Origin of the sequence: Methylosinus sp. LW3 (assembly GCF_000527115.1) — a bacterium.
Classification (GTDB): domain Bacteria; phylum Pseudomonadota; class Alphaproteobacteria; order Rhizobiales; family Beijerinckiaceae; genus Methylosinus.
In genome coordinates, this window is sequence record NZ_AZUO01000002.1 from 275,172 (window position 1) to 323,789 (window position 48,618).

General features: G+C 64.7%; 40 protein-coding genes and 4 pseudogenes (1 of these 44 cut by a window edge). 18 read left to right on the top strand and 26 right to left on the bottom strand.

Annotation, left to right across the window (positions count from 1 at the left end):
* The 5 genes from METLW3_RS0121160 to METLW3_RS0121185 form a co-directional block, all read left to right on the top strand.
* Window positions 1-982, top strand: partial view of an HlyD family efflux transporter periplasmic adaptor subunit gene (locus METLW3_RS0121160; protein WP_024881784.1) — the 3' portion only. 2 nt of this gene lie to the left of the window's left edge; the window shows 982 of its 984 coding nt (coding positions 3-984); its start codon straddles the left edge of the window (only 1 of its three bases is visible, at window position 1); its stop codon occupies window positions 980-982.
* Window positions 979-3,738 (top strand): ribosome-associated ATPase/putative transporter RbbA, encoded by a 2,760-nt coding sequence (gene rbbA, locus METLW3_RS0121165; protein ID WP_024881785.1) that lies wholly within the window; start codon window positions 979-981, stop codon window positions 3,736-3,738. The genes METLW3_RS0121160 and rbbA overlap by 4 nt, the downstream gene beginning before the upstream one ends.
* Before the next feature lie 6 nt (window positions 3,739-3,744).
* Window positions 3,745-4,872, top strand: a complete 1,128-nt coding sequence (locus tag METLW3_RS0121170; protein ID WP_024881786.1) for an ABC transporter permease — start codon at window positions 3,745-3,747, stop codon at window positions 4,870-4,872.
* On the top strand, window positions 4,869-6,263 hold the full coding sequence (locus METLW3_RS0121175; RefSeq protein ID WP_024881787.1) for a TolC family protein: 1,395 nt from the start codon (window positions 4,869-4,871) through the stop codon (window positions 6,261-6,263). Before METLW3_RS0121170 ends, METLW3_RS0121175 begins: the two co-directional genes overlap by 4 nt.
* 221 nt (window positions 6,264-6,484) lie before the next feature.
* Window positions 6,485-7,135 carry a SagB/ThcOx family dehydrogenase gene (locus METLW3_RS0121185; RefSeq protein WP_024881789.1) on the top strand — a complete coding sequence of 217 codons (651 nt, stop codon included), beginning with the start codon at window positions 6,485-6,487 and terminating at the stop codon, window positions 7,133-7,135.
* 223 nt (window positions 7,136-7,358) lie between these two features.
* On the opposite strand, the pseudogene METLW3_RS27745 reads toward METLW3_RS0121185, so the two are convergent.
* The 10 genes and pseudogenes from METLW3_RS27745 to METLW3_RS0121235 all read right to left on the bottom strand — a co-directional run.
* Window positions 7,359-7,621: pseudogene (locus METLW3_RS27745) on the bottom strand (DDE-type integrase/transposase/recombinase); the annotation flags it as partial.
* Between the two features lie 63 nt (window positions 7,622-7,684).
* Window positions 7,685-8,095 (bottom strand): annotated as a pseudogene (locus METLW3_RS26090) (transposase); the annotation flags it as partial.
* 13 nt (window positions 8,096-8,108) lie between these two features.
* Window positions 8,109-8,408 (bottom strand): Lrp/AsnC ligand binding domain-containing protein, encoded by a 300-nt coding sequence (locus METLW3_RS26095; RefSeq protein ID WP_024881790.1) that lies wholly within the window; start codon window positions 8,406-8,408, stop codon window positions 8,109-8,111.
* A gap of 72 nt (window positions 8,409-8,480) precedes the next feature.
* Window positions 8,481-8,960, bottom strand: coding sequence for a hypothetical protein (locus METLW3_RS26100; RefSeq protein WP_024881791.1), 480 nt, complete (start codon window positions 8,958-8,960; stop codon window positions 8,481-8,483).
* On the bottom strand, window positions 8,957-10,183 hold the full coding sequence (locus METLW3_RS0121210; RefSeq protein WP_024881792.1) for an FAD-dependent monooxygenase: 1,227 nt from the start codon (window positions 10,181-10,183) through the stop codon (window positions 8,957-8,959). The genes METLW3_RS26100 and METLW3_RS0121210 overlap by 4 nt, the downstream gene beginning before the upstream one ends.
* Window positions 10,184-10,224: 41 nt before the next feature.
* Complete coding sequence (locus tag METLW3_RS0121215) at window positions 10,225-11,586, bottom strand: aldehyde dehydrogenase family protein (RefSeq protein ID WP_024881793.1); 1,362 nt, start codon at window positions 11,584-11,586, stop codon at window positions 10,225-10,227.
* An 89-nt stretch (window positions 11,587-11,675) separates the two neighbouring features.
* Window positions 11,676-12,413 (bottom strand): SDR family oxidoreductase, encoded by a 738-nt coding sequence (locus METLW3_RS0121220; RefSeq protein ID WP_024881794.1) that lies wholly within the window; start codon window positions 12,411-12,413, stop codon window positions 11,676-11,678.
* Complete coding sequence (locus METLW3_RS0121225; RefSeq protein ID WP_166671885.1) at window positions 12,410-14,083, bottom strand: class I adenylate-forming enzyme family protein; 1,674 nt, start codon at window positions 14,081-14,083, stop codon at window positions 12,410-12,412. The genes METLW3_RS0121220 and METLW3_RS0121225 overlap by 4 nt, the downstream gene beginning before the upstream one ends.
* 73 nt (window positions 14,084-14,156) lie before the next feature.
* On the bottom strand, window positions 14,157-14,591 hold the full coding sequence (locus METLW3_RS0121230) for a GNAT family N-acetyltransferase (RefSeq protein WP_024881796.1): 435 nt from the start codon (window positions 14,589-14,591) through the stop codon (window positions 14,157-14,159).
* Complete coding sequence (locus METLW3_RS0121235; protein WP_024881797.1) at window positions 14,588-15,049, bottom strand: carboxymuconolactone decarboxylase family protein; 462 nt, start codon at window positions 15,047-15,049, stop codon at window positions 14,588-14,590. Before METLW3_RS0121235 ends, METLW3_RS0121230 begins: the two co-directional genes overlap by 4 nt.
* A gap of 70 nt (window positions 15,050-15,119) precedes the next feature.
* Between METLW3_RS0121235 and METLW3_RS0121240 the strand changes: the two genes are divergently transcribed.
* Window positions 15,120-16,628: a PLP-dependent aminotransferase family protein gene (locus tag METLW3_RS0121240; protein ID WP_198022819.1), complete on the top strand. Its 1,509-nt coding sequence runs from the start codon at window positions 15,120-15,122 to the stop codon at window positions 16,626-16,628.
* Window positions 16,629-16,666: 38 nt separating this feature from the next.
* Here METLW3_RS0121240 and METLW3_RS0121245 read toward each other — a convergent pair whose 3' ends face one another.
* Together METLW3_RS0121245 and METLW3_RS0121250 are read right to left on the bottom strand one after the other, a co-directional pair.
* Window positions 16,667-19,828, bottom strand: coding sequence for an efflux RND transporter permease subunit (locus tag METLW3_RS0121245; RefSeq protein ID WP_024881799.1), 3,162 nt, complete (start codon window positions 19,826-19,828; stop codon window positions 16,667-16,669).
* Window positions 19,829-19,838: 10 nt separating this feature from the next.
* Complete coding sequence (locus tag METLW3_RS0121250; RefSeq protein ID WP_198022821.1) at window positions 19,839-21,035, bottom strand: efflux RND transporter periplasmic adaptor subunit; 1,197 nt, start codon at window positions 21,033-21,035, stop codon at window positions 19,839-19,841.
* A 385-nt stretch (window positions 21,036-21,420) separates the two neighbouring features.
* Here METLW3_RS0121250 and METLW3_RS28915 point away from each other — a divergent pair, with 385 nt between their 5' ends.
* The 6 genes and pseudogenes from METLW3_RS28915 (at window position 21,421) to istB (ending at window position 29,023) form a co-directional block, all read left to right on the top strand.
* Window positions 21,421-22,635, top strand: a complete 1,215-nt coding sequence (locus METLW3_RS28915; protein ID WP_198022823.1) for an iron-containing redox enzyme family protein — start codon at window positions 21,421-21,423, stop codon at window positions 22,633-22,635.
* A 94-nt stretch (window positions 22,636-22,729) separates the two neighbouring features.
* Entirely contained in the window at window positions 22,730-24,382 is a 1,653-nt protein-coding gene (locus METLW3_RS0121265; protein ID WP_024881801.1) for an AMP-binding protein, read from the top strand.
* Between the two features lie 2 nt (window positions 24,383-24,384).
* Window positions 24,385-25,983, top strand: coding sequence for an anthranilate synthase component I family protein (locus tag METLW3_RS27755; RefSeq protein ID WP_024881802.1), 1,599 nt, complete (start codon window positions 24,385-24,387; stop codon window positions 25,981-25,983).
* On the top strand, window positions 25,964-26,602 hold the full coding sequence (locus METLW3_RS26115; RefSeq protein ID WP_051465561.1) for an aminodeoxychorismate/anthranilate synthase component II: 639 nt from the start codon (window positions 25,964-25,966) through the stop codon (window positions 26,600-26,602). The genes METLW3_RS27755 and METLW3_RS26115 overlap by 20 nt, the downstream gene beginning before the upstream one ends.
* A 106-nt stretch (window positions 26,603-26,708) precedes the next feature.
* Window positions 26,709-28,251 (top strand): annotated as a pseudogene (gene istA / locus METLW3_RS26120) (IS21 family transposase).
* Complete coding sequence (istB, locus tag METLW3_RS0121285; protein WP_024881803.1) at window positions 28,241-29,023, top strand: IS21-like element helper ATPase IstB; 783 nt, start codon at window positions 28,241-28,243, stop codon at window positions 29,021-29,023. Before istA ends, istB begins: the two are co-directional and overlap by 11 nt.
* A gap of 87 nt (window positions 29,024-29,110) precedes the next feature.
* Here istB and METLW3_RS0121290 read toward each other — a convergent pair whose 3' ends face one another.
* The 10 genes from METLW3_RS0121290 to METLW3_RS0121335 are packed head-to-tail and all read right to left on the bottom strand — an operon-like array spanning window position 29,111 to window position 36,441.
* Window positions 29,111-29,992: a F0F1 ATP synthase subunit gamma gene (locus tag METLW3_RS0121290; RefSeq protein ID WP_024881804.1), complete on the bottom strand. Its 882-nt coding sequence runs from the start codon at window positions 29,990-29,992 to the stop codon at window positions 29,111-29,113.
* On the bottom strand, window positions 29,989-31,512 hold the full coding sequence (locus METLW3_RS0121295) for a F0F1 ATP synthase subunit alpha (protein WP_024881805.1): 1,524 nt from the start codon (window positions 31,510-31,512) through the stop codon (window positions 29,989-29,991). The genes METLW3_RS0121290 and METLW3_RS0121295 overlap by 4 nt, the downstream gene beginning before the upstream one ends.
* Window positions 31,502-32,248 carry an ATP synthase F0 subunit B gene (locus METLW3_RS0121300; RefSeq protein WP_024881806.1) on the bottom strand — a complete coding sequence of 249 codons (747 nt, stop codon included), beginning with the start codon at window positions 32,246-32,248 and terminating at the stop codon, window positions 31,502-31,504. Before METLW3_RS0121300 ends, METLW3_RS0121295 begins: the two co-directional genes overlap by 11 nt.
* 13 nt (window positions 32,249-32,261) lie before the next feature.
* Complete coding sequence (locus METLW3_RS0121305; protein WP_003611173.1) at window positions 32,262-32,507, bottom strand: F0F1 ATP synthase subunit C; 246 nt, start codon at window positions 32,505-32,507, stop codon at window positions 32,262-32,264.
* Between the two features lie 16 nt (window positions 32,508-32,523).
* Window positions 32,524-33,204: a F0F1 ATP synthase subunit A gene (locus tag METLW3_RS0121310; protein WP_024881807.1), complete on the bottom strand. Its 681-nt coding sequence runs from the start codon at window positions 33,202-33,204 to the stop codon at window positions 32,524-32,526.
* Window positions 33,201-33,482 carry an ATP synthase subunit I gene (locus tag METLW3_RS0121315; RefSeq protein WP_036310067.1) on the bottom strand — a complete coding sequence of 94 codons (282 nt, stop codon included), beginning with the start codon at window positions 33,480-33,482 and terminating at the stop codon, window positions 33,201-33,203. Before METLW3_RS0121315 ends, METLW3_RS0121310 begins: the two co-directional genes overlap by 4 nt.
* Complete coding sequence (locus METLW3_RS0121320) at window positions 33,479-33,769, bottom strand: AtpZ/AtpI family protein (protein ID WP_024881809.1); 291 nt, start codon at window positions 33,767-33,769, stop codon at window positions 33,479-33,481. Before METLW3_RS0121320 ends, METLW3_RS0121315 begins: the two co-directional genes overlap by 4 nt.
* Entirely contained in the window at window positions 33,766-34,212 is a 447-nt protein-coding gene (locus METLW3_RS0121325; RefSeq protein WP_024881810.1) for a F0F1 ATP synthase subunit epsilon, read from the bottom strand. The genes METLW3_RS0121320 and METLW3_RS0121325 overlap by 4 nt, the downstream gene beginning before the upstream one ends.
* Complete coding sequence (atpD, locus tag METLW3_RS0121330) at window positions 34,209-35,669, bottom strand: F0F1 ATP synthase subunit beta (protein WP_024881811.1); 1,461 nt, start codon at window positions 35,667-35,669, stop codon at window positions 34,209-34,211. The genes METLW3_RS0121325 and atpD overlap by 4 nt, the downstream gene beginning before the upstream one ends.
* A 49-nt stretch (window positions 35,670-35,718) precedes the next feature.
* Complete coding sequence (locus tag METLW3_RS0121335; RefSeq protein ID WP_024881812.1) at window positions 35,719-36,441, bottom strand: SIMPL domain-containing protein; 723 nt, start codon at window positions 36,439-36,441, stop codon at window positions 35,719-35,721.
* Between the two features lie 181 nt (window positions 36,442-36,622).
* On the opposite strand from METLW3_RS0121335, the pseudogene METLW3_RS29165 reads away from it, so the two are divergent.
* From METLW3_RS29165 to ppsA, 4 genes and pseudogenes are all read left to right on the top strand, one after another.
* Window positions 36,623-36,838 (top strand): annotated as a pseudogene (locus METLW3_RS29165) (hypothetical protein); the annotation flags it as partial.
* On the top strand, window positions 36,835-37,485 hold the full coding sequence (locus tag METLW3_RS0121340) for a SagB/ThcOx family dehydrogenase (RefSeq protein WP_024881813.1): 651 nt from the start codon (window positions 36,835-36,837) through the stop codon (window positions 37,483-37,485). The pseudogene METLW3_RS29165 and the gene METLW3_RS0121340, both read left to right, overlap by 4 nt.
* A gap of 7 nt (window positions 37,486-37,492) precedes the next feature.
* Window positions 37,493-38,167 carry an HAD family hydrolase gene (locus METLW3_RS0121345; RefSeq protein WP_024881814.1) on the top strand — a complete coding sequence of 225 codons (675 nt, stop codon included), beginning with the start codon at window positions 37,493-37,495 and terminating at the stop codon, window positions 38,165-38,167.
* Window positions 38,168-38,279: 112 nt separating this feature from the next.
* Window positions 38,280-40,661, top strand: coding sequence for a phosphoenolpyruvate synthase (ppsA, locus tag METLW3_RS0121350; RefSeq protein WP_024881815.1), 2,382 nt, complete (start codon window positions 38,280-38,282; stop codon window positions 40,659-40,661).
* A 332-nt stretch (window positions 40,662-40,993) separates the two neighbouring features.
* Here the strand turns inward: ppsA and METLW3_RS27760 are convergent, their stop codons facing one another.
* The 4 genes from METLW3_RS27760 to METLW3_RS0121380 form a co-directional block, all read right to left on the bottom strand.
* A complete protein-coding gene (locus tag METLW3_RS27760; protein WP_198022825.1) occupies window positions 40,994-41,338 on the bottom strand; it encodes a DUF1992 domain-containing protein in 345 nt (114 codons plus the stop codon).
* Window positions 41,335-41,877 (bottom strand): TetR/AcrR family transcriptional regulator, encoded by a 543-nt coding sequence (locus METLW3_RS0121360; RefSeq protein WP_024881816.1) that lies wholly within the window; start codon window positions 41,875-41,877, stop codon window positions 41,335-41,337. Before METLW3_RS0121360 ends, METLW3_RS27760 begins: the two co-directional genes overlap by 4 nt.
* Window positions 41,878-43,707: 1,830 nt before the next feature.
* On the bottom strand, window positions 43,708-45,090 hold the full coding sequence (locus METLW3_RS0121375; protein ID WP_024881817.1) for a HAMP domain-containing sensor histidine kinase: 1,383 nt from the start codon (window positions 45,088-45,090) through the stop codon (window positions 43,708-43,710).
* Window positions 45,087-45,764, bottom strand: coding sequence for a response regulator transcription factor (locus METLW3_RS0121380; protein ID WP_024881818.1), 678 nt, complete (start codon window positions 45,762-45,764; stop codon window positions 45,087-45,089). The genes METLW3_RS0121375 and METLW3_RS0121380 overlap by 4 nt, the downstream gene beginning before the upstream one ends.
* Before the next feature lie 169 nt (window positions 45,765-45,933).
* Between METLW3_RS0121380 and METLW3_RS28920 the strand changes: the two genes are divergently transcribed.
* Window positions 45,934-46,326 carry a hypothetical protein gene (locus tag METLW3_RS28920; protein WP_166671906.1) on the top strand — a complete coding sequence of 131 codons (393 nt, stop codon included), beginning with the start codon at window positions 45,934-45,936 and terminating at the stop codon, window positions 46,324-46,326.
* Window positions 46,327-46,376: 50 nt separating this feature from the next.
* Window positions 46,377-48,618 (top strand): TonB-dependent siderophore receptor (locus METLW3_RS0121395; RefSeq protein ID WP_198022826.1); only part of this gene is annotated, 2,242 nt, incomplete at its 3' end.

Sequence of the window (48,618 nt, forward strand, 5' to 3'; positions counted from 1 at the left end):
GAACCGCAAGATCGCCCGAATTGTTTTGGCTCTGCTAATCATCGGCGCGGCCTCGGCGGGCTATTGGTGGTGGCGCAGCCGTACGCCCGCTCTGCCAGCCTATGTCTCGCGAGCGAACGGGCGGTTGGAGATGACGCGCATCGACATTGCCGTCAAATATGCGGGGCGCATCATCGATCTGCCGATCCGTGAGGGCGATGTCGTGCGTCCGGGGTCAGTGTTGGCTCGGCAGGATACGGCAGAGATCAAAGCGCAGATCGCCGGCGCCGAAGCGCAGCGTCAGCGCGCCATCAGCGCCATAGGACGCGCCGAGGCGGAGCTCGACGTCCGCCGCAACAATCTGCGGCTCGCCGGCCTCGAGATGACCGAGACCGCGACAATGCGCGGCAAGGCGCTCGTCTCGCAGGTCGAACTCGACCGGCGCCGTATCGCGAAGGATGCGGAAGCCGCCGGCGCCGCCGCCGCCGAGGCCGGCGTGAAGGAGGCGCGCAACGCGCTCTCGGAGGCGGAGGCGCAAATCGCCCGATTGAAGGTCATTCTCGACGAGACGACGATACGCGCCCCGGTGAACGGGCGCATCGAATATCGAATCGTGGAGAAGGATGCGGTTCTTCCTTCCGGCGGGCGAATCGCCTCGCTGCTCGAGACGGACGACGTCTATATGACCGTCTTCTTCCCCATGGCGGTGGCGGGCCGGCTGACGATCGGCGACGAGGCGCGCGTCGCCCTGGACGCGTTCGACGGGCCGCCTTTGCCGGCGATCATCTCCTTCGTCGCGGCCGAAGCGCAATTCACGCCGAAATATGTGGAGACCGCCAGCGAGCGCGAGAAGCTCGTCTATCGCGTGAAGCTCAGAATTCCGGTCGAGGCCGCCCGCCGTCTCGACGGCAGGCTGAAAGCCGGCATGACCGGCAATGGCTATGTGCGCGTCGACCCGACAGGCCGCTGGCCGTCCTCGCTCGCTCTCGGACACGCCAAATGACGGGCGCGGAGAAGACGAAGACGCAGCCCGCGATCCAGATCTCGGGTCTCTACCATGACTATGGGAGCGTCCGCGGGCTCGAGAATGTCTCACTGTCCTTGCCGGCGCGCGCGACGATCGGGATGATCGGCCCGGACGGCGTCGGCAAGTCTACGCTGCTCGGCGTCATCGCCGGGGTAAAGAAGATTCAGGAAGGAGCGGTCCTCGTCTTGGGGGCCGATCTGCGCGAACGACGGGAGAGAGAGGCCTTTCTCCCGCATGTCGCCTTCATGCCGCAGGGGCTCGGCCGCAATCTCTATCCGACGCTGTCCGTCTACGAGAACATCGACTTCTTCGGCCGCCTCTTCGGCCTCGGCGCAGGGCGGCGCGACGCGCGCATTCGCCGGCTGCTTCGGGCGACGGGCCTCGATCCATTTCCCGATCGGCCCGCGGGAAAACTCTCGGGCGGCATGAAGCAGAAGCTCGCGCTCTGCTGCGCGCTCGTGCATGACCCGCAGCTCCTGATCCTGGACGAGCCGACGACGGGCGTCGATCCTCTGTCGCGCCGTCAATTCTGGGAGCTCGTCGACGAGCTGCGCAGCGAAAGCGACCAGATGACGGTGATCGTCGCCACCGCCTATATGGAGGAGGCGGAGCGCTTCGAATATCTCGTGGCGATGGATCACGGGCGCGTTCTCATCGCGGACGCCAAGACGGATGTGCTCGCCCGCACAGGCGCGGCGACGCTCGAGAAAGCCTATGTCTCGCTGCTGCCGGAGAGCCGACGCGCGCAGGCCTCGGGCGTGGAGATCCCGCCCTATCGCGACCCCGGCGGCGCGCCAGCGATAGAGGCGGAGGCGCTGACCCGTCGTTTCGGCGATTTCGTCGCCGTCGACAATGTGAGCTTCCGCATCGGTCGCGGCGAGATATTCGGCTTTCTGGGCTCCAACGGCTGCGGCAAATCGACGACGATGAAAATGCTGACCGGCCTGCTGGACGCAACGAGCGGGACGGCGAAGCTGCTCGGCCGAACGATCGACGCCGGCGACATGCAGACGCGGCTGCGCGTCGGCTACATGTCGCAATCCTTCTCCCTCTACGAAGAATTGACGGTGCGGCAGAATTTGACCCTGCACGCGCGGCTCTATCGCGTCGGAGGCGATCGCGCGCAGGCGCTCGTCGACGCCGCGCTGGTCGATTTCGCGCTCGCGGAACATGCGGACTATTCGCCCGCTTCTCTGCCGCTCGGCATTCGCCAGCGCCTTCAGCTCGCCGCCGCCTGCCTGCATTCGCCGGAGGTGCTGATCCTCGACGAGCCGACGTCCGGCGTCGATCCCGGCGCGCGCGATATGTTCTGGCGTCATCTCATCCGCCTCTCGCGCGAGAAGCAGGTGACGATCTTCCTTTCGACGCATTTCATGAACGAGGCGGAGCGCTGCGATCGCATATCGCTCATGCATCGCGGAAAGGTTCTGGCCGTCGGCGCGCCGGACGAGCTGCGGCGGGAGAAGGACGCGGCGACATTGGAGGATGCATTCATCCTCTATCTCGAGCAGGCGGAGGCGAGCGCGTCGGCCGCAGCTCCGCGCCTTTCGCCATCACCGGGCGAAGCATCGCCGCCCGAGCCGGCGCCGACCGAGATATTCGACGATCGCGCGACCGGCTGGGCGGGACGCATCCTCGCCTTTGCGCGCCGCGAGACGATGGAGCTCGCGCGTGATCCGGCTCGTCTCGCCTTCGCGCTGCTCGGCCCGATCGTTCTTCTGCTGGTCTCAGCCTACAGCATCTCTTTCGACGTCGAGAATATTCGCTTCACGAATTTCGACAGCGATCAGACCTTCGCCAGCCGGGAATTCCTGCGCAGCTTCGCCGGCTCGCGCTATTTCGTCGAGATGGCGCCCTCGCGCAGTCATGCGGATATGGAGGCGCGTCTGCGCAGCCACGAAGCCCAGCTCGCCATAGAGATTCCGCCCTCCTTCGGCCGCGACCTCGAAGCCGGCCGGCAGCCCGAGGTCGGCTTTTTCATCGATGGAGCCGCGCCTTTCACCGCCTCGAACATTCGCGCCTATGCGACGGGCGTCGTCCTCGAATATGTCACGAATCTCGATCGCGCGAGAGCCGCGAGCTCGCTGCCGATCTCCGTCGAGCCTCGCTTCATCTACAATCAGGAGTTCCGCAGCATTTATGCGATCACGCCCGGCGTCGTCATGCTGGCGTTGATCCTGATCCCGACGATGCTGACGGCGCTCGGCGTCGTCCGCGAGAAGGAGATCGGCTCCATCGTCAATCTCTACGCCTCTCCCGCCACGATCGGCGAGTTTCTCGTCGGCAAGCAATTGCCCTATGTCGGCGTGGCGATGGTCTCCTATGTGAGCCTGACGCTCATCACCGTATTCATCCTCCGCGTGCCGCTGCACGGCTCTTTTCTGGCGCTCTCGCTCGGCGCGCTGCTGTTCATTCTCGCGGTGACGGCGCTCGGCCTCTTGATATCGGCCTTTGTGCGCTCGCAGGTCGCGGCGATCTTCGGCACGGCAATCATCTGCCTCATCCCCTCGGTGAATTTCTCCGGGCTGCTCTATCCGATCTCGACGCTCACCGGCGGCGCTTACGCCGTCGGCGTCGGCTTTCCCTCCTCCTGGTTCCAGATCGTGAGCCTCGGCTGCTTCACAAAGGGGCTCGGCCTGTCGAGCTTTGCTCCGAACTATCTCGCGCTCGGCGGCTTCGCGGCGCTGTATCTCATCGGCGCGCGGCTTCTGCTCCGCAAGCAGGAGGCGTAGCGATCCATGGGACGCTGGCTCGTCAATGTCGCTCTGCTCAGCGGGAAGGAGCTCCGCAGCCTGCTGCAGGATGTGACGCTGATGGCGCTCATCGTCTTCGCCTTCACCGCCGCCGTTCATCTGATGTCCGAAGGCGTGAAGGCGGAGGTCTCGCACGCCTCCGTCGCCATCATGGACGGCGATCATTCGGAATTGTCGCGGCGGCTGCGCGATGCGATCCTTCCTCCCTATTTCATCGCGCCCGAAGAAATTGCGAGGGAGGATGTCGTCGCCGCGATGAACCAGAGTCGCTATATTTTCGTGATCGAGATTCCCCCGCGTTTCGAGGCCGACGTGCTCGCGGGACGCAGGCCCGCCGTGCAGGTTCTGGTCGACGCCACGGCGATGACGCAGGCGGGCCTCGGCGCCGGCTATCTGAACGAGATCTTCGTCGTCGAGACGCAGAAGTTCCTTGGCGCGAAGAGCATAGAGTCGAGCCTGCCGATCCGCGTCATCAGCCGCATAGAATTCAACCCCAACACCGATTCCTTCTGGTTCACCTCCGTGATGCAGATCGTCGTCAATCTGACGGTCCTGTCGATCATCCTGGTCGGCGCCGCCGTGATCCGTGAGCGCGAGCATGGGACGATCGAGCATCTGCTGGTGATGCCGGTGCGGGCGAGCGAGATCGCCATTGCGAAGATCATGACCAATGGCCTCGTCATTCTCGCGGCGACGATGCTCTCGCTCTGGCTCGTCGTGCAGAAATGGCTGGGCGTGCCGATCGCGGGCTCGGTCGGCCTCTTCGCCTTCGGCGCCCTGCTCTATCTCTTCTCCGTCACCTCGCTCGGCATGTGGCTGGCGACGCTCGCTCCGACGATGCCGCAATTCGGCCTGCTCTCTGTCCCGGTCTACGCTATAGCCTATCTCCTCTCGGGCGCCGCGACCCCGGTCGAGAGCATGCCGGAGGCAGTGCAGGCGATCGTGAGATTCGCGCCGACCACGCAATTCGTCTCGATGACCCAGGCGGTCCTCTATCGCAGCGCCGGGCTCGATACGGTCTGGCCGCAGATCGCGGTGGTGATCGCCTCGGGGGCGATGTTTCTGTCGCTGGCCCTGTCGCGCTTCCGCTCCATGCTGGCGAGGCAGGGATGAAGCGCGCCGCCATCGTCATGTCCCTTCTCGTCGTCGGCTGTCGCGAGCTCGACGTCACGCCGCCGTCGCCGACCGTCGTGGCGCCGTCGTCATTCGACGAGACGTCGTCGATCGGCGCGCCCTCCGCTTCCCCTGACCTCGCCCATTGGTGGACAGTCTGGCGCGATCCGCTGCTCGACCGCCTGATCGACGAGGCGCTCGCCGGCAACCCAGATCTGCGCATTGCGAAGGCGCGAGTCGAGGAGGCGCGCGCACTGGTCACAGTCGCGGAATCGACTCTCTATCCGACGCTCGGCGCCGACGCCGGTCTGTGGGAAGCGGATGTGAAATGGCGCAATCCGGTCGTCGATTTCATCCCCGGCAAAGCGCGCCGCGTCGACGCCCATATCGGCGGCCTCGCGGCGAGCTGGGAGCCGGATATTTTCGGCGGCCGCAGCTATGACGCCGAAGCCGCCCGCGCCAACGCCGCCGGAGTCGAGGAGCAATCGAACGGCGCGCGAATGATCGTCGTCTCAGAGGCGGCCCAAAACTATCAGGACGCCAAAGGGCTGCAGCGACGGCTTCTCGTTCTCGACCATTCCGTCGAGACTCTCGGCAAGCTTCTCCGCTATGTGGAGGCTCGCTATCAGGCGGGACAGGCGCTCGCCTTTGATGTGACGCTCGTTCGCGAGCGATTGGAGACCCAGCGAAGCAAGCGGCCGGATCTCCTTTCCGCGCTCGAGACGCGACAACGCCGGCTCGCGGTTTTGACCGGCCGCCCGCCGGAGCCGCCCATCCCGCTGCCGGCGCCCGGGCCTTTCTTCATCCCGCTGCCTCCGCGAGGACAGCTCCCGAGCGAGGTGCTGGAGCGTCGCCCCGACGTGCGCGCCCGCATCGACGCCGTGCGCGCCCGCGTCGCCAGCCTGACCAGCGCGAAAACGGATCTGCTGCCGCGCTTCCAGATCGAATTCCTCGGCCAGGACGGCCGGCTGCATTTTCAGGGAATCCCTGGACTTCAAGGCACGGGCGGCCTGGTCGGCCTCACCGCGCATCTGCCGATCTTCACCGCCGGGCGCATCGAAGCCAATATAGCGGCAAATGACGCGCGCCTCGAAGCGGCCGTCGCCGATTACGACAAATCCGTCCTGCAGGCGCTCGAGGATGTCGAGAACGCCTATGGCAGACGACGCGGATTGGATCGACGCAGCGAGCATCTCGGCGACGCGCTCGTCGGCGCGAGGCGCAATCATCAAATATCGAGAGGGCTATACGAAGGCGGACGTAAGACTTTCGGAGACGTGCTGAATGCAGAGCTCGACGTCTTCGAGCGCGAGAACGATTTGCTGGAAACCCAGATGGCGCAATCCGCCATGACGATCCAACTCTATCGCTCGCTGGGCGGCGGCTGGTAAGTGTCGTGATCGGCGCCGGCGCCTCGCACTTCCTCCCGTCCGTGACGAAGCTGACGCGGCTGCTCCTACCGCGACAGACGCGCGCAATATCGGCGCTCGAGACATCGAGAATTTCGATTGGACGGCGCCTCGGCTCGGACGCGAGCGGATCGCATAATTCGGCTTGCCGGAGCGACGTCATAGAGCCTAGCGTGCGCGAATGAAACGAGGAGGCCGTCGCAATGAGCACGCTTACCAAGCTCGCGCTCGGCATGATGGGGCGGTTGCGTCCGAAACCAGCGCGAGACGCCGCAGCGGCGCAGATCGCGCTTCCCCCTCCACACAAGGACGGCGGCATGCCATTGATGGAGGCGCTCGCCGAACGGCGTTCGTCCCGGGAATTCGCGCCTGACGAACTGCCGTTGCAGCTCTTGTCCGACCTGCTGTGGGCCGCCGACGGCGTGAATAGAGCCGAAGGCGGACGGACTGCGCCCTCCGCTTTGGACGCTCAGGAAATCGACGTCTATGTCGCGCTGCCCTCTGGGGCTTATCTTTATGTCGCCGCCACGCACGCCCTCGAGCTGGTCGCAGCGAGCGACATGAGGCGCGTGACCGGCTATCAGGATTTCGTCGACGAAGCGCCGCTCGATCTGGTGTTCGTCGCCGACCATGCGAGAATGGCGCTCGTGCCGGTCGCTCAGCGCGAGAGCTTCGCCTCGGTCGCGGCCGGCGCGATCTCGCAGAATGTGTATTTGTTCGCAGCGAGCGCGGGCCTCGCCACTGTGATCCGCGCCTGGATCGATCGCGAGGCGATCGCGCAGGCGCTGGGGCTCAGCCACGACCATCAGGTGCTTTTGTCGCAGACGATCGGCTATCCGAAGAAGATGGAATGAACCGCGCGACGCGCATCGACCCGGCCTTCCATTCGACCTCGACGGCAATCAGGCTCCCATCGGGCGGCGCGTGAGCTGCTCGCGCAGCATCGAGGTGGCGCGCGGACTCCAATTCGACCTTCGAGCGATCAAGCTTCGTTTGGGTTCCGTGCTCGGGTTCGAGCGATTTCGACATGCGGCTATCGTCATAGCCGGCGTCGACCTCATGCATCGCTGCGATTCCGAAACGCAACGCGGCTTTGCGATCCCTCTTGGCGGTCAACAGAAAATCGACTGTCGCGCCTGCGTTGTCGACGGCCCGATACAGATATTTCCAGCAGCCTTTGACTTTCACGTAGGTCTCATCGAGACGCCAGCTGGATCCAATCGTGCGCTTGCGAGCACGGAACTGTTTCTCCAGCAAAGGCGCAACTTGACGACCCAGCGGTTGAGCGTGGAGTGGTCGACTTCGACGCCTCGCTCTTCCATCATTTCCCCTCTATTCCGCCTGCCCCAGCCCCGCGATCATAGCCCCAACCGGCCCGCGAGAAAAAAATTCGGGACAGAGCCCATAACGCCATGCTCGGATAGATGGGTCCGTAGGGCGTTGATCAGCTGCGTGCGTTGACGCACGAACAGGTCGCGCGTTCGAGAGACCATCGCTCCGGCCTGCTGCCGAATGGTCTTGGCGGAGACGAACCGCATGGTCGGCCGCACCGCCGCCTCCGCGATCGCCTCCACATCGGCGGCGGCGTTCTTCTAGCGCTCGACGAGCGGCTTGACGTAGATCGGAGGAATCAGCCGAACCGAGGACCCCAGCGCATCGATCTCCCGCGCCCAATAGTGCGCCGTCGCGCAGGCTTCCATCGCCACGATGCAACGCGGCACAATGCCCAGGAATGCCAGAAGCTGGCCTCGCGTCACCTTTCTCCAAAAGCCTATACTGCCGTCGGCGGGGGCATCCACTCCATCAGTTCTCAATGGAAATCCTGGGTCAAATCTCGACGGAAATCGACAAGGCGCCCATCGCGTTGTAGTTTGCGCCGGGCGAAAGCCGGAACAGTCGAAAAGCGACGAATGTATAAGTGTCCAAAACGCCGTCGATCTTCTGAAGCTTGTTCACGACGAAAGACCCTTCGTCGTCGTCGTCGCGCAGGTAGAATTTCGCCAACAGATCGAATTGACCAGAAATCGAATATATCTCTGAGGTTTCCTCCAGATGGTCGACGATCTTCTCCGAGACGTCGAACGTCTGCCCTTTCGAACATTTTATTTGTACAAAAAGCGGCTTCATGGGCTCAATCCTCATGATAATATTACCCTTGAGAACATAAGCATTGACGAAATCCAGACTTCATCCCGAGCGTCACGGCGCTCGCTGTTCGAGCGCCGATCGAGCCTCGTCCGCCGCATGCTCGTGCGGCGCGCGCGCTCGGCCGGCCGCTTCGGCCTTCTCGATCGCATAGAGCAGGAAGGCGCAGGCGGCCGCGCTGAACACGCTGTAATTGAGCGGCAATTTGAGCCCCGTGAAGAGGGCCATCGCCGCTCCGAAAATCGTCAGCAGAACGCCGCTCGCGAGATAGACCGGCAGCAGCCAGACGCCGACGATCAGAAAGATTCCGAGAGCGAGCTCGACGAGCGTCGCCGCCCAGGCCAACGCAGGCACGAGATGTGCCGGCAGCCAGGGATTGAGCGCGGCGACCGCCGGATAGAAGCCTCCCATGCTGCCCCAGTCGACGCCTGGACTGCCGATGATCGACCAGAGGCCCCATCTGTCGGCCACAGCCGAAAGGAAAGCCGCCGCGAGCGCCAGTCGCGCCGCCAATGTGAAATTCGCCGAAATCATATCTCGACCTCCACCGATACGGCGCGCGTCCGTCCGGGCGCCGGCTCCATTTCGCGAGCGATGAGCTGCGTCTCGACGCCGCCTTCGAACTCGGCGAACCATTCCGGATCGAGACGACGCAGCTCCGCCGCACCGATCCGCCCGGAGCGCGTGAGAAGGCCGTAGGCGAAGCGATCGGGGCCGCGAGCGATCAGCTCGGTCGGGAGCGTCTCGAACCAGCGCATGGACCTGGTCGCGGCGTCGTGGAGATGCGCGGCCGCCGCCTTGCGATTCGCCTCATAGGCGGCAAGCGCCTCCGGGACCGGAAGCGTGTCCAGCGTGAGCGCGCGCGACAGCTCGGCGGCGTCGTCCAGAGCGAGGCGCGTTCCGGACCCGATCGAATAATGCGCGCTATGGGCCGCATTGCCGAGTAGAACCATATTCCCCGCGCTCCATCTCGCGCAGTCGATTTTCTTGAAATTCGTCCAGGACGAGGTGTTGCGCCGCCCGTCGCCGGCGAGAATCGTCGCGCCCTCGAGCTGCCGCGAGAAGATGCGCCTACAGGCTTCGACGCTCTCTTCGAGCCCGCAGCGGTCGAAGCCGAGCGCGCGCCAGACGGTCTCGGCGCATTCGACGACGAAGGTCGAATAGCCGTCCTCGAATTGATAACAATGCGCCCAGATATATCCGCCCGGCGTCTCCTCGAAGATGAAGCGAAATTGATCGCCCATGCTCTTGGCGACCCCGAGCCAGATATATTTGTTGGGCCGCTCCTCAGCGGTGACGCCGAAATCGGCGGCGCGCGCATCTCGAACCTTGCTCCGCGAGCCTTCCGAGACGACCACGAGATCGGCCTCCGGCAGCGGCTCCCGTTCGGCGTCGAAGGCACGATCGTAGACGAGCTCGACGCCGAGCTCCTCGGCGCGCTCTTGCAGAACGGAGATGAGCCCGACACGGCTCAGACTGAGGAACGAATGGCCGCGCGACCGGATCGAGCGGCCGGGCAGCTCGATGCTGATGCCCGTCCACGGCAACATCTGTCGGCGGATCGCCTCGCCGCTGGCCCGGTCCTGGCGCACGAGCCGATCGAGGAGCCCTTCGCTCAGGATCAGCCCCCACCCGATGGTCTGGCGCGGCGCTCCTCTCTCGATGACGACGACGTCGACGTCGGGCCGCGCCCGCTTCGACAATATGCTGAAATAAAGACCGGCGGGGCCGCCGCCGATGCACACGATCTTCTTCATTGAGCGCGTCCTTGATGGTCGAAGGGCGTCAGTGGGGATGCTCAGCCGCGGCCGAAAGCCAGCCGCTTGATGTTGACGAGATGACGCCACGTGATCGGATCGGTCGTTCCATTGCCGCCCCAGCTTCCCGAACCCTGCATGAAGGACACGGGGAGGTCCGAGGTCTCCCCCAGCATTCCGTGCGTCGCCGAGGTGTTGACGAGGATGCGGCCCGCCGGCATCGCCGTCGCGAATGCGTCGATCTCCACGGGGTCCGAGCTATGAATGACGGCCGTGTGTCCGGCTCCCTCGGACCATAGCAGCGCCGCCGCGTCATCGACGCCCCTCCCTTGCTCCGCTGTGAAGAGGGTGAGCAGGGGAGCCATCTTCTCCTGCGCGATGAATGGATACTCGCCTCTCTCCACGGCGAGGACCAGGCAGGCGACTCGACGCGTCGCCTCGAGGCCGGCGGCGGCGGCCAGAGCGTCTCCGTCGACGCCGAGCAGCTCGCGACGCAGCCGGCGTGTTTCCGGATCGAACAGCGCCTCGATCACCGGACTGCGCGCATCGCCCTCGACGACGACGGCCCCGGCCGCAGTCAGCGCCTCGAGGAATGGCGCGCGAACGCGCTCGTCGACGACGATATTGCTTTCCGAGCCGCAGACGATGCCATTGTCATAGGCCTTGCCCTTGACGATGTCGCGGGCGGCGCGGCCGACGTCGGCCGAGGATGCGACGAGAACGGGGACATTGCCGGGGCCGACGCCGATCGTCGGCGTTCCGGAGCTGTAGGCGGCGCCGACCAATTGGCTGCCGCCGGTGGCGAGAACCAGAGCGACGCCCGAATGGCTCATGAGAAGCTTCGTGCGGGAATGCGACGGCTCGGCGCAGCGCTGGACGAGATCCGCCGGAAGCCCCTCCTCGGCGAGCACGCCGCGGATCAGATCGAACGCCTGCGCGCCGACGGAATCGGCTTTCTGAGGAAAGCTCGCGATCAGCGCGTTTCGCGTCTTGATGCAGAGGAGCGCCTTGAACAGCGAATTGGGAACCGGATTGGTGAGCGGGACCACGGCGAAGATCACGCCGATGGGGCTCGCATACTCGATGAGCGATTGATCGTAGCCGATCCGGCCTCTGGTCCTCACGCCGTGGAGGCTGTGAAAGACGCGGGTCAGGACGAGACCGAGCTTGTGAGTCTTGTCTTTTCGGTTGCCGATTCGGGTGACGGCGAGCTCGCGTTCGGCCCAGCCCTCGACATCCTTGGAAAAGGCTCCGACGATCGCGCGGACGACCTTGTCCAGTCGCGCGTCGTCGAGCGCGTCGATGGCGTTCTGAGCGTCTCGAGCCCGCTCGACCAGCTCGTCCGCGACATTCTGGTCCAGGGAAGCCGAATCCGGCGCTCTAGCGGGTGCGACATTGAGCATGGACAATTTCCTTCTCTGAAATCGAACTCGATTCACTTTCGTCCGCGCCTGCGATCACCGATCGCTTTTTCCGCCCTCGATACGGCGGCCTACCACGCGATCTCCCGCCGCTTCGCGAAAAACCTTCCGTGCTGCGCCGATCGCTCGACGTCAAGCGCCAGCCACACCGCCGTGTCTGCGCCTTCCTCGGCGCTGTAGGGCGCCTTGGACGAGTCGATGAGGGAATCGAGGCCCGTGCGGCACCAGCCGGGGCTGCACACGCTGACGGAGACATTAGTGTCGCGCAGGCGCTTCGCCCATGTCAGCGCGAGCATGTTCAGGGCCGCCTTGGATACTCGATAGCTCGGCGCGAGGACGGCGTCGAACGGAGAGTCCGAGTTCGAGGCTTGGCCGAGCGCGGCCAAGTCGGTGGAGATGTTCACGATCCTGGCGTCGTCGGAGCGCAAGAGCAGCGGCGCGAACGCCTTCGTCACGAGAAACGGCCCGACGAGATTCGTGTCGATCGTTCGCCGGAATTCGTCGAGCGAGATATCGTCCGGACGCTTCGTCGAATCGATCAATATGCCGGCGTTGTTGATCAGAATATCGAGGCGCCCCTCTCTGCGCTCGATCTCGCGCGATGCCTCGCTCACCGATTCGGGCTCAGTGACGTCGAGCCTGATCGCCTCGATGTCGAGGCCGAGCTTCCTCAGCGCCTCCGCGGCCTGCGCGCCGTCCGACTGCCGCCGCGCGCCGATCAGCACGCGATGGCCGCGCGAAGCCAGCGAGCGAGCGATCTCGAAGCCGATTCCGCGATTGGCCCCCGTGACGAGGCACAGCCGGCTCATAGCGCGCGCTCCTCGACCGAAAGCCGGCTCTCGTCGCATGTCCGGCGCGCCTCCGGCGCCCGGCCGGCCGGAATGGACCGCAACACTCTCTTCAGCTTCTTTCCGGTCGCGCCGACATGCTCGTGCGCGGATTGAATTTCGAGCTCGTCGATCGAAGGCCAGCCGCGCTGCGCGAAGAGTCGGTTCATCTCGACGAGCAGCGTGCTCGCATCCGCCGAAGCTGCGTCTTCCGACAATTCGACGAGGGCCGTGACGCGCTCCGATCCGGCCTCCGATCGCAGGATGAGGCTGACGTCGAACAGCTCTGGAAGGTGCTTGAGAAGCAGTTCCTCGGCCTGGCAGCTGTACAGGACCCCCGATTTCGTGACGATGACGTCGCTCGTGCGATCGACGTGATAGAACAGGCCCTCCTCGTCGGTGAAGACGAGATCGCCGGTGAGCCAATAGCCGGCGATCTTGTTGAGCTCCGTGAGCGTGTGATTGTTCCAATACCCCTTGGTCACGGATTTCGATTTGACGCCGAGGCGGCCGACGCGGCCGGCGGGCAGGCGACGGTCATGTTCGTCGAACACCGCGGTCTCCACCCAGGGAAAAGGCCGGCCGACGCAGCGATCGTAACGATCGTTCTCCTGTCCGTGAACATTGCGGAACGCCGCAAAGGCGAACTCCGAAGAGCCGACATTGTCTACGAAGAACGATCCGGCTTTGCGCCTGCCTTCGGAGTCGATGTGATGCCCCTGCGCCACGAGCTTGCGTATGTGCCGCTCATGATTGGCGTCGCCAGTGGCGATCCAATATTGCACGGAGCCGAGATCTCGGCCCTCGAAGCTCTCGCGGCAAAGATCGACGAATATCTTGGGAAAGGCGATGACGACATCGGGCCCGATCCGCTCGATCGCCTCGAGCATCGACGCGGGCTCCTTGCGCCCGAGGATGGAGACGCGCGCCCCGCGCGTCAGCGACAGCATGAGAAGCGAAATCGCCGCGCCATGTGAATGCGGCAGAGCGGAGAGGACATGGCTGCCGAGTTGACGCTCGACCTGCTGCCTCACGCCGTGGAACATCGATTCGTGAGTAAAGATCACCGCTTTCGGCAGACCCGTCGTTCCAGACGTGTGGCCGAGCATGATGACGTCGTCGTCCTCATGCTCATAGAGCGGCGGCCGCTCGCGAGCGGGATCCGCGACGAGAGCGTCGACGGAGATCGCCCGCGATTCCCCGGCGATGACGTCGAAGGCGTCGCGGTTGGTCGCATGACGTCGGGACTCGACCACCAGCAGGCGAGGCCGGACGATTCCGATGAATCCCCGCACCGTGTCGAGATCGAGCCCGCTGTTGACGAGCGACGCCGTGGCGCCGATGCTCGTCAGCGCGACGAAATGGAGAAAATAGTCGAAACTGTCGTCCAGCAGGAGGCTGACGACCTCCCTCGGCCGTATCCCCTCCTGCGCATAGGCCGCCGCGAGACGATCGGTGGCGTCGACGATATCGCCGATCGTCAGCTCGACATCCCGCCCCGCCTCCCCGCCGAGCAGCGCCACCGCGCTCCGCTGCGCTTCTCTCGGAACGGCGGCGTTCAATCGATAGATGAAATTGCCGCCGCCGGCGGTCGGATCGTTCAAGACATAGCGCAGCAGAGTGTCCCTGAGGGATGGAGCGGAAGCCGTCATTTTCATAACTCCCGAGGTCGAACGATCGACAGAGAAAAAAGAGCGGCGATGGACATCATCGGCGAAGCGAGCGTCATTGCTCGCCGACGCGTCTCGTCAGATGAAAGGCGACCGTGGCGAAACCGCACCGAGCGTAGAAATCCTGCGCCGCGCGGTTGGCGCTGCCCGTCTCGAGAACGAGACTGGAGCAGAGGCCGCGCGCGGCGACGCCGCCGACGGAGTCGATCAGCGCCCTCCCGATTCCCCTGCCGCGATCGGCCTCCGCGATCACCAGATCCTCGATATGCGCATGGCGGCCGTAGACGAAATTCTCCCGCAAGTGATACCCCGCCAGACCGACCAGCGCGTCGCCTCGAAAGGCTCCGCACAGGCGGTAGCCACCGCTCTGCTGGCGCGCCATCTGGGCTTGGAAGGCGGCCCATTCCCCGAGATGCGGCCGCAATTCCCGCATCAGCCGGAGGCATGCCTCGTCGCCGACGGCGACGTCGTGGAACTCGAGGGCCGTCACGTCCTCGTCTCCGGCTCGGGCGCAACGACATACCGCATCCCGATCGCGAGACGATTCCAGAGATTGATGAGCCCGATGAGGAAGGTCAGGTCGACGATCTCTTTCTCGTTGAACGCCGCGACCAATGGTTCATAGTGTCGATCATCGGCATGGGTTGTCGCGACCAGCGTCAGCGCATCCGTCCATCCGAGGGCCGCTCGCTCGCGAGGCGAAAAGAGATCGCACTCCTCCCATGCGGCGAGCACGTACAATTTCTGCTCGCTCACGCCGCTCTTGCGTGCGTCGCGGGTATGAATGTCGAGACAGAAAGCACAGCCGTTGATCTGGGACGCCCGAACCTTGACGAGCTCGATCAAATCGCTTTCAAATCCAGATTTGCGGATCAGCGCGTCTATATTTGCGACAGAACGATAAATTTCCTGTGACACTTCCGATGGGATGAGACGTTTTGCGGACATGATTTGTCTTTCTAATGTCACTGCTGCTCGATGAGCCGACGTAGACTTTAAATGCGTCGGCGCATTTGTCTTGAGCCAAGACATCTCGATCGAGGTAGTCCAAGCTATGAACGATATGGGGCCGATTTTCGAATTCGTCGTCGATCGCTCGGATCGCGAGAGCGTCTACCGGCAGATCTACGAACGCATAAGATTAGCGATTTTGTCCGGAAGCCTCGCGGTCGGCGCCAAGCTTCCCTCCTCGCGAGCGCTCGCTGGACAATTGAACATTGCTCGCGGAACCGTGGACACCGCCTATCGCCTCCTTTCAGGAGAAGGATATGTCGTTTGCCGAGGCGCCGGAGGAACGATCGTTTCGCCCTTGGCCACGGTCGCCAACGCCTCATCCAATCGGGCCGACGCCGGCAAGACCGAATGGACGGACGCTTTCGACGGCGCCGCCAGTTCCCCACTCCCTTTCCAGATGGGGCTTCCCGCGGTCGACGTCTTTCCGCGGGCGCTCTGGTCTCGCCTGTGCGCCCGCCGCGCGCGACGCATCCACGCCGCGTCGATGGTCTATCCCGACATCGCCGGCCTGCCGGCGCTGCGGTATGCGATCAGCGCCTATCTGGGCATCTCACGCGGGATTGCCTGCTCGCCGGGCCAGGTGATTATCACGGGCGGCTATCAGGCCGCGCTCCATCTGATCGCCGAGATGATGATGCGGCCGGGCGACAAGATCTGGTTCGAGGATCCGGGATATCACAAGGCGAGACAGCTTTTGGAGGGGATGGGAGCCTCGATCGTCCCCGTTCCCGTCGACAACGACGGTATGAGAGTGGAAGACGCCATAAAGATAGCGCCTAATGCGCGCTTCGCTTTGGTGACTCCGGCACATCAGAGCCCGCTGAGCGTCTCACTGTCCTTCGCGCGGCGCGGCGCTTTGCTCGCCTGGGCCGCCCGCCAGCGCGCCTGGATCATCGAGGACGATTATGACAGCGAGTTCCGCTATGTCGGACAGCCGCTGCCGGCGCTCAAGAGCGCAGACCGCGAGGATCGCGTGATCTATACCGGCACTTTCAGCAAGGTCCTGTTTCCCTCGCTCCGCCTCGGATATCTGGTCGCGCCCGACGAGCTCGTCGGGCCGTTCCTCCGGTCGATCAGCCTGAACGACGCAGGTCGCTCGCCGCTCGAGCAGGCCGTCGTCGCCGATTTTCTGACGGAAGGGCATTTCGCGCGCCATCTCCATCGCATGCGCTCGCTCTATGCATCGCGGCGAGCCGCGCTGGCGCGCGCGTTGGAGATCGTTTTCGAGGACCGGATATCCGTCGACCTGCAGATGGGCGGACTGCACATCATCATTCGCTTCGGGCCGAGCTTCGACGACGTCGCGGCGGCGGAGGCCTGCGCCCACAAGGGATTGTCGGTCGTCGCCCTGTCGTCGCTCTCGCTGACGCGAGCCAGCGACCGCGGCCTGCTCCTCGCCTTCGCCAATGTGCCCGAAACGTCCGCGCTCTCGGCCTCCCGCCGTCTGGAGAACGCATTGTCCGATCTCCCGCCGATCGGGATCGAGCGCGCAGCGCCGCAGGAAGCGAATTGAGCGGCCATCGACCGCGCGGCGGGCATGGCTCCGCCGCCTCAACATGTCTCCACGCGATCTCCGCCGACGCCAGCGCGCGGGCGCCGCCTGCCGATCGCCACATAAAAGAGCGGCGTGAAGATCAAGCCGAACAATGTCACCCCGATCATGCCGGCGAACACGGTCACGCCGAGCGACTGACGCATTTCCGCGCCGGCGCCGGTCGCGAAGGCCAAGGGCAGCACGCCGAGGACGAAAGCCGCAGAGGTCATGAGGATCGGCCGCAGCCTCATTCCCGCCGCCTGGGCCGCGGCGACATGCGCCTCGACGCCTTCCGCCTCGGCCCGTCGCGCGAATTCGACGATCAAAATGGCGTTTTTCGCGGCGAGTCCCACCAGGACGACGAAACCGATCTGCGCCAATATGTCGACGTCGATCTGCCACAGCTCGAGCCCTGTCAGCGCCGCCAGAAGGCACATCGGCGCGATCAACATGATCGCCAGCGGAAACGTCCAGCTCTCATACAGCGCGGCGAGCGTCAGGAAAGCGAACAGCGCCGACGCCGCGAACACCAGAAGCGTCGTATCGCCATCCTTCTTCTGCTGATAGGAGAGATCGGTCCATTCGAAGTCGAAGCCGGCAGGGAGGCGCTCCCGCGCCAACGTCTCCATGGCGAGCAGCGCCCGGCTCGACGAAACGCCTTTGGCCGCGCCGCCGAGAATCTCCGCGGCGGGATAGAGATCGTAACGCGCCACGCGATAAGGCCCGGTCGTCTCGCGCACCTCGACGATCGAGCCGAGCGGAACCATCGAGCCGCCCTTGTTGCGCGCCTTCAGCCGACCGATATCGGCGCTGTCTGTCCGGAACGGCGAATCGGCCTGCGCGACGACCGGAAACGTTCGGCCGAGATAGTTGAAATCATTGACATAGACCGAGCCGAGATAAATCTGCAGCGTGTCCGCGACGGCGTCCGCCGGCACGCCGACCATCTCCGACCGCTTACGATCGATATCCACGAAGATCTTCGGCGTGCGCGTGTCGAACAGCGAGAAGACGTCGGCCAACTCGGAGCTTCGATCGGCGGCGGCGGCGAGGTCTCTCGCCGCTGCGGCGAGCGCTACGAGGCCATGCCCCTCTTTGTCTCGAACCATCATCTTGAATCCGCCGGCCGCGCCGAGACCGGGAACGGGCGCCGGCGGAATGGTGACGATGAACGCGCCGTCGATCTTGGACAGCCGCAGGCGTAGATCCTCCAATATCTTGTTCGTGTCGCGACCTCTCGCCAGGCGCTCCTCGAACGGCTCGAGCACCACGAAGATCGCGCCGGCGTTCGGGGGAAACGTATAGGTGGCGCCGTCGAGCCCGACATAGGGCGCGCCGTGGCGAACGCCCGGAACGCCGCCGATGATCCGCGTCGCCTCGCGCATGACGGCGTCCGTCCGGTCCAGAGTCGAACCGGGCGGCAATTGCACGAGTGTGATCAGATATCCCTGATCCTGATCGGGAATGAAGCCGGTCGGCGCGCCGCCGAACTTCCACGCGGTGAGGCCGATGAGCGCGAGATAGATCGCCAGCGTCGGACGCGCCGATTGCGCCATCCGTTCCGTGATCCGTCGGTAGACGGACGACATTGCGTCGAACCCGCTGTCGAAACGCGAGGACATGCGCTCGAGCATCCGGCGAGACGACACGGCGGGCGCCCGGGGAGACGCGACGCGCGCCTCGAGCAGCAGCGCGCAGAGCGCCGGGCTGAGAACGAGCGAGACGAGCAGAGAGATCAAGGTCGATGCGGCGATGGTGACCGCGAACTGGCGGAAGAACTGCCCATATATCCCCGACATCAAGAACGTCGGCAGAAAGACCGCTGTCAGCGTCAGCGCGATCGCGACGAGCGCGCCGCCGACCTCGTCGATCGTGTGATGCGCGGCCTCCCTCGGCGTGAGCCCGCGAGCGATGTGGCGCTCCGCGTTCTCGACGACGACGATCGCATCGTCGACGACGATACCGACCGCGAGCACGAGCCCGAACAGCGACAAATTATTGAGCGAATAGCCGACCGCCGACAGAATCGCGAGCGCGCCGATGAGCGATATCGGAATCGCCACGATCGGGATGAGCGACGTGCGCCAGCTCCGAAGGAAGACGATTACGATCAGCGTCACCAGCCCCGCGGCTTCCGCGATCGTCTTCAGAACCTCGCGAATCGATTGCCGGATGTATTCGGTCGGATCATAGACGATCGAATATCCGAGCCCGTCCGGAAAGGAGGCCGATAGCGCTTTCATCTTCGCTTTCAGCCGATCGACGGTGGCGAGCGCATTGGCGCCGGGCTGCTGGAATATCCAAAGCGGCACCGACTCGAGATGATCGAGATAGGCGGTCGTGCTGTAGTCCTGCGCCGCGAGCTCGACGCGCGCGACATCCCCGAGACGCGTGATGCGCCCGGCGCCGTCGCTCTTGACGACGATGTCCTCGAATTGTCGCGGCTCGACGAGCCGACCGGTCGCTTCGACATTGATCTGGAATGCGCTCGGCGAACTGGTCGGAGGTCCGTTGAGCAGCCCGGCCGACGTCTGCAGATTTTGCGCCCTGATCGCAGCGACGACCTCGCTCGCGAGCATGTCGCGAGCCGCGATCTTGTCCGGATCGAGCCAGACGCGCATCGCCAGTCTCCGTCCCCCGAAAAGCTGGACCTCGCCCACGCCCTCGATCTGGACGAGGACGTCTCTTATCTGCAGAGCCGCATAATTCGAGATCGCGAAGCGATCGAGCGCGCCGCTCGGCGAGAAGAGATGGATGACCATCAGCATGTCCGGCGAAACCTTCTTCACCGTCACGCCGAGCCGACGCACCTCTTCTGGAAGACGCGCGAGCGCCGGCGCCAGCCGATTTTGAACCTGCGTCTGAGCGATTTCGAGATTGGTCCCCAATCTGAACGTGATGGTCGTCGTCAGCCGGCCGTCTCCGGTCGACTGGCTGTTCATGTACATCATATTTTCGACGCCGTTGATCTGCTCCTCCAGCAAAGTCGCGACAGTTTCGCCGACGACTTCCGCGGACGCGCCGGGAAAGCTCGCATTGACCTGAATCGTCGGAGGGACGATGTCGGGATATTGCGTGACGGGCAGCCGGAAATAGCCGATCGTCCCGGCGATCGTGACCATAGTGGCGAGCACGATCGCAAAAATTGGCCGCTCGACGAAGAAATGAGAGAAAGTCATCACACTCTGCTCAATGCGCGGTCGCTTCGATCCGCCCGTCCCGAACGCTGACTCTGTTGCCTGGCCGGCTGCGGCTGGGTCCTTCGACGATAACGCGATCGCTCGCGTCGAGCCCGCGGCGAATGACCCGCAGGCCGTCGACGAGCGGTCCGGTCTCCACCTTTTTGCCGACGACCTTTCCTCCCTCCTCGACCACGAGCACGGTCTTTCCCGCCTGATCGGCCGATAGGGAAGAGTCCGAGACCAGCATGACGGAATGCGGCCTCGAAGCGGGCAGGCGGACTCGCGCGAACTGGCCCGGCGTGAGCGAATGGTCGCGATTGTCGAGGGTCGCGCGCATGCGAATAGTGCCCGTGTTCCGATCGAGGCTGTTGTCGACGAAAACGAGATGGCCCAACCGACTCCATTCGGATTCGTCGATCAGGCGGGCGCGGACCTCGATCTCCGCGAGGGGATCGAGCCGGCTCTCGGCGGAGCGTAGATAAGCGACATAATCCGCTTCGCTCAGATCGAATTCCAGATAGATCGGATCGAGCGACACGATGGTCGCCAGAGGCGTGGCCTCGGCCCCGCCGCTATTGACGAAATCTCCTATCGACACCCGCCGCGCTCCGATGCGGCCGTCGAAGGGCGCCGTGACGCGGCTGAACTCCAAGTCGAGTTGCGCGGCCTCCACCGCCGCTTCGGCCTGCTCCACGGCGCCTTCCGCATCCCTCAATTGCTGCAGGCGCAGATCATGCTCCTCCTCGGAGATATAATGTGTGCGCCGAAGAGCCGAGCTCCTCTCGATCTTCTTTCTCGCGAGATCGAGCTGCGAAGAGGCGATCTTGCGTTGCGCGCTCGCCTTTCGGAGCTGAATCTGGAACGGCCGCGGATCGATGGCGAAGAGGAGGTCGCCCTTGCGAACCATCTGACCGTCCTTCGCCCGAATCTCCGTCAAATAGCCGCCGACGCGCGCGATCAGCTCCACACGGTCGACCGCCCGCAAGCGCCCCGTTTGCGTGATCCAATCCACCACCTCGCGAGCGACGGGCGCGGCGACCGTCACCACTGGAGGCGCCGCCTCCGCAGGAGCCCCGGCAGGCTTCGACGACGACGAAAACAATCGATCGGGAGAGCCGACGAGCGACCCGGCGCCCATGACGCAGGCCATGAGGCCCAGAGCCTGCCACCTGCGCCGCCCGCGCATTTTCGACATGCGACACATGCTGCCTCCGCATTTTACGCATGAGCATCGCAGCCGCCAGCGCCTAGGTATATGGCCAAGACGCTTCAAATCGATTGGACCAAGAATGCGCGGCCCAGATATCCGTATTATCACGCATATCGATCGCCTCAGAGAACTTGGCCTAGTTGAAAAACTCATTCATGTCTCTATACGCAGAGCAGAGCCTGTATTAGTAAATGCGACGTGAAGAATTTAGATTTCACTTCGCAGATATAGTAAAACCTCGAACGACACCGAGCATAAATGCTCGCAGAGGCGCCGCGCCAGCGGGTTCGACGCTGAGGGCGTATGCCCGCGAAGCGGTTCGACTGGCCGGCGCGGCTCGGAAACGACATCGTCACATATCATTTGGAGGCTTCACGACATGACACAGATCGACGTCGACATCGTCATCGAGCGCTCCCACGACCGCGCAACGAGACCCGCGCCGATATGGTCCGGATGGCTCGAGGCCGACGACCTTCAGAGCCTGACCGAGCATCGGCTGCTCGTCGCGCTGCGCGCCGGAGAGATCGATCTTCGCGGCCTGCGCATCCTGCTCGTTCAGCACCATCTCTATTCGCGACACTTCACGCGCTATCTGACGGCTCTAATCAGCCGCCTGTCGAGCTTCGACGACGTCCGCAGCCTCACCGAGAATCTGCTGGAGGAACTCGGCGTGGAGGGCGGAAGCGAGCTGACTCACGCCGAGCTGCTGCAGCGCTCGCTTCGATCGATCGGCGCCGAGACACACAAGGCTACGCCGCTTCCGCAAACGAACGCGCTCATCGAGACGATGTTGCGCCATTGCCGCTCGGTCGATCCTCTCGACGGTCTCGCCGCGCTCGGCCTCGGCGCGGAGTCGATCGTGCCTCTGCTCTACAGCCCGATCGCCGACGCTCTAACGGCGCAGGGCTTCGACGACGATACGCTCGAATTTTTCCGGTTGCACATCGCCGAGGACGAAGGGCATGCGCTCGCCATATTCGCTATTCTCGAAAGACTGACCTCGAATCGGCCGTCCGCCCATGCGCGGGCGAGGTCCGTCGGGCGCGAGGTGATCGACCGGCGCGCCGAGATGTTCGACGCGATCTGGAACGAGATCCAGAGCGGCGCCGCGGCGGATGAGCCTGCCGGGACGATCGGCCGCTCGTCCTCGGCCGACTTCTGGCGCGTCCCCCCGAAGCTGTCTGCGCAAGCGCACGAACGTCTGAGACATGCCTCGGTGATCGCGGAGCAGGATTCCGGATCGTCACGCTTCTCGGACGAGCGCAATCACAAGGTGCATATCGTGGATTTGCCCACGCACACGATCAGCATGACGATCGGACGTCTCGATCCGTCGCAATCGACGCGCATGCATCGTCACAACTACGAGACCGTCATCTATGTGATCGCCGGGCAGGGATTTTCCCGCATCGGTTCGCGCGTCGTCGACTGGAAGGCCGGAGACGCGGTCTATGTTCCCGTCTGGGCGGCCCATCAGCACGTGAACACGGGCGCGATCGAATGCGTCTACGTCGCGTGCGAGAACGCGCCCCTGCTGCAAAATCTCGGCTCGATCGCGCTGCGGGAAGAACTCGCGCCGGCCGCCGAGTAAGCAAACCACGACGCGCATCGCCTCGACATCGGAAACGCACGGTCGGTGGATTCGGCCGATCGGCTCCGCTTGCGCATATCGTCGGAGAACCGCAATGACTCTCGCTCAATATTCGCGTCCGAGCGCCGAAGCGGGCCATGAAGCCGCGGCGTCGCCCGCGGTCGCCGCCACGTCGCCATGGATCAATCTCGCGGCCCGCCTGGTCGCGGAGAAGCACGAATGCCGCAAGCCCTGCTTCGTCGGCCCACAGGGCGAATTGAGCTACGCGGAGCTCGATCGGGAAATGCGCCGCGCAGCATCGGCTTTGACCTTGCTCGGCGCGCGCGCCGGCGACCGCATCTTCATCGCGCTCGACGACGGCTTCGAGCTGGCGACGATCTTCTACGCCGGCCTCGCGATCGGGGCGATCCCCGTCGTCTTCAATCCGAAGCTCGACGCCAGATCCTCAGTCGAGGTGCTGAACGACTGCGCGCCCGTTCTGGCGTTCTGCAAGCCCGCCTACCTCGACACACTCGAAGCGGCCTGTTGGTCGACGGGCGGACGCACGCGCGCGCTCGTCGCCGCCCCCGGCGAGCGCGGCCATATCGATTGGCGACCGGCCGAAGCCGACCCGAATTGGCGCGACTTCGTATATCGCGACGTCGAGCAGACAGCGCTCATTCAGTATACGTCGGGCACCACGACGGGGCGCCCGAAGGGCGTCGCGCATTCGAGCCGCGGAGCGCTCGCCGCCTGCGAGCAGCTTGCGGCGCGACGCCTCGGCCTGACATCGGAGGATGTGATCTATTCCGTGTCGAAGACGTTCTTCGGCTACGGAATGGGCAACAGCCTGTTCTTTCCCCTCTATGTCGGCGCGACCGCCGTGCTCGACCCGCGCTGGCCGACACGGGAGACCGTGATGGAGAATCTGACGCGCCATTGCGTCACGGCGCTATTCGCAGTGCCGACGGTCTTTCGAATGCTGCTCGCGGCCGACCGGCCGCATTGCGCGCTTCGTCTCGCATTGTCCGCCGGCGCTCCCTTGTCCGCGCGCATTCGATCGGCCTGGCGCGCACATTTCGGCCTGCCCGTTCACGACAGCATCGGCGCGACGGAGCTCTTCCATATCTTCGCCACCACCTATCCCGACTCAGCCGCCATGGACGGTCTCGGCGGCATGGTCGGCGACTGGCGATCGGTCATCGTCGACGCCGACGAGCGTGTCGTGGCGCCGGGCGAGATCGGCGTCCTGCTCGTGCAATCCTCGGCGCGCGCGCTCGGCTATTGGAGCCGGTCCGCCGAGACCGTCCAGCGCTTCGACGATCCTCGCTTCGGAATAGGCTGGTTCCGCACCGGCGATCTCTTCAGCCAGGATGCGTCCGGCCGCCTTCACTTCCATGGTCGCGAGGATGATCGCTTCAAGGTGTACGGGCGCTGGATCATTCCCGGCGATATCGAGGCGTTCGTCGCGCGACATCTTCCGGATCTCGACGAGGTCGTTCTGGCTCCCGGCCGCGGCGGCGACGGGGAACTGCGGCCAGTCCTGTTCCTGCGGGCCGAAGGCTCTTCGCTCGACGCGGCCGCCGAGCGCGTCGCCTCGCTGCTTCGCGCCAATTACGACAGCTATCAATGTCCCGCGCTCTACTTGTCTTTCGGCGGGGCGCCGCCCCTGTCGAGCAATGGCAAGCTCGATCGCCGCGCATTGAGCGAGCGGGCGAACGCGGCCTTCGCGAATGAGGCGAGCGCGCTGGTCAGGGAGGGCGTATAGCCATGCTCGACGTCGATAGTCTCACATCCTATGCCGCGGCAGGCTACGCGCGGGCGCCGTTGTCGCGGCGCCTGCCGCTGCCGAGAGCGGCGCCATCGGCGATCTACCGAGCTCTCGCGCATAGTCGCGATCATTTCCTGTTCGAGACGCGCGAGCGCATCGGAGACGACGGCGAGACATGGTCGCCACGCATGTCGGTGATCGGGCTCGAATGCAGCGAACGTATCGAAGTCGACGGCAAGCGTCTGGTCAGACGGCGTGGGGACACTGTCCTCGAGGAGACGAGCGACGCAGATCCGCTCGCTCTGCTGCAACGGCTCCTGGCGAGCCGGCGGGCGCCGCGGATCGCCGGGTCGCCGGAATTTTGCGGCGGACTCTTCGGCTACTTCGGATTCGAGACGGCGCGGATGATCGAGCCGCGTCTCGACCGTCGCCCGAGAAAGCCGAAGCCCTACGAGCTTCCGGAAATCGCACTTCTGATCGCCGAGAACACGATCGTGTTCGATCATTCGAGCCGCCATGTCGAGATCGTCATCGACCTTGCGATCGGCGGCCTCCCGCGAAGCGAGATCGCCCGTCGTCGAGACGAAGGGCTGGCGCGGATCGACGAGCTGTGTCAGCGCCTGGAGAGCGTCGACTTCGAGGACGAAGCGATCGCACCGGAGGGCGATCGACGACAGCCGAATGATCCGACCTATGTCTTTCCACAACAGCTTTTCGAGGCGGCGACGGAGAAGGCGCGAGACTATATCGCCGATGGCGACATCATGCAGGTGGTGCTGTCACAGCGCTCGACGAGACAGCTGCGATGCGAGGGCATCGACTATTACCGCGCTTTGACGAGCGTTTGCGGCGGCCCTTACAGCTATTTGCTGACGCTCGGCGACGCTCGGGTCGTCGGCGTGTCGCCGGAGACGCTGTTCCGTCTCCGCGACGGCGCCGTCGTCAGTCGCCCCATGGCCGGAACGCGGCGGCGCGGGGCGGATGCGGTCGAAGATCTGAGGCTCGAGGTCGAGCTGCGCGCAGACCCGAAGGAAAACGCCGAGCATATGATGCTGGTCGACCTCGCGCGCAACGATCTCGGCCGCGTCTGCGAGGTCGGCAGCGTCGAGGTCGCCTCCAAGCTCGTCGTCGAGCGCTATTCTCATGTGATGCATCTGGTTTCCACCGTGATCGGAAGGGCGATTCGCCAGCTCGACGGCGTCGACGTGCTGCGAAGCGCTTTTCCGGCCGGCACGCTGAGCGGCGCTCCGAAGATCCGGGCGCTGGAGATCATCGACGAGTTGGAGCCTTGCGGTCGCGGAGTCTATGGCGGCGCGATCGGATATCTCGGCTGGGACGGCGACGCCGACTTCGCGATCGCCATTCGCACGGCCGTGCTGAAGGACGGCGTGCTGCAAATGCAGGCCGGCGCAGGCATCGTCCATGATTCCGTTCCGCGGCGGGAATGGCAGGAGACGATCGAGAAAGGCCGGCTGCTCACGACGGCGGCCGCGCTCGCCGAGGCGATTCGATGTCCCGCGCGAAGCGCGCAGTTCCCGAGCCGCCGGACGGACTCGGCAGACTCGAGGATAACTGCAAATGCACCTCATGATCGATAATTACGACTCCTTCACCTACAACATCGTTCAATCTTTCGGCATCCTCGGCGCTTCGGTCGTCGTTCGTCGCAGTGACCAGATCTCGCTCGACGAGATCGCCGAGTTGAAGCCGGAGTCTCTCATCATTTCTCCGGGCCCCTGCACGCCGAGCCAGGCCGGCGTGTCCGTGGCGGCGATCCGCCGCTTCGCCGGCGGGCTGCCGATGCTCGGCGTCTGCCTTGGACATCAATGCATTTCGGTGGCGTTCGGCGGCTCTATTCGACGAGCCTCAGAAGTCGTTCACGGAAAAGTCTCGAAGGTGACGCACGATGGCCGCGGGCTCTTTCACCGGATACCGCAAGGCTTCGCGGTCGGCCGCTATCATTCGCTCGTCGTCGACGATCTGCCCGATTGCATCGTCGTCAGGGCGCGCGAGCATTGCACTGACGGACGCGACGGCGAGATCATGGCGCTAGAGCACGCCGAATTGCCGATCTGGGGGCTGCAATTCCATCCGGAATCCGTTCTGACCGAGCATGGTTTGAAGCTGCTCGACAATTATCTGAACCTCGTCGCAGGGTTCAACGGGTGCAGAACGTCGAAAAAGGTTGTGTCGCAAATTTTGTCTACGGAGTGTTGATTTCCACTGAGAGCTGACCCAGGCAGCACGAGTTTTTCCACCGAGAACTGACCCATGTTCGAACCTTTCCCCCTCGAGCGTCGCGGGGGACCTTGGAGTGATCGACATGGAGTTATTGAGCGTCATCCGACGCTGGCGATATCGGCAGGAGTTCTCGATCCGGGAGATTGCGCGACGCACGGGGCTGTCACGCAATACCATGCGCAAATACCTGCGTTCGGACAGCGTCGAGCCGCGGTTCGCCACGCCCGATCGACCGAGCCGGCTCGACCCGTTCGCCGATAAGCTGGCGCACATGCTGCGTCACGAGGCCGCAAAATCGCGCAAGCAGAAGCGGACGGTCAAGCAGTTGCACGCGGATCTGGTCGCCCTCGGCTACGACGGTTCCTACAATCGCGTGGCGGCCTTCGCGCGCGAGTGGAAGGAGGCGCGGCATTGGGAGCAGCAGACCTGTGGGCGCGGCGCGTTCGTGCCGCTGACGTTTCTGCCCGGCGAGGCGTTCCAGTTCGACTGGTCGGAGGATTGGGCGATCATCGCGGGCGAACGGACGAAGTTGCAGGTCGCCCAGTTCAAGCTCTCCTACAGCCGCGCATTCTTCCTCCGCGCCTACCCGCAACAGACGCATGAGATGCTGTTCGACGCCCACAATCACGCCTTCCGCGTGCTGGGCGGCGCGCCCCGGTGAGGTGTCTATGACAACATGCGCACCGCGATCGACAAGATCGGGCGTGGCAAAGAACGCCAGGTCAACGCCCGCTTCGCCGCCATGGTCAGCCACTTCCTGTTCGAGGCCGCATTCTGCAATCCGGCCTCCGGCTGGGAAAAGGGGCAAATCGAGAAGAACGTTCAGGATGCTCGTCATCGCCTCTGGCAGCCGATCCCGAGCTTTCCGTCGCTGGCGGCGCTCAACGACTGGCTGGAGGCGCGATGCCGCGAGCTGTGGACCGAGATTGGGCACAGCGCGCAGCCGGGGACGATCGCGGAGGCCAAATCCCGCGGAGGCTTGGCGCGAGGAGGTTCCGCAACTGATGCAGCCTCCGCGGCCATTCGACGGCTTCGTCGAACACACCAAGCGGGTCACGCCGACGTGCCTGATCCATCTGGACCGCAATCGCTACAGCGTGCCGGCCTCCTTCGCCAATCGCCCCGTCAGCGTGCGGGTCTACCCCGAGCGCGTTGTCGTCGCCGAGGGGCAGATCGTGTGCGAGCACTCCCGCGTCTTCGCCCGGTCGCATAACGACAAGAGCGTGACCGTCTACGACTGGCGGCATTACCTCTCCGTCATCCAGCGCAAGCCGGGCGCGCTGCGCAACGGCGCGCCCTTCGCGGAACTGCCGGTCGCCTTACGGACGCTGCAACAGCGCATGCTCGAGAAGGCGGGAGGCGACCGTGAGATGGTCGAGATTTTGGCTCTGGTCCTACAGCACGACGAGCAGGCCGTGCTGACCGCCGTCCAATTGGCGCTGGAGGCCGGCGCGCCGACCAAGACGCACATCTTGAACCTGTTGCATCGCTTGGTGGACGGCAAGCCGGTCGACGCGCCGCCCGTGAAGCCGCCCAACGCGCTGACGCTCCCCACCGAGCCGCAGGCCAATGTCGAGCGTTACGACGCGCTGCGCAAAGGTCGGGAGGCGCGCCATGCGTCATAATCCCGCCGCCGGCGCCATCGTCATCATGCTGCGCAGTCTCAAAATGCACGGCATGGCGCAAGCCGTCAGCGAGCTGACCGAGCAAGGCTCCCCGGCCTTCGAGGCCGCGCTGCCGATCCTGTCGCAACTCTNGAAGGCGGANACCGCCGACCGGGANGTGAGATCGATCGCCTACCAGCTCGAGGCCGCGCGGTTCCCGAACTATCGCGATCTCGCCGGCTTCGACTTCGCCAGCAGTGAGGTCAACGAGGCGCTCGCGCGCCAGCTTCATCGCTGCGAGTTCCTCGAGGATGCGCATAACGCCGTCCTGGTCGGGGGACCTGGTACGGGCAAGACGCATCTGGCGACAGCGATCGGCGTCCAGGCGATCCAGCATCACAGAAAGCGCGTCCGGTTCTTCTCCACCATCGAGCTTGTCAACGCGCTCGAAGCGGAAAAGCACCAGGGCAAGTCCGGGCAGATCGCAGGGCGGCTCGTTCATTCCGATCTCGTCATCCTCGATGAGCTCGGCTACCTGCCGTTCAGCGGCTCCGGCGGGGCGCTGCTGTTCCATCTGCTGAGCAAGCTCTACGAGCGGACCAGCGTCATCATCACGACAAATCTCAGCTTCGGCGAATGGGCCGCCGTCTTCGGGGACGCCAAGATGACGACGGCTCTGCTCGATCGCCTCACTCACCGCTGCCACATCCTCGAAACCGGGAACGACAGCTTCCGGTTCAAGGACAGCTCCGCGAAGGCGGACAAACCTGCAAAGGAGAAGACCAAAACTTGACGACCGACTGACTCACAAGCCATCTTCAACCCGGGTCGGTTCTCAACGGAAATCCTGGGTCAAATCTCGACGGAAATCGACACCCCTTTAGTCGTCGCCTCGACGAGCCTGCGCCCCGCGGGGCGCGGGCCTCGCGAGCTCGATGATCTCTTCAGTGATCTCCTCCTGACGTGTTTGCCGATGCCGCGCCTCCAGTCGCTCGAGCGTCTTGTGCGCATTGTCGCGGGCTTCGATCATCGCGCGCATTCGCGCCTCGTTCTCCGCCGCGAAGGACAGCACCGCCGCCTCGCATAATTCGGCGAAGACATATTCTTGCGCGAGGCCCTCGACGAGCGCGCGCGGCGGCAATGTGACGAGGGGCGGAACCGCGGCGGACGCCGGCGGAAAGCGGGCGAGGTCGAGCGGCACGAGCGAGCGCGCGACGATCTCGATTCCGGCGGCGCCCGGCGCGCCGTGGATGAGCGTCACGCGATCGGCGAGCCCCTCCCCCAGGCGTCCATAAAGCTCTTGCGCGATGCGGTCGGCGAGCGACGGCGCGTCATCGACGCGCGACGCCATTGGCAGAGTCCAATCGGCCCGTGATCCGCGCTCTTGCGCGAGCGTCGCGCCGCGCTCGCCGAGGATGAACAGAGCGGGCCGCTCGACGCCGTCAGCGAACCGCGCCGCCGCGTCGAGGATGCGCTCGTTGAATGCGCCGACGAAGCCGCGCTCCGAGCAGAACGCCAGGACGATATGGCCGCCGGCCGGCCGGCGCTCCGAGGCGAGCCGCGACGGCGGCGCTTCCTCGCTCAGCGCCAGCGCCGCGCAGATGGCGTCGCCCAACGTCCCCGCATAGGCGCGCACGCCGGAAAGACGCGATTGGGCTTCGCGCGTTCGGATGGCGGCGACGCCGCGCATCGCCGTGATGACGCTCTCGAGCTGCCGGGTCGCGACGATGTGGACCTTGATGTCGGCGGAGCGCTCGCTCATGAGGGACGCGCCGCGAGCTCTGTCGAAAGATCGCGCACCCGCGCCACGAGATCCGCGCGCATGGCGTCGTCGAGCGGGGCGTGACGGGAGATCGCCGCGACGCTCGGCGCGGCGACCGAGTCGAGATGCGCGGGAAGCCTCGCGGTCAGCGCAGGAATGGCTCGCGCCGGAAGGGAATCGAGAACGCCGGCGTCGAGCGCCGCGAGCAGAGCGACCTGATCGGCGAGGCGCAGCGGCGAAAAGCGCGGCTGCGTCAGCAGGCCGCGAATGCGCTCGCCCCGCGTCAGCTCCCGCTCGATGCGGGCGTTCGACATGCCGCCGAAGCGCGAGAACATCTCGAGCTCCAGAAACTGCGTGTATTGCAGACGCAATCGTCCCGAGACGTCGCGCAAGGCGTCCGGCTGCGCGCGGCCGCCGACTCGGCTGACCGAGAGGCCGACATCGACGGCCGGACGATGGTTCGCGGCGAACAAGCGGCGGTCGAGCACGATCTGTCCATCGGTGATGGAGATCAGATTGGTGGGAATATAGGCCGAGAGATTGCCGGAATCGGTCTCGGCGATCGGCAGCGCCGTGAGCGAGCCGCCGCCGAACGCCTTCGACAATTTCGCGGCGCGCTCCAAGAGTCGCGCATGGACGTAGAAGATATCGCCGGGATAGGCTTCGCGTCCGGGAGGCTCCCGGGTCAGCAGGGCGAGCTCGCGATGCGTGACCGCATGCTTGCTCAAATCGTCGATGACCACGAGCGCATGGCCGCCGCGATCACGGAAGAACTCCGCCATGGCGAAGCCCGCGAAAGGCGCGATCCATTGCAGGCCAGGCGGCGAAGCGGCGGGCGCGACGACGAAGATCGTGCGATCGGCGGCTCCTCCGCTCCTCACCGCCTCGATCGCGCGCTCGACCGAGGTCGTCCGCTGGCCGACGGCGACATAGACGCAGACGATGTCCGAGCGGCGCTGGTTGATGATGGCGTCGATGGCGATCGAGGTCTTGCCGGTGGCGTGATCGCCGATGACGAGCTCGCGCTGACCACGCCCCAGGGCGAACATGGAGTCGACGACCAATAGGCCGGTCTCGACGGGCTCGGTCACGAGATCGCGCGCGATGATGCTCGGCGCGTCGCGCTCGACGGGATGAAAGGCGGCGGCGGCGATCGGCTCGCCGCCGTCGAGTGGCCGGCCCAGCGGATCGACGACGCGCCCGAGCAGCCCCTCCCCGACCGGCGTGCGCGCGACCTCGCCGGTCGCGAAGACGCGCGCGCCGGCTTCGATCTCGTCGCCCGGATCGAGCAGCACCACGCCGACCCGATCCGCTTCGAGCACGCGCGCGAATCCGAGCTGGCCGGTCTCGAAACGCAGCAGCTCGTCGAGCGCGACCTGCGGCAGGCCGGAGACGAAGGCGATTCCGTCCGCATAGCTCTCGATGCGGCCGACCGTCTCGACCTTGGGCCCGAGATCGATCCTCGCAACCGCCTCGCGGCCGCGCGCGAGCCATTCGGCGACGGCCGGCTCATCGCTCATTTTCCGGCTCCGTCAGCAAGGTCGCGGAAATTTGCTCGAGATCGGCGCGCAGGCTGTTGCGAATGCCGGTGTGGGCGTTCTCCAATTCGAGGCCGGCGAGCAATGTCGGATCGACGCGAAGCTCGAATTTCAGCGGGTGGCCGAAGGCGCTTTCGAGCCTGCCGCGACACAGCGCGTCCTCCTCGGCGGTGAGCGGACGCGGCGCGGTCAGTATGGGCTCGCCGCGCGCGGCGAAATCGGCGCGCGCGGATTCCGGCAGAGCCGCGACCGCGTCCGCGAGACCGTCGATGAAGCCGGCGACGCGGGATGATGCAGGCAAGCGTTCGAGCAGACGCCGTGCAATGTCGACGGCGAGCAGGCTCGCGCGCTCGGCTTCGGCGCGACGGGCCGATCGTTCCGCGCGCTCGATCTCGGTCCGCATGTCCGCTCGCATGCGATCGGCGTCGGCCCTGGCGACCTCGAGCAGCCGGTCTCGCGCGTCCTTCGCCTCCGTCGTGGCGGCGTGGATCGTCGCCGCGCGATCGGCCGCCATCGCGTCGACGGCGGCGCGCGCGCGTTCTTCCAGAGTCAGGGCCGAGGCTTTGGCGGCGGCGGCGTCGTCCAGGAGCCGCCGGGCCATCGCCTCGCGCTCGGCGAGGATCGATGCGATGGGGCGGAAAAGGAAGCGGGAGAGCAGCCAGATCAACACGAGGGCGTTGACGGTCTGCAAACCGAGCGTCCACCAGTCGATCTGCATGCCTGCGAACGCCCTATTTGACGAAAGGATTGGCAAAGAGAAGCAGAAGCGCGATCACGAGACAGTAGATCGCCATGGTCTCGATCATCGCGAGGCCGACGAACAGAGTGCGCGACAGGACGCCAGCGGCCTCCGGCTGACGCGCGATCGCCTCCATGGCGGCCGCAACGGCCTTGCCTTCCGCGAGGGCGGGACCGATCGCTCCGAAGGACACGGCGACGGCGGCGGCGATCACGCTGATATATTGAATGTCGTCCATTCTTCCTCGCTCTCGTCTAGCCGCGCGCCCGCGAGCCGTGTCCATCGACCGCCGAGCCGATGAACACCATGGCGAGCGTCGCAAAAATGTAGGCCTGAACCGCGCCGGTCAGCAAATCGAGCGCCATCAGCGGAATCGGCACGAGCAGACCCGCGAGCGACAGCACGACGCCGATGACGAACACGCCGCTCATGATGTTCCCGAACAAGCGGACGACCAGCGAGAAGGTCCGCGTGATCTGCTCGACGAGATTGAGCGGGATCATGATGATGCTCGGCTCGGCGAATGTCGCGAGATAGCCGAGCGGGCCGCGCGTGCGCAGGCCGTGATAGATGGTCGCGAAGAAGACGATCAGAGCCAGCGCCGCATCGGTTTCGAGCCGCGCCGTCGGCGGCTCCACGCCGGGGACGAGCGACGACCAATTGGCGACGAGCACGAAGAGGAAGATCGTTCCGAGCAAGGCGCGATAGGGGGCTGGGTCCACGCCGATCGTGTCTCTTATCTGCTGGTCGAGCGTCTCGACGATAAGCTCGAGCGCGGATTGTCCGGTCCCCGGCCGCAACGAGAGCCGCCGAGTTACGAGAAGGCTCGCGAGAGCGAGCGCCGCCATCAGCGCCCAAGTGACGATGACGGGCTTGCTGACGGGCACGGGTCCGAGCTGGAAGCCGGGCTCGAGCGCGAGCGGCGAGGATTTCATTCGAGGCCCCTCAGACGACGCAGGACGGCGCGGCGCGCCGCGAGCAGTCCCAGCGCGCCGGAGAGCAGAGCGAGGGCGCCGATCTTCGCGAGGGCTGCGAGCGCCGCGGCGAGCGCGACGAAGCGCGCTATGAGCAAGAGAATGGCCTTCGGCGTCATCCCCTGCTCGAAGAGGGCGACATTCCAACGCAGGGCCCGGAAGTAAGCGAGGCCCGCGGCGAATCCCGCGCCCGCGCCGAGGACGAGCTGGAGAGCGAGCGGGGCGGCGGAAACGGTCATTGGCGCGACATCCATTTCCAGGCGAGCCAGAGGCCGGCTCCGGCGCCGATCATGACGAGAGGCGCGGAGAAGAAGACGCCCATGTCGTACATCTTGTCCAGCCAACGTCCGAGGAACAGCCCCGCGAGCGCCGGCAGGACGATGGTCCAGCCGAGAACGCCGATCTGCCCCAGTCGGCGTCCGAGCGAGGGCTCGGCGTTCCTGCGCTGCATCTCGCGCCGCTCGGCGGCCAGTTGCGAGGCCTCCGCCATCGAATCGCGCTCCCGTTCGGGGCCGGCCTCGCTCATGGCGCGTCCTTTCCATCGCCAAACAATTCCGAGGCGCCGGACGGACGCAGATAGCGGACGAGGCGACGCACGGCGCTGACGTGCAGCCGCGTCTCCTCGACGCGCGCGCGCGCCGCCGCGTCCTTCTCGGCCGCGCGCGCGGCGCGCACCTCGGCGTCGAGCTTGCGCAGATCGCGACCGAGAAGTCCCTCCCGGCAGGCGACCGACACGCTCTCTCCGCCCCTGACGGTCAGCACGCCCCCCCGGATCGCGCAATAGCGCTCGGCGCCGTCGGCGGATCGCCAGCGCAGGACCGAAGGCGGCAGCACCGTCAGCAGATCGGCGTGGCCCGGCAGCAAGCCGAAACCGCCGCTCTCGTCCTCGGCGCGGACGGATCGCACGCCGGCTTCGTCGAGCAGCACGGCGTTCGGCGTGGTGATGGCGAGCCGCAATGCTCTGCTCACGGCCGGCCTCCCGCCGCCTCGGCGTCCATGCGCGCGGCAGCTTTCTCCTTCTGCTCCGCCTCGTCGATGGACCCGACCATATAGAAGGAGCTCTCTCGCCAATCGTCGCAGGCGCCGGAGAGAATAGCGCCGCAGCCGGCGAGCGTGTCGGCGAGGGGAACCGAGCGGCCAAGCGCTCCGGTGAAGGCCTCGGTGACGGTGAAAGGCTGGGTCAGGAAGCGCTGGAGGCGCCGCGCGCGCCCGACGATCTTGCGGTCCTCAGCTGCGAGCTCCTCGACGCCGAGCAAGGCGATGACGTCCTGCAGCTCGAGATAATGCTCGATCACCCGGCGGACCTCGGTCGCGACTTCGGCGTGCGCCTCGCCGACGACCAGCGGATCGAGCAGCACGGAGGAGGAAGCGATCGGATCGATCGCCGGATACATGCCCTCGGCCGCCATTTGTCGGGAGAGTACGATCATGCTGTCGATGTGGGTGGCGATCGTCGTCACCGCAGGATCGGTGAAATCATCCGCGGGAACATAGACCGCCTCGATCGCCGTCACGCCGACCCCGCCGACCGAGGCGATCCGCTCGTGCAGGGCCGCCACTTCGCTCGCCAGCGTCGGCTGATAGCCGACGCGCGACGGCAATCGACCCAGGAGGCCCGACACTTCGGCCCCGGCCTGGACGAAGCGGAAGATATTGTCCATCAGCAGCAGCACGTTCTGGCGCTGCTCGTCGCGGAAATATTCCGCGATGGTGAGAGCGGCGAGCGGCGCCCGCCAGCGCGCGCCGGGGGGCTCGTTCATCTGGCCATAGACCAGAACCGTACGCTCGAGCACGCCGGAGCGGCCCATGTCTCGCAGAAGCTCATGGCCCTCGCGCGAGCGCTCGCCGACGCCGGCGAACACCGATACGCCCCGATAGCCCGTCACCATCGCGTGAATGAGCTCCATCACGAGCACGGTCTTGCCGACGCCCGCCCCGCCGAACATGGCGGCCTTGCCGCCCTGAGCGATGGGCGTCAGCAGGTCGATGATCTTGATCCCCGTCGCGAAAATCTCACCGCCGCTCGGCCTCTGGGCCAGCGGCGGGGGCGCGCGATGGATCGGCCGGCGCGGCGCGTCCGCCGGCAGCGGCGGTCCATTGTCGCCGATCGCTCCCGTCACATCGATCAGCCGTCCGAGCGTCGCGTCGCCGACCGGAATCTCGATCGGCCCGCCGGTCGCTCTCACCCGGCGTCCGCGCGACAGGCCGACCGTCGATTGCAGAGCGATGGCCTGGACGCTGTTCCGGTCGAGATGAGCCTGCACCTCGGCGTAGATTTCACGTCCGCCGTCGGCCTCGACGAGCAAGGCGTCCTCGATCGCCGGCAATTCGCCCTTCTCGAAGCGCACGTCGATCACGGCGCCGCGAACGGCCGAGACCGTGCCGTGACGCGCCGCGCTCGCGTGAGAAGAAGCCGCCTCGTTCATTTGCACGCCGATCGAGCATCTCGCCGATTGGTTCGAAATCCTGGACATTCTAGCGCGAAAGCGCCCAAGTCGCCGAGACCCTGGCGGTGAGCCGTCGCACGCCGGGCCGAAGACGCAGAAACGCCGCTCCGCTCGCGGAAGCCAAGGGCTCCGTTCGGCCGTTCGCCTCTGTGGCCGAAACCGCCTCCTGGTGATCGATTTCGATGATACGGCCGAGCTTGGCGCCCACGGCCTCGACATAGTTTCTCGCCCGCTGTTCCGCATCTTTCACCGCAGCGATCCGCAGTCGTTCGAGGCGCGTCCTTTCGTCGCTGACGACGAATTCCACGCCGCGAAGGTCGTTCGAGCCGGCGTCGATCGCCCGAGACAGCAAAGACGCGGCCTCATCGAGCGAATTCACCGTCACGCTCAACTCGCTTCGCGCCCGAAAGCCCCTGGAGACGTGCTTTCCATGCGCGCCGCGCGGCGCGGCTTCCTCCGTCGCGACCGACTGGAGCGTCACGCCGACGACGCGAATGTCGTCGATCGGCACGCCTTGCCGAACGAGGCCGTCCGATAAGGAGCGCGTCTTCCGCTCATTCTCGGTCACGGCCTCGGTCGCGGTGAGCCGATCCGCGACAATGTCCAGGTGGAGGATCGCTCGATCGGGAAGCGCCTCCTCCGAGGCTTCTCCCGTCACGGAAATATGCGGAAGAGTGTCCTTCAATGTCTCGGCCGAAGCGCTCGCGAGAAGGAGCGCGCTCGACAAGGCTGCGGCGAGTATTCGGGTCATCGACTTGCCTCGCTCGACGCCGCTGGCGGCGAAATCGCACGCTCCACGCTTCCGGCTTCCCCCGACTCGGCGCACCGAAGCCTCGGCGACTGGCGGAGCGTGGACTTTATCACGCTACATATCGCCCCAGCTTCACAAAACGACGAAAAAGCAAGAGAACGGCGCTCGAGCTCGTTCGCGCTACAGTCCCGACTTCAATCGGATCGAGAAGGCATTCTCCAAGCTCAAAGCTCTGCTCCGGAAAGCCCCCGAGCGAACCGTCGACGCCCTATGGAACAGGATCGGCTCAATGCTGAAGGAGCTCTCCTCCGCCGAATGTGCAAATTTCTTCTCCGCCCTCGAAAATCTACATTCCCCCACGATATTGCATGGTCTCACGAGGAGGCCGTCGCAATGAGCACGCTGACCAAGCTCGCGCTCGGCATGATGGGGCGGCTGCGTCCGAAACCTGCGCGAGACGCCGCTGCGGCGCAGATCGCGCTTCCCCCTCCGCATAAGGAAGGCGGCATGCCATTGATGGAGGCGATCGCCGAGCGGCGTTCGTCCCGAGAATTCGCGCCGGACGAGCTGCCCTTGCAGCTCCTGTCCGACCTGCTGTGGGCCGCGGACGGGGTGAATCGAGCCGAAGGCGGACGGACCGCGCCCTCCGCTTTGGACGCTCAGGAAATCGACGTCTATGTCGCGCTGCCCTCGGGCGCTTATCTCTACGTCGCCGCGGCGCACGCCCTGGGGTTGGTCGCAGCGAGCGACATGAGGCGCGTGACCGGCTATCAGGATTTCGTCGACGAAGCGCCGCTCGATCTGGTGTTCGTCGCCGACCATACGAGAATGGCGCTCGTGCCGGTCGCTCAGCGCGAGAGCTTCGCCTCGTTCGCGGCCGGCGCGATCTCGCAGAATGTGTATTTGTTCGCGGCGAGCGCGGGCCTCGCCACTGTGATCCGCGCCTGGATCGATCGCGAGGCGATCGCGCAGGCGCTGGGGCTCGGCCACGACCATCAGGTGCTTTTGTCGCAGACGATCGGCTTTCCGAAGAAGATGGAGTGAACTCCCGATGCGCATCGACCCGGCCTTCCTATTCGACCTCGACGGCACGCTGGTCGACAGCGTCTATCAGCACGTCCTCGCCTGGAAAAAGGCGCTCGACGCGGAGCACATCGATTTGTCGGTCTGGCGCATTCATCGCAAGGTCGGCATGAGCGGGGGCTTGTTCGTCAACCAGCTGCTGCGCGAGACGGGCATGGAAATCGACGCCGAGCGCGTGCGCCGTTTGAGCGCCGCCCACGCCTCCGCTTATCTCGAGATCGCCGACGGCGTGCGCCCGCTCCCGGGCGCGCGGGAGCTCCTCGCATGGCTCACCGACGCCGGCGTCCCCTGGGCGATCGCGACGAGCGGTCGCATGGAGACGGCGCGCGTCAATCTCGCCGCGCTCGGCGTCGATCCCGCCCGCACGCCGGTCGTCACCCGCGACCAGGTCGCGCACGCCAAGCCCGATCCAGACCTCTTTCTCGCTGCAGCCGAACGGCTGAACGCGCCCATAACGACGGCGTTCGTCGTCGGCGACAGCATATGGGACATGCTCGCCGCGACCCGATGCCGGGCGCTGGGCGTCGGCCTTTCGAGTGGGGGCTACGGATCCGACGAGCTGCGGCAGTCTGGCGCGTTTCGCGTCTATGACGATCCCGCCGATCTACTGTTCCACATCGACGAGATCGGTGGAAGGAAGTGACATTCGGTCGCTCTGCTCGCACTCGCTAGAATGAGCCATAAATGGTCGTCGCGGACGTCGTGGTCCGACGACAAGAAGAGCGGACTTCGAGATTCGAAGCGAGGGGAGTCGCATGATCGACGCGGCGCGGCAAATCGTCTGGTTCGAGGAAGTGACGCGCGACGATGTTCCGAGCGTCGGCGGAAAGAACGCCTCGCTCGGAGAGATGATTTCCCGACTCACAGAAAAAGGCGTTAGGACGCCCTCTGGATTTGCGACGACAGCGCAAGCCTATTGGCGCTTCATCGACAGCAATGGCGCGCGGAATGTCATCGCCACGACGCTCGACGACCTCGAATCCGGCCACATCGCGCTCGCCGACGCCGGTCGAACAATTCGTAACGCCATTCTACGCGGCGAATGGTCGAGCGAAATGGCGAGCGCCATCGTCGAGGCCTATCGCGAGCTGGGTCGGCGCATCGGCAGGGACGCGCCCGATGTCGCGGTGAGGTCGAGCGCAACCGCCGAAGACCTGCCGAATGCGAGCTTCGCAGGACAGCAGGAGACCTATCTGAACATTCGCGGCGAGCGGGCGTTGCTCGACGCCTGTCGGCGCTGCTACGCATCGCTCTTCACGGATCGCGCGATAAGCTATCGCAAGGCGCAGGGTTTCGACCATATGAAAGTCGCGCTGTCGGTCGGCGTGCAGATCATGGTCCGGTCCGACACAGGCGGCGCGGGCGTGATGTTCTCGCTGGACACGGAGACGGGCTTCGACAAGGTCGCGCTCATCAACGCCTCTTGGGGCCTCGGCGAGAATGTCGTGCAGGGCGCGGTGGACCCGGACGAATATGTCGTGTTCAAGCCGTTCCTCTCCAATGCGGCGCTGTCGCCGATCATCGAGAAGAAGCGCGGCGGCAAGCTGGTGAAGATGATCTATGCACAGGGCGGCGAGCAGCCGACGCGCAATGTCCCGACGTCCAAGGCCGAGCGCGCCTCCTTCGTGCTCGCAGACGAGGACATTCTGACTCTGTCTCGCTGGGCCTGTCTGATCGAGGACCATTATGGCCGGCCAATGGATATGGAATGGGCCAAGGATGGCGAGACCGGCGAGCTCTTCATCGTCCAGGCGCGTCCGGAGACGGTTCAATCGCGACGCGAGGCGAGCGCGCTGAAGTCTTATCGCATAGGCAAGAAAGGCCGCAGGATCTGCACGGGATTGGCGATCGGCGACGCGGTGGCGACCGGCAAGGTCTGCGTCATCGAGGATGTTCGCGACATTGGTCGTTTCGTCGATGGCGCCGTATTGGTCACGCGCACGACCGATCCGGATTGGGCGCCCATCATGAAGCGGGCCACGGCGATCGTGACCGAGCATGGCGGACGCACCTCGCATGCGGCTATCGTCAGCCGCGAGCTCGGATTGCCGGCGATCGTCGGCGCGCCGGATGCGACGCGACTGCTCCACGACGAGCAGATCGTCACCTTGTCCTGCGCCGAAGGCGACACGGGATTCGTCTATGATGGCGTCGCCGAGATCGAGATCGAGGAGCTCGATCTCGCCGCCGTTCCGGCGACGCGCGTCGAGGTCATGCTCAATCTCGCCGATCCAGCCGCGGCCTTTCGCTGGTGGCGTCTGCCTTCCGACGGAGTGGGCCTCGCGCGGATGGAGTTCGTCATCAACAATCACATCAAGATCCATCCGATGGCGCTGGTCCATTATGATTCGCTGAAGGATGAGGCGGCCAAAAAGATCATCGCCGAGGCGACGGTCGGTTACGAGAACAAGAGCGATTATTTCGTCGAAGGGCTCGCGCGGGCGCTCGGCCGCATCGCCGCCTCCGTTCATCCGCGGCCGGTCATCGTGCGCATGAGCGATTTCAAGACCAATGAATATGCCTCTCTGGTCGGCGGCGCCCAATTCGAGCCGAGGGAAGAAAATCCGATGATCGGCTTCCGCGGCGCGTCGCGTTATTACTCTCCGCGCTATCAAGAAGGGTTCGCGCTCGAATGCCGCGCCATACGCCGTCTTCGCGACGAAATGGGATTCACCAATGTCATCGTGATGATCCCCTTCTGCCGGGCGGTCAAAGAGGCGGATCGCGTGCTCGAGGTCATGGCGGCCAATGGGTTGAAACGCGGCGAGCACGGGCTTCAGGTCTATGTCATGTGCGAGATTCCCTCGAATGTCATTCTCGCCCGCGCCTTTGCGGAGCGCTTCGATGGTTTCTCGATCGGCAGCAATGATCTCACGCAGCTCACTCTCGGCGTCGACCGAGACTCGGCGGAGCTCTCCGATCTGTTCGACGAGAGGGACGAGGCGGTGAAATGGATGATCCGCACCGTCATCGACGCCGCGCGCGACGCGGGAGCCAAGGTCGGGCTGTGCGGGCAAGCGCCGAGCGACCATCCCGATTTCGCCGAATTCCTGGTCGAATGCGGGATCGATTCCGTGTCGGTGACGCCCGACAGCTTCGTCGTCGTGAAGCAGCATGTGGCGGCCGCGGAGAGTTGATTGACCGCGACCCGTTCAGTAATCGATGACCATCCGGCTGAAATTCGCCGAGGAGATCACATCGCCGTCGATAACGCAGGATTGTCCGTCCGCACATGCGCGCTTGGCCCCCTGGGTAACCACTTGTCGCGAATATTTCGTATGGATCGGTTGGCTGTTGTCGTAAGGCCGACCGCAGAAATATTATCCTTCGCTGTCTTCAGTATTTCGCCAAACTTATGATGCTTTTGCGGCCTCTTCTTTTTTGACCAGGCAGCTTATACCTCATCTTTCAGCCCCCCAGTTTGAAAGACTTTCTTTTTCGATTAGGTCGGGGACTGCATTGAGAGCCGTTAACCGCCATAGAAGCGCCGTCTGGCTTCTTGCTCTATGTCGAGCCGCAACTGAAAGTCCGCAAGCTTTTTCATTTCACGTCTACGCGCTTCTTCGTCTGGAGCAGCGCGCAATACGCGGGTCTGCTCTTCGACGGCTTTACGCAATTCGATTTCACGGGGTAAGGCTCCAGCTTCAGACATGATGCGGAAGCCGATGGCGTCCACACTGCTACCACCGCTCAGATCTAGGGGTTTTCCTGCCCCCTTTAGGTTATCGAATTGACCTTCGATTTGAGCCTTTAGAATTTGCCTTTCAGCCAGACTGGAAAATTTCACTGTTGCTTTCCCTTTGCTCTTGATCAAGCCAAAAATCCTCGCTCCAGCTCGTCGAAAACGGGCCAGAACATTTCCAAGTCGTGAGGTCCACGAGCGCCAAAGGCCGTCAATGCACCGGTGATGACCAGCGCGGCGGGTAGCGCTGTCAGATCGGAGCGGAACGCACCTTGCTGCTGCCCTATCGTAATGATCTCCGCGTAACGGCGGCACCATTCCTGTGTGAAGGAATCGATCATTGCCGCAACTTCTGGCTCGGATCGACCGACCTGTCTGAGTTGAGCCAAGCAAGCCGCCAACTCAGGACTGTCGCGAAGACTGTCGTGATATGCCTGCGCTTCAGCACGAAGCTGCGCACCGGCAGGCCTCTCCGCATCGGGGGGCGGCGGCAATTTGCGAAGAAAGTCATCTCGCGTGGTTTCAGCGACCAGCACAACCAATGCGGCCTTGTTTGGTACATGAAAATGCAAGGTGGAAATGTTGATGCCGACACGCGCCGCGACGTCTCGGGTCCGTAACGCAGCATACCCGTTTTCCAGGATCAGCGCCCTTGCGGCTTCAGCGATCATCGTCCGGCGTTCGTCTTTGCGAATATAGGACTGCTTTTGGTCATGGCTTGGCATAAATCAATCATATGATTGATTTATTGCTCTGACAAGGGATTGTTCGCCGATTTCAGAGAGAAGTCGCGTCTGAAGGGGGTCTTCCTCACTTTCCGTGTTGCTGATAGCCGCTTCGAATTCGTAACACTCGGAAAACACATGGGATATTGAAATGCGCGCCGCTTGAAAAATCGGGAGTAACAAGATCGCTCGAGCGGCTAACATTTGTCCATTCTTTCAATACCTTTCGGCAGGCTCGCGCGACAGTATGAGCACGGAAAGTGAGGAAGACCCTCCTAACGCAGGATTCGCGGAGTTAAAGGCAACGCGACACCAGTGGCGGGTCCTCTCGGCCCCGGTGTCGCCGAGGCGCCTGTCGCTCGCGCTTCACGAGCGGCGATAAGGCGAATTGAGATGCGCGAACTCGTATCGACCGCAAATGGTCACGAGTTAAATCAGATTTGAGCGGGCTGCTCGCCTTTGGGCTCGATGCGGCCGGTTTGATCAACCTCCTCGTCTCGGAGGGCGATGCGCGCGATCCGATCGACGACGCTGCGCGACGCGAGAGCGCCTCACGTCTTGGGCGCGGGCCGGCGACGTCGTTCCGGCGCGTTTGCGGCGCTTGACACTGTCGCGACGCTACCCTGGCCATCCGTCGGCCTGGTTCTCGAGCCACGCGCACCACCGACGGCCGCGGGAGGAGGGGGGCGCTCTCGTCGACGCGCCGCTTTTGTTTCAGGATCGGATCAGCGCGATCGTGAACGGCGCACAGGAGAGCCGCTCGCGGCGCGACCCGGCCCTGGCGACACTCTGGGCGCAGCTCGACATTCTGGGGATTGCGCGGCCGATTCTGGCGCTGCGCAGCGCCAGCGGGTGGCGACGCCCGGAACGTCATCGGCTCCCCCGATTCGCTCGGGTGCTCACCGCTCCGATTGCGCATCCCGACGCTCAACGCGGCGGACGCGGTTCTCGATCTGGTTACCGACCCTGTCGAGGCGCTTCGAGCCCCCCGCGCCGTTGCGAGGTCTTCCGGCGGGACTTCGCTCGGCGCACGTGTATAGCGACGGCGGGGCGGGCGAATTCCGACGCATCACGTGCGAGATCCTGGCAAATCCGAGATGGCGGGACGCCGAAGATCTCCCGCAGCGACGGCGACGACGCGTTCTGTCGCGGCCGATCGGCGCCCCGCGCTCGCCGCTCGGCGCAGGCAGAGCGGCGTCGGCCGGACGGGGCTGGGGCCATGGATGTCGTGTCATCGGAAGCGCTCGAAGATCTCTCTCCTGTCCAAGGGCCGTCCCGCGGGCACACTCGGATGCCAAAAATCCGACGCCGCGGAGCACTCCCGAGCGCGGAAACCGCCTCGATCGCCCGGAAATCCGGGGCTGTGGGATTATGTCCGATAAACCAACCTTATCGGACTTGATGGGGTCGACCCGAGAAATCGCGAGTGTTGTCAATTTGCATTTCAATCCGGGACTTGCCCATTAAATGATCTCAACAAGATAGCTGAGACCGAAGTGCCCGCCCAGACAGTTCAATCGAGACTGGCGCGGACATTCCGGGCACTCGAAATCGAACTCGTCGACCGGTCGATCGACAGAGGCATTTTCGAGGGCGATGCCCGCTTCACCCAAGGAATTCATGCGCCGCCTACCCTTTCAATCGAGACTCAGCACGCAAAAGTCTCATATGGCGTGCCGCAAATCGTAACATTCATCCCGAGTCCCGGATTGAAGCGCCAATCGACAACTCTCACGTCGCACGGCCGTGTTCAACCTGAGACCGCCGGCGGCGATCTCAGTCGTTCTTCTGAAAAGCGAGCTTGAAGGTCGCGCCGCCGCCCGGCGTCTCCTCCACCCATATTCGGCCGGAGAGCTTCTCCATCAATTCACGCGCTATGGCGAGGCCGAGGCCGGCGCCGGGCGTCGCCTCGCTCTTGCGCCAGAAGGCCTCGAAAATCGCGTCGCGATGGGCGGGCTCCACGCCTTCGCCATGATCTTCCACCTCGACCACGGCGTCGGCGGTCACGCGCACGACGACGGCGCCGCCCAAAGGCTCGGCACGCACGGCGTTGGCGATGAGATTGCCGACGACGCTCTCCAGCGCCCATTCATAGGCGCGCGCGACGACCAGCGTCGGCGGCGGCTCGAAAGCGAGGCGGCGGCCGGCGCGGAGCGCGATCGGCGTGTAATCGGCGGTGACGGTCAGCACGGCCTCGCCGAGATCGAGCTGCGGCGCTGCGCAAGTCTTGGCGCGCTCCTCGACTTGCGCCAGCACCATGAGCTGCTCGAGGATCGTCTGAATGCGCAGCGAATCGCGCTCTAGCTCTCGTTTGATCGGCGTGTCGTCGAGCTGATCGAGCCGCGTGCGCAAAATGGTGATGGGCGTGCGCAGCTCATGCGCCGAATTGGCGATGAAGCGACGCTGGCGGGCGACGCCAGCGTCGACGCGCTCGAGCGCGCCATTCAGCGCCTCGACGAAGGGAAGGACCTCGGAGGGCATGTCGGCCGTGGGCACGCGGCGATCGAGCGAGTCGAGGTCGATCTCGGCGAGCTTGGCCGCGCTGACGCGCAGAGGCGTCAGGCTCCTGCGCACGACGACGAGCGCGACCAGCGACAGCACCGCGCAGAGTGGAATATAGGCGAGGACATTTGCCGTGGTGGGATAGTTGTAGAGCCAGAACAGCATATCGTCCCAATGGAATTGCGCGCCATAGACGACGGTGCCGAAACGGCCGAGGGGCGTGCGCACCATTCGGGCGGAGCCGCGCGAGTCGGGGTCGGCGTCGCCTAATATGTGGAAGGTCGCACCGAGCATTTCGAGCTTGCCGAGCTGGCTGCTGAAATAATCGACGAGCTGCTGCGACGAGCCGGCGAAGGCCTCGCCTGTCTGCGCGTCGAAAGCCGCGAAACGGAAGCGCGGATTGCGCGCCAAATAGTCTCGCAGCTCCGGCGTCGGCTCTATGCGAAGCCGGCCCTCCGGCGTCTTGCGGACGGCGTGCATGACGATGACGCGCGCGCGCTTCACCGTATGGCCCTCGAGCCGCACATAGCCGACATCGTCGACGCCGAACGCCGCCAGCGGCAAGAGCACGGTCGCCGGAACGGTGAAGAAGGCGATGAGCGAGAAGACGACCCAATTGAAGACGAGCCGGGAGGAGAGCGAGCGAAGCAGCCTCACGCGCGCGATATCTCGATGAGATAGCCGATGCCGCGCAGCGTATGGATCTCGACGCCGGCCTCGCATTCCTTCAGCCGCTGGCGCAGGCGCGAGACCGACATTTTGAGCGCGTCGAGCTGCACATTGTCGTCGAGCCCATAGATTTCGTCGAGCAAGGTGCTGTGCTTGACCGCTCGTCCGGCGCGCCGCATCAGCGCCTCGAGCAGCAGCAATTCGCGCTTGGCGAGGACCAGGGGGCTCCCGCGCACGAAGGCCTCGCGCTGGTCGAGATCGAAGGACAATTCGCCGAGCGCGACCGGCGGCAGAGCGGCGCCCTGTGGACGTCGCAGCACGGCTCTTATGCGCGCCAGCAGCTCGTCGACGTCGAAGGGCTTGGTGAGATAGTCGTCGGCGCCGGCGTCGAGCCCGTTGATCCTGTCGTCGATCGAGCGCGCCGCCGTCACCAGCAGCACGCGCGAGCGCGGCTTGGTCGCGCGCAGCTGCTTCAGAATCGACACGCCGTCGCCGTCGGGCAAGCGGCGGTCGAGCAGGACGACCGGATAATCGAATTGCGCGACCGCCTCCACCGCCTCCGCCAGCGTCGCGACGCTGTCGGCGACATAACCCGATTTGGTGAGCCGCCCGGCGACGAGCATCGCCAGCTCCGGCTGGTCCTCGACGATCAAAATCCGCATCTATTCTTTTCCGCCCCGCCGCCGAACGACAGCCTAGCCGCCGGTGTCGTATCTTTGCAACAGGTCGCAGCGAATTCGCGCCGCCCGGCCATCGCCGGGGCTGTCGTTACGCTACCGTTATGCGAATTTTGTTAGAGGAATTGTCCTCATCTGGCGTGAGGATGCAATTTTGCGGCGTCTGGTTCGGGTTTTCGCGCTTCTGCTCGTTATGCAGGGCTTGGCTATGGGCCTCGGCCGCGAAGCCGCAGCCGCGCATGCGGTCGGGATGGGCCGCGTCGGCGCGGCCTCAGGCGAATGCCGGCCACAGGGCCGCACGACGCCGGGGCGGCCGCACCCGGCCGATTGCTGCCTGATCTGTTCGGTCGACCGCGCGGACAAGCAGGCCGATCTGCTCGCCATTCTCACCAGTCGCGCGCCATTTCCCGAGCCGCGCGCCTCCGGCTGCGCCGCCCGCGCCGAAGACGGAGGGCCTCGCGCGCCTTCGGCCTGCGCCTGCTCCGCCTCGGCCCGCGGCCCGCCGCCCGTCTCTCCGCCGATCGAGCGCAGCCGTCGGGCCGCATGATCTGTCTGCTTCAAGCGCGTCCCTCGAAGACGCGGCCGGAGACCATCACAATGCATATTGTTTCACGCGCGGCGCGGCGCGCCCTCGCCAGCACGGCGCTATCCCTCGCTTTTCTGGCTCACGCGCAGGCGCAGGAGCTGCTGCCGACGATCGACATCGGCGCAACCGCGCGCCGCCCGGCCGGCGCCGATGATCCGCGCAGCGCGCGATCGGGCGACCGCGTGACCGGCTACGCCGCCGCCAGCGCCGCCTCCGCCAAGCTCGACGCGCCAATCCTCGACACGCCGATCGCCGTGCAAGTGGTGACGCGCCAGACGATGGACGACCGCCAGGCCATCTCCATCAATGACGCCGTCGTCGGCACGGTGAGCAGCACATCGTTGATGCCGACCGGCTGCACATTGTTCCAGAATCTCATCATCCGCGGCTTTCCGACCGGCAATCTCCAGCTCTCGCAATCTTATCGCAACGGCCTGCTGCTTCCCGCGCAAAAATGCCCGAGCACCGCCAATGTACAATCGATCGAGGTGGTGAAAGGTCCTGTCGCCATGCTCTACGGCCGCGTCGAGCCCGGCGGCCTCGTCGACACGATCATCAAGCGCCCGCTGGAGACGCCCTATTATTCCGTCCAGCAGCAGGGAAGCTCCTTCGGCGGCGCGCGCACGACGATCGACGCCACTGGTCCGATCACGCCGGACAAAGTCTGGCTCTATCGCGTGACCGCGGAATTCAATCACAATCCGTCTTTCATCGATTATGTGACCGATGATCGCTGGTTCGGCTCGGCGACCGTCACCTATCATCCGAGCGAGCATTTCAAGCTCAATGTCGACGCCGAATATACGGATGTGAAGGGCGTCGACAACAACCCGAATATTCCCGCCATCGGCTACAACGCCGCGCCGATTCCGATCAGCCGCTATCTCGGCGATCCCAGCATCACCGTCGACAATCCCAGCCACGACATGCGTCGGCAGGTCGCCTTCGATTGGACCTATGATCTCGACCAGGATTGGAGCGTCACCAATCGCTTTCTCTATTCCAACAGTCGCGCCATTCAGACGAGCTTCTTCCTCGTCTGCGTCAATCAGCCGGGCCAGCTCAACAACACGCCTGCGGCCTGGTGCCCGAGCTCAGGGCCGGTCGGACAATCCAATGTCTCGCTCAATTGGGGTCCGGTCACCTATCGCACCATCACCGGCAATCTCGATGTGAAGGGCAGGTTCGACACGGGATTCCTGCATCATTCCGTGCTCATCGGCACGGATCATATGAGCTATTCGCAGGTCGGCGACATTTATCAGTCGAACCAGGCGCAATCGCTCAACATCTATGCGCCCAATTATTACAATGCGAGCATCGCGCCCTATAGCGGCCTCGGAATCTCGCGCTTCATCACGCCAGCCAATGGCACGGCCTTCATCCGCGCGCAGGAGTGGCAGGGTCTCTATGCGCAGGACATGATCTCCTTCTTCGACGATCGCGTCCATCTTCTGCTCGGCGGCCGCTATGATTTCGCCAGCGCCGTGAGCTCGGGCCAATCCTCGACCTCGGCTCTGCTGAATAATGCGCTGATGCGCGCCAATTATCTCGCCGTGCGCGTCGCCGATCACGCCTTCAGCCCGCGCGTCGGCCTCTCGGTCCAAGCGCTGCCCTGGCTCGCCTTCTATGGCAATTACACGGAGTCCTTCGGCGTCAACAATGGCGTGACGCGCAACAACACGCCGCTCGGCCCACAGCGCGCGATCCAGTGGGAAGGCGGCATGAAGGCGGAGCTCTTCGACAAGCGCCTCATCGCCACGGCGGCCTATTACGTCATCGATAAGCATAATATCGCGCAGGCGACGCCGAGCGCTCCGACGGCGCTGCGCAATTATGTGTTCGATCTGCTCGATGCACGCAGCGAAGGCGTCGAGCTCGACGTGAGCGGACGCATCGACGACAATTGGAGCGTCATCGCCAATTTCTCCCATATGTCGACGCATGTGACGAGAGGCTCGACGCCTTCGGCGACGGACCCCTTCGATGTGACGACGCAGGCGCCCATCGCCGGCAAGCGCCTGCCGGCCGTGCCTGACAATATGGGCAATGTCTGGGTGAAATATGAGGCGGACGGCTATTTGCGCGGCTTGAGCGGGGCGATCGGCGTGTCGCGCGTCGGCAACGCCTTCGTCGATCCCGCCAACACCTATCTCGCGCCCGCCTATACGAATCTGAACGCGATGGCCTCCTATCGCTTCCAGCTCGGGGGGAGCTTCGTGACGGCGCAGATCAACGCCGACAATCTCACCA

Coding starts and splice junctions, on each gene's coding strand:
- METLW3_RS0121360 (WP_024881816.1), bottom strand. CDS start 41,877: ATGATCGCTGAAGCCGCAAGGGCGCTGATCCTGGAAAACGGGTATGCT.
- METLW3_RS0121175 (WP_024881787.1), top strand. CDS start 4,869: ATGAAGCGCGCCGCCATCGTCATGTCCCTTCTCGTCGTCGGCTGTCGC.
- METLW3_RS0121185 (WP_024881789.1), top strand. CDS start 6,485: ATGAGCACGCTTACCAAGCTCGCGCTCGGCATGATGGGGCGGTTGCGT.
- METLW3_RS26115 (WP_051465561.1), top strand. CDS start 25,964: ATGCACCTCATGATCGATAATTACGACTCCTTCACCTACAACATCGTT.
- METLW3_RS0121210 (WP_024881792.1), bottom strand. CDS start 10,183: ATGAAGAAGATCGTGTGCATCGGCGGCGGCCCCGCCGGTCTTTATTTC.
- METLW3_RS0121215 (WP_024881793.1), bottom strand. CDS start 11,586: ATGCTCAATGTCGCACCCGCTAGAGCGCCGGATTCGGCTTCCCTGGAC.
- METLW3_RS0121305 (WP_003611173.1), bottom strand. CDS start 32,507: ATGGACGACATTCAATATATCAGCGTGATCGCCGCCGCCGTCGCCGTG.
- ppsA (WP_024881815.1), top strand. CDS start 38,280: ATGATCGACGCGGCGCGGCAAATCGTCTGGTTCGAGGAAGTGACGCGC.
- METLW3_RS0121320 (WP_024881809.1), bottom strand. CDS start 33,769: ATGAGCGAGGCCGGCCCCGAACGGGAGCGCGATTCGATGGCGGAGGCC.
- METLW3_RS27755 (WP_024881802.1), top strand. CDS start 24,385: ATGCTCGACGTCGATAGTCTCACATCCTATGCCGCGGCAGGCTACGCG.
- METLW3_RS0121235 (WP_024881797.1), bottom strand. CDS start 15,049: ATGTCCGCAAAACGTCTCATCCCATCGGAAGTGTCACAGGAAATTTAT.
- METLW3_RS0121340 (WP_024881813.1), top strand. CDS start 36,835: ATGAGCACGCTGACCAAGCTCGCGCTCGGCATGATGGGGCGGCTGCGT.
- METLW3_RS0121250 (WP_198022821.1), bottom strand. CDS start 21,035: ATGTGTCGCATGTCGAAAATGCGCGGGCGGCGCAGGTGGCAGGCTCTG.
- METLW3_RS0121380 (WP_024881818.1), bottom strand. CDS start 45,764: ATGCGGATTTTGATCGTCGAGGACCAGCCGGAGCTGGCGATGCTCGTC.
- METLW3_RS0121295 (WP_024881805.1), bottom strand. CDS start 31,512: ATGAGCGATGAGCCGGCCGTCGCCGAATGGCTCGCGCGCGGCCGCGAG.
- atpD (WP_024881811.1), bottom strand. CDS start 35,669: ATGAACGAGGCGGCTTCTTCTCACGCGAGCGCGGCGCGTCACGGCACG.
- METLW3_RS26095 (WP_024881790.1), bottom strand. CDS start 8,408: ATGAAGCCGCTTTTTGTACAAATAAAATGTTCGAAAGGGCAGACGTTC.
- METLW3_RS0121335 (WP_024881812.1), bottom strand. CDS start 36,441: ATGACCCGAATACTCGCCGCAGCCTTGTCGAGCGCGCTCCTTCTCGCG.
- METLW3_RS0121170 (WP_024881786.1), top strand. CDS start 3,745: ATGGGACGCTGGCTCGTCAATGTCGCTCTGCTCAGCGGGAAGGAGCTC.
- METLW3_RS0121300 (WP_024881806.1), bottom strand. CDS start 32,248: ATGCAGATCGACTGGTGGACGCTCGGTTTGCAGACCGTCAACGCCCTC.
- METLW3_RS0121315 (WP_036310067.1), bottom strand. CDS start 33,482: ATGACCGTTTCCGCCGCCCCGCTCGCTCTCCAGCTCGTCCTCGGCGCG.
- METLW3_RS0121265 (WP_024881801.1), top strand. CDS start 22,730: ATGACTCTCGCTCAATATTCGCGTCCGAGCGCCGAAGCGGGCCATGAA.
- METLW3_RS0121290 (WP_024881804.1), bottom strand. CDS start 29,992: ATGAGCGAGCGCTCCGCCGACATCAAGGTCCACATCGTCGCGACCCGG.
- METLW3_RS0121310 (WP_024881807.1), bottom strand. CDS start 33,204: ATGAAATCCTCGCCGCTCGCGCTCGAGCCCGGCTTCCAGCTCGGACCC.
- METLW3_RS0121245 (WP_024881799.1), bottom strand. CDS start 19,828: ATGACTTTCTCTCATTTCTTCGTCGAGCGGCCAATTTTTGCGATCGTG.
- rbbA (WP_024881785.1), top strand. CDS start 979: ATGACGGGCGCGGAGAAGACGAAGACGCAGCCCGCGATCCAGATCTCG.
- METLW3_RS0121225 (WP_166671885.1), bottom strand. CDS start 14,083: ATGACGGCTTCCGCTCCATCCCTCAGGGACACTCTGCTGCGCTATGTC.
- METLW3_RS0121220 (WP_024881794.1), bottom strand. CDS start 12,413: ATGAGCCGGCTGTGCCTCGTCACGGGGGCCAATCGCGGAATCGGCTTC.
- METLW3_RS0121345 (WP_024881814.1), top strand. CDS start 37,493: ATGCGCATCGACCCGGCCTTCCTATTCGACCTCGACGGCACGCTGGTC.
- METLW3_RS28915 (WP_198022823.1), top strand. CDS start 21,421: ATGACACAGATCGACGTCGACATCGTCATCGAGCGCTCCCACGACCGC.
- METLW3_RS26100 (WP_024881791.1), bottom strand. CDS start 8,960: ATGATTTCGGCGAATTTCACATTGGCGGCGCGACTGGCGCTCGCGGCG.